We start from the raw sequence: 57053 nt of genomic DNA on the forward strand, positions 1-57053 counted from the left end.
CCACAAACTCGTTGCGGGCACTCTGAGGAAATGACCTGACCATAGAACGCTCCATCAATCAGAGCGTTGCTACGACCATATGACTTTGCCCCCTCAAAACGACAACAAATGCGAGTCAGTTGGGTGGGTGGGCACGCACTCAGCGGCTGAAACGCAAGGTCACCAACTGGAACGGCCGCAGGGTCAGTTCGGCGGCACTCGCTCCGGGAGTCACCCCGGGAGCCTCGACCGGGCGCTCCAGGAGGTCCACTGATTGCACCATCCGTGATTCGAAGTTGGCCGTGATGAGGCCCGTGGAGCGTTCACCCAGTGATTCGTAAAGCCTCACGATGACATCTCCGGAGCCGTCCTCGGCAAGCTTGACGGCTTCGATGACCAGGGCTTGGTTGAACACCGTGAAGAGCGGCTCCACAGGGTTCGCCCCCGCCACCAGCCTCGGTTTGAGGTTGGTCCGGTAGCCCTCTTCCACGGCGCCGCCGATGCTGGCGCCGGGCCGGATGCTCAGATCCAGGACGTGCAGACCGAGGTCGGCCCGGGGGTCCGGGAACTTGGGCGCCCGCAGCAGTGACATCCGGACGTTGGTGGTGGTTCCGCCGTCGTCGCGGATGGTCCGGGTGACGTCATGCCCGTAGCTTGACGCATTGGCGATGGCGACGCCGTAACCCGGCTCTGCCACGTGGATCCAGCGATGGGCGCAGAATTCGAACTTGGCAGCTTCCCAGGACGTGTTGGTGTGCGTCGCCCGGAATACGTGCCCGAACTGGGTCTCCGAGGCGGACCGGTCGGCACGGACATCCAACGGGAAACCGATCTTCAGGAGCTTCTCGTGCTCCTGCCAGTCCACCGTGGTGGAAATGCCGAGGGATTCCGCGCCCGCTTCGAGGGAAATGCGCTGCGTGATGGTGGAGGAGCCGACAGTCCGCTCCACCACGACGACGGCGTCCCAGCCCGCGCTTTCCAGCGTCACCGATCGCGCCTCGACGACGGAGACGACGTTCCGGCGGTAAAACTCGTCGATGTCCCAGGCATCCCATTCGTTGGGCGTGTCCCGGTGGAGTTCAAGGTGGTTGCCGAACATCCCGGGCGCAATGGCTTCGCGGCCGGTTGCGTAATCCGAGAGGGAGGTCAGCAGTCCGTTGGCGTCCAGCACCGCGCGGATGATGCCGTTGTCCAGAACATAGCCGCCGGCGCGTTCTGTGACATTGACCGGACTGTCCTCGTGAACCGCTTCCGCAGCGGCGAGCGCGGGAACCCCGCTGCGCTCATGCGGGGCCGCATTGAGCAGGAAGATCGTGTCTCCCTCGCCCAGGAGGGCCGAAGCGGCATCCGCGATGATGCCTTCCAGCTCCCGGGCGATCGCGGCATAGTTCCGCTCCGCATCCTGGTGGACCCACGCGATGGCGCTGCCCGGCAGGATGTCGTGGAACTGCTGCAATAGCACAAGCCGCCACAAGCGCTTGAGGTCCGCCGCAGGATAGGTGAACGACCCGGGAGTCCGTACTGCCGCCGTCGAGCACCACAGCTCAGCCTCGCGCAGGAGGTGCTCCGAGCGGCGGTTCCCCTGTTTGGTGTTGGCCTGGCTCGTGTAGGTGCCCCTGTGCAGCTCAAGGTACATCTCCCCGACCCAGACCGGGAGGTTGTGGTACTCGGCCTCGGCCTGCTTGAAGAACTCTTCGGCGGTTCCCATCCGCACCTTCGGCGAGCCTTCCAGATCCGCCGTCCGGTGGGCTGCGGCAACCATTTCGCGCGTGGGTCCGCCGCCGCCGTCGCCGTAACCGAAGGGGACCAGCGAAATGGTGCCCCTGCCGTGCTCCCGGTAGTTGCGCTGGGCATGGGCGAGCTCGCGGCCGTGGAGCTCGGAGTTGTAGGTATCCACGGGCGGGAAGTGGGTGAAAAGCCGCGTGCCGTCGATGCCCTCCCAATTGAAAGTGTGATGCGGCATCTTGTTGACCTGGTTCCAGGAGATCTTCTGGGTCAGGAACCACCGGGAACCAGCGGACTTGACGATCTGCGGGAGGGCCCCGGAATATCCGAACGAGTCAGGGAGCCAGGCTTCCTGGCAGTCGACGCCGAACTCGTGCAGGAAGAAGCTCTTGCCTTCTACGAACTGGCGGGCCATGGCCTCGCCGCCGGGCATGTTGGTGTCCGATTCCACCCACATTCCGCCGACCGGCACGAATTGCCCGGCCTTTACTTTCTCCCGAATCCGGATGAACAGCTCAGGATAGAACTCCTTCATCCACGCCAATTGCTGCGCGGAGGAGCAGGAGAAGACGAAATCGGGGTTCTCATCCATGAGGGCGACAACGTTGGAGAACGTGCGGGCGCACTTGCGGATCGTTTCACGGACCGGCCAGAGCCAGGCCGAGTCAATGTGCGCGTGGCCGGTGGCCAGAAGTTCGTGGGCCGAGGCGTAAGCGGGCCGACTGAGGACCTCGGCGAGGGCTTCCCTGCCGGCGGCTGCAGTGCCCGCGACATCGTCCGGGTCCATGACATCAAGCATGCGCTCAAAAGCGCGGAGGATCTCGTGCCGCCGGGGCAGTTCGAAAGGCAACTCGTGCATCAGCCCGCTGAGGGTCCAGATGTCCTGGTGAAGGTCCCAGACCACCTCGTTGAGTTCGGCTATGGCGATGCGTCCGAGCCGGTAGCGGGGCTCGTCGCCGGAGGTGGATTTGTCCCCCAGCGGGGTTGCCGCGAAGCTCCACCCCTGGCTGAGGTCGGGATTGGCGGCGGCCTCGACGTAGAAGTCCACCGAAAGGCCGCCACCCAGAAGCTTCAGCGGCACGTACTGGTTGCGCGGAGAGATGGCCTTGATGATGGTGCCGTCCGGTCGCCAGGCGATGCCTTCGCACTGGAATCCCGGGACATCGTTGTTGAAGCCGAGATCGACGACGATCTCCACCGCGGTACCATCGGCTGCTCCCCAGCCCTCCGGGACCTCGCCTCGAAGCCGCAGCCACTTGGTGCTCCAGGCCTTGCCCCACGCGGCACCGTGTTCCTGGGGTTCGAAGACCTGGCGGAGTGCTTCCGAGACCGGAACGGGCTCTCCCGGGGCATCCCAGCTGCTCAGTTCAAGGGGCAGTGCGCGGCCATAGATGGCAGGGGCTATCCGCTCCCGGACAAAACGTTCGAGCCGCTTCTCAGTGATCAGGCGGTCGTCGTGCAATTAAAGTCCCCTTTGGCGGTGGGCTGGGTAGAGATGCTTCCTTACCGAGATGAGCAGCCTACGCAAGGCCATTGTCCGGAGGAAATCGATTCCATTCGATGGATAAAATCTACGTTGTTCCTGGACAATAGCCAAGTGTTGGCGGCTATCCCTGCAAGTCCCTAATCCCCACCCGGTCACTGCCCGCGTAGACGTTCAGGCTGGTCCCCCGGCTGAATCCCACCAGGGTCAGGCCCGTCTCCTGCGCGAGTTCCACGGCGAGGCTGGATGGTGCGCTGACGGCGGCCAAAACCGGGATTCCTGCGAGCGCCGCCTTCTGGACCAGCTCAAAGGATGCCCTTCCGGACACCTGCAGGACGGTGCCGCGCAGGGGCAGCAATCCTTCGCGCAGCGCCCAGCCCACCACCTTGTCCACGGCGTTGTGCCTGCCCACGTCTTCCCGCAGGCACAGAAGCTCGGCAGCACTGCCGCTGCCGGCGTCGTGGATTCTGAAGAGGCCGGCGGCATGCACTCCCCCTGTCTTGTCGAAGACCGCCTGTGCTTCCCGCAGACGGTCAGGCAGGGACGCCAGAACCTCGACCGGAATGCTCAGGGAGTCGCCGGCGGGGCTGAAGTGTGAGGATTTGCGCACTGCCTCGATGGAGTCGGTGCCGCAGATCCCGCACGAGCTGGAGGTGTAGACGTTGCGGCCGGTCTCAGGGAGGACGACGTCGGGACGCAACTGCGCTTCGACGACGTTGAAGGTCTGCACGCCGTTCTCGTCCTCGCCGGCGCAGAAACGCAGCGAAATGAGCTGGGCAGCGTCCCAAATGACGCCCTCCGACACCAGGAAGCCCGCGACGAGGTCGAAATCGTCTCCAGGGGTCCGCATGGTCACCGAGAAGGACATGTGCCCCAGGCGCACCTCGAGCGGCTCCTCGACGGCCAGGAAGTCCTCGCGGTAGCGGACCGGGTGCTCCAGCGCCTGGGCGGAGCCATCCAGCACAAATTTGTGCACCTTGCGGCGCTGGGTCACCCGTCCCATCTCAGATACCCACCGCTCCGACGGCTTCCCTGTGTTCGGCGCCTTCCCCATGCTTGACGAACCGCACCGTCATGGCCTTGTAGCCCGGCGTGTTGGATTCACGGGCAACGAGCTCCCGGTGGACCAGGGCGTTGGCCTCCGGGAAGTACGCAGCCGCGCAGCCCTTGGCCGTGGGATAGGCAACCAGCCGGAACTTGTCCGCCCGGCGTTCCGTTCCGCCGAAAGTGGAGATGACGTCCACCATGTCCCGGTCCTCGAAGCCGAGTTCGCTGAGATCGTCCTCGTGGACCAGGATGACGCGACGGCCTTCGGAAATGCCCCGGTAGCGGTCGTCCAAGCCGTAGAACGTGGTGTTGTACTGGTCGTGGCTGCGGACTGTCTGCAGGATCAGGTGGCCGCCCGGGGCTTCAAGGTACTCCAGCGGGCTCACGGTGAATCGTGCCTTGCCGATGTCCGTGGCGAAAGTGCGGGTGTCGCGTGGTGGATTGGGCAGCACGAAACCGTTCTTGGTCCGGACACGCGCGTTGAAGTCCTCGAAGCCGGGGATCACCCTGGAGATGTGGTCCCGGATGACGTCGTAGTCCTCCGCCATGGCACGCCAGTTCACCGCATGGTCATCGCCGAGGACTGCCTGTGCCATGCGTGCGACGATGACGGGTTCGCTGAGCAAGTGCTCCGAGACCGGAGTCAGGCGGCCTTGGGTGGAGTGGATGACGGACATGGAGTCTTCCACGGAGAGGATCTGCCGACCGCCCGGGTGTTTGTCGTCCGTGTCCGTTCGGCCCAGGGTAGGCAGGATCAGGGAGGTCTTGCCGTGCACCACATGGGCGCGGTTGGGCTTGGTGGAGATGTGCACCGTCAGCCCGGCCCGCTTGAGCCCTTCCTCCAGCGCGACGGTGTCCGAGCCTGCCGCGGCGAAGTTTCCGCCCATGGAAACGAACACGTCCACCTCGCCCTTCTCCAAGGCGTGCTGGGTTTCCACGGAGTCGTATCCGTGTGCCCGGGGAGCGGTGACTCCAAACTCTTTGTCAAGGGCTGCCAGAAAGCCTTCGGAAGGCTTCTCCCAGATGCCCATGGTGCGGTCGCCCTGCACGTTGGAGTGGCCGCGGACGGGGCAGGCACCGGCGCCACGCTTGCCGAAGTTTCCCTGCAAGAGCAGCAGGTTGATGATTTCCCGCAGGGTATCCACCGAGTGGGGCTGCTGGGTCAGACCCAGCGCCCAGCAAATGATGGTGCCCTTCGACGCGGCCAGCATGCCGGCCACCTTGGTGATGTCGATGCGGCTCAAGCCCGTGGCCCGTTCAGTCTCAACCCAATCCAGGGCCGCCCGGGCCTCGGCGTAGGCCTCGAAGCCATCGGTCTGCGCGTCGATGAAGGCGCGGTCTACCACTGTTCCCGGCTGCCGCTTCTCCTCCTCCAGCAGGAGGTGGCCCAATGCCTGGAACAAGGCAAGGTCGCCACCCACCTTGATCTGCAGGAATTCATCGGCGATGTCCGTGCCGCCGCCCACCACGCCGCTGAGCGACTGGGGATCCTTGAAGTTCAGGAGCCCGGCTTCCGGCAACGGATTGACCGCGACAACCTTGCCACCGTTGTTCTTGCAATCACGCAAGGCGGAGAGCATGCGCGGATGGTTCGTGCCCGGGTTCTGGCCCACAACGAGCACGAGTTGCGCTTCGTGGATGTCTTCCAGTGAGACAGTGCCCTTGCCGATGCCGATGGTCGGGTTGAGGGCGCTACCGGAAGACTCGTGGCACATGTTCGAGCAGTCGGGCAGGTTGTTGGTGCCCACGCCGCGTGCGAACAGTTGGTACATGAACGCGGTCTCGTTGGCCGTGCGCCCGGACGTGTAAAAAACGCAGCGGTCCGGCGTGGTGGCATTCACGTGCTCACCGATCAGGGCGAAAGCATCCGTCCAGCTGATCGGCGAATAGTGTGTGTCTCCGGGGCGGATCACCACGGGCTCGGCAATGCGGCCTTGGCTGCCGAGCCAATATTCGGTCTTGTCCTCAAGCTCGGCCAGGGAGTGCCGGGCCCAGAACCGGGCGTCGACCACGCGCGTGGTGCTCTCCTCGGCGATTGCCTTGGCCCCGTTTTCACAGAACTCCGCGGGGCTGCGTTTGCCGGTGATGGACTCGGGCCACGCGCAGCCGGGACAGTCAAAGCCGTCCCGTTGGTTGACGCGGAGCATTGACTTGACGGTCCGGCTGACGCCCGCTTGGGCCCAACCGCGTTCCAATGCAACGGTGACTGCCTTGACGCCCGCGGCGGAGCGCTTGGGTGGGTGGATCTGAAGGTCATCTTCGTTGATGTCCTGCTCGGGAGCATGCCTGTTCATGTCCCCATCATTGCAAGGCCTGATCCTCTAATCCACCTGCGTCCATTCGGCGTCGGAATCTCTCAGCCCGTCAGGGCGCTCCAGTCGACCGGCCCGGAGGACGCCTTGCGCGCTGGCTTGGCAGGAGTCTTCCTGGCTTTGTCTTCCGTGGGCTTTGGCCGGGGAAGGGGCGGCCCCCACGGCAACGGAAAAGCTGGCACTGCCTCTCCCAGTTGCACCCCGTGCGGTGGCACCACCATGACTCCCTCGGCGCTGGCGAGGCCGCGCATCATCCCGGGCCCCGCATGCTGGGCCGGCGAGGCCAAGCCGTACACGAACCTGAAGGGAAGCAAGCGCGTGCGCCCCGGGTCGGCGTCGAGCATCGCACCGCAAGAAACCTCGCCGACCTCCGGCAGCGTCCTGTGCCCCAGCCCCGCGAGGAGCGGTGCACCGATCGTGAACAGGACCATCATGGCCGCGAGCGGATTGCCGGGGAGACCCAGCACAAAGCGCCCGTCCGGCAGTTCAGCCAAAACACCGGGATGTCCCGGACGCATCGCAATTCCATCTATCAGCAGGCGTCCGCCGAGCTCCGAAATGGCCCGCCGGAAGTGGTCCGTCCCCGAACGGCCGGTTCCCCCGGTGGTGATGACGACGTCGGCAGGTGGCGCGTCCGGCGACAGTTCGCCTTCCTGAAGGGCCGAGAGCCACTCGTCATAGGAGTCGCCCACCTTGATTTGCTCGCCGCCGATCCCGCCAAGGAGCTCGACGACGGCGCCAAGCTGGGGACCGAAGGTATCCCGCACCCGGCCCGGGACCGGGACACCCGCGGTCACCACTTCAGAGCCGGTGAGGAGCATTTTCACGAGGGGCTTGCCTAGGACGTCCAGTTCATCCCGCCCGGCCAAGGCGGCCAGGGCGAGATGGGCAGGGTTCAAGACAACGCCCGATTTGATCAGCAGCTCGCCCTCCGCGGCTTCTTCCCCGGCGTTCCGGATGTGTTGGCCGTTGCGCGGCTCGCCCGGTTTCGCGTTCCCGCCGAGCGCGAGGACCGGCAAACCGTCTTCGTCCGTGGTCAGGACCCCGCTCTCGCTGCGGAGCACGGCTTTGGCCCCCGGCGGGATCAGGCCGCCCGTGACGATCGGGCTCGCTTGGTGCGGGGCCAGCCGATGGCCTGGTTCGGCGAGGATCCATGGGCCGCTGCCGTTGACCGCCCAGCCATCCATCGCCGAGGACGCGTAGTGAGGCAGGTCCTGCAGGGCGTGCACATCAGCGGCCAGGGTCCTGCCGAGGGCGTCCTTCAGCGCAACGGGTGCGGCGGGAATGGGAGTGGCACTGTCGAAGGCTAGTTGCCGCGCCTCGGCCCACAGGTGGTCGGCGTGCGGGAGATGCCCGGGGGCTTCCGTCATCCGGCGTCGGTTCCGGGGTTCGTGTAGTCCTTCGCGAGAGTGCGTGCCAGGCCCATGGCGGCATCCATCGACGCAGCCTCAGTCGCTTGTCCGGAGCCCGCAGCAAGTCCGGCGGCGAAGCCCGCAATGAAGGTGGTCAAGGGAGCTGCCGGCCGGACCACTGAATGGGCTGCAACGCCTGCCAGGGACAGGATCTCGTTGATGTCGATCTCGACGTCTTCGAGCTCATAGGCTTGCAGCAGGCTCCGGCACCATTCCTCGAGCGTTTCTTCCTGGCTCTTCATGATCGGCCTCCACTGTCCGGTACAGCTGTTATCACGGCAGGTCGCCGTCCACTCCAAGCGCCGCGGCGTCGTCCCAGGTATCCACGTCATCGGTGGACCCTGCGGGTACAGGCACTGCCAGCAGATCAAGCCTAGCAAGCAGGCCGAACACTGCGGTGTTGGCGAGTCCACCTTGTTCTTCCGCAGCCCGCACTTCCCGTTGTAGCGCGGATACGCGGTAGATCCCGAGCAGGGGCTGTTTCCGACCGTCGGCGGATACGGACAAGGCCCCTTCCGCGTCCTGGCGGCTTGCCAGTTCCCGGAGGAGTACCGGAACGGCGTCGGCGGCCAGGGGCATATCGCAGGCCATGACGAGTACCCAGGGCGCGTGCTTCGTGGACGGCCTCTGCCCATCCTGCGTTTCGCCGTCTTGCGCTTCGCCATCCTGCGCTTCCCCGTCTTGCGCTTCCAGCGCGGCGAGTCCGGCGGCGATCGCGGCGGCCGGTCCGGCGTAGGGCGGGTCTTCCCGTGCGGTCAAGGTGCCGTCCGGCAAAGTGCCGGGATCCGGCCCGACGACGACGACCCTCCCGGCACCGCGCACGGCCGCCACGGCGCGCTGAAGCAGCGTGGCGCCGTCGTACCTCAACCGGGCTTTGGGCACGCCGCCGAGGCGGGAGGACTTGCCACCCGCCAATATCACCGCATCAAAGTCCACCCGCCCAGATTACCCGGGAAGCAGGCTCGATTCCGGTTCAGGCCGCCGATTCAGGCAGGAGGAAGGGATCCCATGCGGGCGCAGGTTTCTCAAGCTCCTTGATCTGCCAGATAGTCCCGGTGGGCGCCGCAGGAGTGAACCTCAGTTTCCAGCCCATCTCGGCTGGAGTGTGGTCACTCTTGGCGTTGTTGCAGCGAAGGCACGCTGCCACCAGGTTTTCCCAGGAATCCGCGCCGCCCCTGGATTTGGGGTGGACGTGGTCAATGGTGTGGGCTGCTTTCCCGCAATAGGCGCAACGGTGGCCGTCGCGGCGCAAGACGCCGCGGCGTGTAACCGCCGTGATGGTGTTGTACCTCGGCCGGATGTAGCGATTGAGCAGAATCACGGACGGACGTCCGAGAATTTCCTGTGGCCCGACGACAGGCTCGTCGCCTTCGGCCACTACGCTCGCTTTTCCGGTGAGCACAAGGACCAGCGCCCGGCGGAAGGTTACTACCGCCAGCGGTTCATATCCAGCATTCAGAACGAGTGTGCGCATGCACGTACCTCTTCACGGCCGCACCCGTCAGGGGCGCGAGGGCCGGCTGCCCTCTGCATGTACGGGCTGTGGATCGACAACCTAAGAGTAAACACCCGGAGGCCGGATCACCGAATCCTTGCGGGAGTTCGGGCACAGTGTCGGTCAAAGTTCATGTGCCGGACACGTTAGCGCATGCTGGTTAAAACAGAACATCCCCGCGGGCGGACCAGCGGGGATGTTCCAGTGAAGCTATATAGCCGGAGCTATTTAGCCACCAACGCGGATGAAGACCGGGCCGGAGCCGACGTTGACGCTGTACAGGGCGGTGGTGCCGCCGTTCCAGCCGCCGTGGACCGCCATGCCGTTGCCGACATAAACGGCGATGTGGGCCATGCCCATGCCACCGTTCTGGTAGTAGACCAGGTCTCCCGGCTGCGCTTCAGCAGCGCTGACCGTACGGCCAAGGGAGAGGTAGTCTGCCGGCCAGCCGTGGAAGTTGATGCCAACAGCGGCCAGCGAGTTCGAAGCCAGGGCGGTGCAGTCCTGGGCAACGCCAAGCTGGGCGTAAGCTGCGGCAGCAATTGCTGCGCCCTTGCCGCTGGCAACCTTCGTTACAGGCGAAACAGCAGCGGTGACCGAAAGCGTCGAGGAGCCGGTAGCGGCACCCGTTGCAGCCTGCGGAGCCGGAGTGGCGTCCTGCGTGGCAACCGGAGCTGCGACAACCGGAGCAGCTTCGGTGGAGACCGCCGGGCGCTCGTACTTGATGGCGACGGAGGAGTCGGCGGAAATGCTTGCTTGGGCGATTGACTGGACTTCCAGGGCGGAGGTCGAAGTGGACTCGCGGGGGACGTTGGTTTCTGCAGCGTTGGCTGCGATACCGCTAGTGAGCACCAGACCGGAAGCAGCTGCGATAACGGCTGCCTGACGGCCTACGCCACCGGCGTTGCTGCCGACAGTCTTAGCGATAACGGCAAGCGAGTTGGTCTTGGTGACCGCGGCACGGTGGCGCGCAACAGTAGAGCGTGAAGACACGTTAAGAGGCCTCTCCCTATGCCCGCGAGGTAAGCTGTCGGATTCGGATGGGAGTCATCCGGCCACACTTCTCCCTCTCGGAAGTTGTGCGACTTAACCCCAAGGCCATCGGTGAAGATGACCAAAAGTGGGTCCCCCGCCTCTGCCAGACGATGTTTTGCGAACGGAACCTCGAGCAGTGGCAGAGCTAGGCAATCCACTCGAGTGCATCAACTCTCTAAAAGTTGATGCGTCTTAGACGGTACATGAGTTTTGGCTGAATGTCACATTCAGGTCACGGAGCGTGACAAGCATTCGAGAGACTTCCATCGGATTGGCTACAGCCAGCCCAGGGGGTCAACGACGTCGCCGTTGACCATGACTTCAAAATGGAGGTGGCAGCCGGTGGAGGCGCCGGTGGTGCCGCTCAATGCGATGACATCGCCACGGCTGACCGTTTGGCCCACCTGGACGTTGAACGACGACAAATGGTTGTACGTGGTTTCCAGGCCGTTGCCATGGTCCACCACAATGCGGTTTCCGCCGCCATACGGATGCCAGCCGGCGAAAGTGACCTTTCCGGCCGCGGCTGCATGGACCTGGGTGCCGCACTGGGCCACGAAGTCCTGGCCTCGGTGGAACTCCCCCAAACCGCCCGTGATGGGATTCACGCGGTACCCGAAAGGCGAGGCCGTGGTCAGGGTGTCCAGCGGCGCGCCCAGGGTGCCCTTGGAGGACGATGTCTTGATGGTGCCGACGGACTGCGCGCTCAAGAGTTGCTTGAGCTTGCTGTCAGGATCCGCCGTGGTGGAAACCGCAGCACGGCTGAAGTCGATCGTGGCACTTGGAGCGGCCGGAATCTCAGGCTGGGTGCCTGCAGCCGAGGCGGCCTGGCTTGAGTCGGCCGTGGCCGTCATGGCGCCGGTGCCCGGCATGGCGACCGTCAGGATGAGGCCCGTCGTGGCAAGGGCCACTCCGGCCTTCTGTCCGGCCCCGCTCGCCGCGGCGAACTCGGCCATCTGCCGGAAAGGACCCTTGCGGCGGCGAAGTTCGCGATGGGGATCGCGGGGCCGCTCGTGCTCGACGGCGTTCGTGCTCCGCAGCTCAGCAGTAGGACCGGACGCGCGCCTGCGGCCCCTGGTGTTCTGCGTGGTCAAGGTTTTCCTCTCTGGCAAGCCTGCGAAGTTAGCTGTCGGATTCGGGCCAGAGAGATCGTGGACCCGGTCCGCGTGAAGGGCGCGAAGCGCGGGCTACCCGAAGGGGTCCCGCACTGTTTGCCCTTCCGCTGCGGACTTCACCCCAAGGCCGTCTTTCGACAGCCGATGGTGGTTCCTCCGCTTCTGCCAGTGAATGGACTAATCCACCTGATCCGCTGGCAGAACTCGGCTTCGGATCAGGTAACGCTTTGGTATCGGCGCCAGTAACAAACTATAGGGGATTAAGCCCCCGCGGTAATAATTTCGTTATCTTTGCGGGCCGCCTCGCCGGGACGGCTAGGCGACCGTGACAAAGACGTGCGAGGCAACCTCAGGCGGCAGCTCAAGCGCGCCGTCGATATTGGGCACGCGAACAGAGATGTACTCCCCCACGCGTTCCAGGGACACCCTGGCGCCGGGACGGATCCCGCCCTCGTCCAGCTGGAGCAGAAGTTCCGGTTCCACCTGGATCGGTTCAGCCAGCCGGCTGACGGTGACCCGGTTTTCAGGTGAGTATTCGTTCATGGCATCAACAAGGTTGACCACACCATCCGTAAAGGCATGGGACGCGGCTCCGCCCAGCGCCTCGAGTCCGGGGATGGGGTTGCCGTAGGGCGATTCCGTGGGGTGGTCCAGCAGCTCGTAGAGCCGGCGTTCCACGCGTTCGCTCATGACATGCTCCCAGCGGCAGGCTTCATCGTGGACGTAGGCCCAGTCCAGTCCGATGACATCTGCCAGGAGCCGTTCGGCGAGCCGGTGCTTGCGCATGACCTCGGTGGCGCGTTTCCGGCCCGTTTCAGTCAGCTCAAGGTGCCGGTCATCGGACACAATGACCAGGCCGTCGCGCTCCATCCGTCCGATCGTCTGGGAAACGGTGGGGCCGGAGTGCCGCAAGCGCTCTGCGATGCGTGCGCGAAGAGCCACGATGTTCTCTTCTTCAAGCTCCAAAATGGTCCGAAGATACATCTCAGTGGTATCGATCAGATCCGTCATCCAGCTCAGCTCCTCGAGCGCAGTATCTTGCGTATTTTCGCCAGCTCCAAGCTTAGCTTATTTGGAATTACTCCGGATAATTCTCGTGCCTCGTCCAACCCCCGTGGAACAGATGCTTCCACGTGGCGGACTATGACACCTTCGGTTCTGCCCCCGCCTGCGGCGTCAGGCAGAATTGGGGAGTCGAAGGGGCAGCTTGCCACCTGCCGCGACGCATCTAGGCCGCTACTTCACCATTGGAGCATCCCGTGAGCGACAACAGCATCACTATCCCCGCCGATTTGCTGCCCAAGGACGGCCGGTTCGGCGCCGGGCCCTCCAAGGTCCGCCCGGAGCAGATCGAAGCACTTTCCGCCGCCTCGACAACGATCCTGGGCACCTCCCACCGCCAGGCACCGGTCAAGAACCTGGTGGGCTCCGTCCGCGAGGGACTTAGCCAGTTCTTCCGTGCACCCGAGGGCTACGAGGTGATTCTCGGCGTCGGAGGCTCCACCGCGTTCTGGGATGTCGCCAGCTTCGGCCTGGTCGAGAAGAAGGCCCAGCACCTCTCCTTCGGTGAGTTCGGTTCCAAGTTCGCTTCGGCGACCAACAAGGCACCGTTCCTGGAAGCTTCCTCCATCATCAAGTCCGAGCCCGGCACCCGGCCGGTTTCCCAGGCCGAAGCAGGCGTGGACGTGTATGCCTGGCCCCAGAACGAAACCTCCACGGGTGTGGCCGCTCCGGTCAAGCGCGTTCAAGGCAGCGACGACGGGGCCTTGGTCCTGGTTGACGCGACGTCCGCAGCCGGCGGCCTGGACGTCGATGTTGCCGAGGCTGACGTCTACTACTTCGCACCGCAAAAGAACTTTGCCTCCGACGGCGGCCTGTGGCTCGGTCTCTTCTCCCCCGCCGCCCTCGAGCGCGCCGCCCGCGTCAAGGCAAGCGGCCGCTGGATCCCCGATTTCCTGGACCTGCAGACGGCTATCGACAACTCGAAGCTCAGCCAGACCTACAACACGCCGTCCCTGTCCACCCTGGTGACCTTGGATGCCCAGGTCCAGTGGCTCAACAAGAACGGTGGCCTGGACTTCGCTTCCGGACGCACCGCGGACTCCGCAAGCCGCATCTACAACTGGGCCGAGGCTTCCGAATACGCCACGCCGTTCGTCGCGAAGGCCGAGGACCGCTCCAATGTCATCGCCACGATCGATTTCGATGACTCAATCGACGCCGCGGCCATCGCCAAGGTGCTGCGCGCCAACGGGATCGTGGACACGGAACCGTACCGCAAGCTGGGCCGGAACCAGCTGCGCATCGCTACCTTCGTTGCCATCGAGCCGGACGACGTCTCTGCATTGCTCGCCAGCATCGACTATGTGGTGGGCGAACTGAAGAAGTAAGGGACTGCCGCGTTCGCGCGGTCAGGACTGGTCGGCGTCGTCCGGACCCGCGCCTTGGGACTCAATGCGGAAGAACCGCATCCCGCGGGCGCTCCTATCGAAACGGAGCCGCAGCTGGCGCGCGCGGATGATCCACACGATGCCGACGACGGCGGTGCCGGCGCCTGCCGCGGCGGCCACGCCCACAGCCCATCGGGGTCCGGCCACGTTGGACACCCATCCGACGAACGGTGCCCCGATGGGCGTTCCACCCATGAAGATGGCCATGTAGAGTGCCATGACCCTGCCGCGCATGACAGGTTCCGTGGTGGACTGCACATAGCCGTTGGCGCTCGTGATCATGGTCAGGGCGAACAGTCCGCAGGGAATCAGGGCCAAGGCAAACATGGTGTAGTTCGGCGCCAGGGCGGCCAGTCCGCTCGCGAGGCCGAACCCGCCCGCCGCCGCGAAGATGAGCCGCATCCGCGGCCGCCCGCGCCGGGCGGCCAGCAACGCTCCTGCGACGGAGCCGATCGCCATGACTGAGTTGAGCAGCCCGAATGCTCCCGCGTCCATACCGAACACCGTGCCGACCATGGCTGCGATGAAGAGGACGAAGTTCAGGCCGAAGGTGCCCATGATGAAAATCGCGACGAGGACAACCACAATGTCCGGGCGATCGCGGACATAGCGAAGCCCTTCCCGGATGCGGCCCTTGCCTGCGGCGGCCCGGGGTTGGACGCGCAAGGAGGAGAGGGGGATGGCCCGGATCGCCCCAAGCATTGCGAGGAAGGTCAGGGTGTTGATCATGAATACCCAGCCCGGCCCCACGGCAACCGTCAGCGCGCCGGCCACGGCCGGACCGATCATGCGGGCAACGTTGAAGGATGCGCTGTTCAATGCAACGGCGTTGGAAAGATAGTCGTCCTTGACCAGCTCCGACACGAACGTCTGGCGAACCGGGGCGTCAAGTGCCGAGACAACGCCAAGCAAGAGCGCGAACACATAGACATGCCACAACTGCGCAGCACCGCTCAGGACCAGGAGTCCCAAGCCAGTGCTCAGGACAGCCATGGCCGATTGGGTCATGACCAGGAGCCTGCGCCGGCTGTAGCGGTCGGCAAGCAGTCCGGCCCACGGGGCCAGGAAAAGCTGCGGGCCCAGTTGGAGGGCCAAGGTCACGCCCATCGCGCCGGCATCATGGTTGCTCAGATGGGCGAAGACCAGCCAGTCCTGGGCGGTCCGCTGCATCCACGTGCCGACGTTGGAAATGAGGGCACCAATGAACCAAATGCGGTAGTTGGGGACACCCAGCGATTTGAAAGTGGACATCAGATTCCACCTTCACGAAGTTCGCTCGCCGGGCCCGCCAAGTGCTAGTCAGCCTCGATGTCGTCGGCGTCGTCGTTCTCTTGTTCGCCGGCGGAGGCGGCGAGGTCCTCAGCGGAGGGGCCGCCGTCGTCGTCCGCGTCAAGGGGGACGCCGGCTTCCTCCGCCAATTCTTCGGCTTCGGTAGCCTCGTCCTCCGGACGGACGCGCTTTGCCCACGGCACCCATTCAGGAGCGAGGATGGAGTCCTCCGACGGCAGCAGGCCAAGCTCGCTGACCGTGACCACTTTCGAGCGCGAGTTGCGGGTCACGACCGCGTACCACTGCCAACCGCCGTAGCCGGGCAGCCTTGATTCGAACAGGTGCGTGACGACGCGTTCACCTTCGGAGCGCGCGGCAATATGCGGTCCGATCTCACCCGGTTTGGCAATGGTTTCCACCGCGTTCCGGGCGACGTCGACGGCGGCGGCCAAGAAAGCGTCCGGCTTGCCGACGCGCCACACAGGAAGGCCGGTGCGGGGTTTCGCCGTTGCCGGCTTCCGCTCGGCACCGGGACCAGCCGTTCCAGCAGCGGCGTCATTTCCGGCCACTTCAGGACTGGCTTCAGCGGATTCCGATGTCATGGCAGGTTTAGGCTTCCAGCTCGTCGGCAACCTTGCGCAGGGCTGCAGCGATGGCCTTGCCCTTGGCGCCTTCAGGGTACTTGCCGGCGGACAACGTGCCGGAGAGGTTGTCCAGGACAGAGACGAGATCCTGGACTACCGGAGCGAGCTCGCGTGCGTTCATGCGCTTGGCTTTGGCGATGGATGGCAGCTTGTCCAGCACGCGGAGGCCCAGCGCCTGGGCGCCCCGGCGACCGTCGGCGACGCCGAACTCAACCCGGGTGCCTGCCTTGAGATCCGCTACGCCTTCGGGCAGTGCGGATTTGGGCAGGAACACTTCCTGGCCGTCCTCTGCCGCGAGGAATCCGAAGCCTTTGTCCTTGTCATACCACTTGACCTTGCCGGTGGGCACGTAATCAACCTTCTTCGTTCTTACTTGCGAGACACAGCCGGCGCGCCACCGCATCCGCAGGATACTGCGGGAATAGGGGTAACTGCCTGGACCGTGTTGGTCTATTGCTTCAAGGTTATCCTGCCCGGCCGCGGATTCTCGCTTTGAGACCACGCAGGCAGGTCCTGGCGCCTTTTGTCGGCAACGAGGCTGCACCTTGGCCTGCAACAGGGGATGCGGCCCGGGACTGTTAGCGTTGCTTCCATGATTCCCCGCGACTTCCGCCGCCCGCTCACGATCGTCGCCGCCATCGTCGCAGTCCTTTCCCTGGCGTCCGTAGCGGCCGTCATGGCCGTAGCTTTCGCCAACGCCGTGGCACCGGTCTGGGTCACGTCCACCGCTCTCTACGGGCTTCCGCTCGCCTTCATTTTGATGGCCGCGTTGGTGGTTGACTCTGTCCGGGCGCGGCGTCGCCAATGAGCAGCCGGAAAGCCCGACGGCGGACCCGGCTGGCGGTAACGTTGAACTGATGTCCCTTATTCGCGCGCTCAGCAAGGAACTGGAAGCGCGCAGCGATGACTCGCTGCGGGCCCTGTTTGCCGCGCGGCCCGACCTCATCTCCCCCGTGGTCCCGGACTTCGCCGCACTCGCGGCGCGGGCAAGTGCGCGGGTCAGCGTGCAGCGCGCCCTGGAACGGCTCAACAAACCGGAGATGCAGGTACTGGAGACAATCCACCTGTGCACCAACACCGACACCGGCCACAGCGTCTCCGCGGCAGGACTGAAGAAGTGCATCAACGGCGCCACCCTTGCCGCGCTCGAGCCGATCCTTAACAAGCTCCAGGAACTGGCCCTCATCCACCGCGCCGATCCGCCGGCCACGGTGCACAATCCAGGCCGGCAGCGTTTCTACTTGCCGGTGGGCAGCCTCAAGGACGTCATCGGCATCTACCCGGCCGGCTTGGGCCGTAGCTACACCGAGCTGGTACGGCTGCAACCCGCCTTCGCCCAGCGCGTGGTGCATCTCGTCGCCGAACTCCACCAGAGCGGGGCCAATATCCTGCCCGCCACGACGCCGATGGACGCGGCGCTGGCGCTGCAACGTTGGACATCGACACCGGAGGACCTCCAACACATTCTGTCCGAGGCACCTGCACGGACGCGTCCCCTTTTGAACAAGTTCGGCAGCTGGGCCATGGGCGCCGTTCCCCAAGCCCAGCGCAAGGCTTCCGTGCTCCATGAAGGCCGCGACGTCGGTCCCGTGGACTGGCTCCTGGCCCGCGCTTTGCTTGTTCCCCTGGACGCCGGCCACGTTGAACTCCCGCACAGCGTCGGCCTGTCCCTGCGTGGCGGCGCGATCGTGGACCACTTCACGTTGAAGCCTCCCGTGCCGGAGCTGGGCCAAACGAGTGCTGCCTTGCGCCGGAATGCCGCCATGGGGGCCATCGCCGAAGTGCTCCGCCTGGTGGGTGACCTCCTGTACGCGGTCCGCGAGCAGCCGGTGGTTACCCTGCGCAGCGGAGGGGTCGGCGTGCGTGAACTCAAACGCCTGGCCGACAGCCTCCGCCTGGGATTGTCCGAGACCGCCCTGATCCTCGAGCTCAGTGCCTTGTCCGGATTGCTGCGCCTCGACGTGGACAGTTCCACCTGGGTTCAGCCGCCGTCGGTGGAATGGCTCACTCTTCCCCGCCAGGAGCAGTGGCTCTGGCTGGTCAACGCCTGGCTCGCCAGCGAGCGCGCTCCTTCCCTCGTGGGACAAACCCTCTCCGGACCTGCCACCACGGCACCGCGATCCGGTTCTCCGGCAGGTTCCATCAATGCCTTGTCCGCCGAGGCCCAGCGCCCTGACGCCCCGTTGGTGCGCAAACGGATCCTGGAGATCCTCGAGGAGCTCACCCTCGAGGCGGGAGCACCGGACGGCAAGGCGCCGGTGCTCAACGCCGAAGCCGTCATGGAACGCGCGGAATGGGCCCAGCCCCGGATGTCCCGGCGGTTCAGCTCCCTTGTCCGCGGCATCCTGCACGAAGCCGAACTCCTGGGGCTCATGGGCTCGGGCGCCCTGACCCAGCTTGGTTCTGCGATTGCCACCGAACAGCCCGAGCTGGCACTCAGCATCCTCGGCGAACACTTGCCCGCCGCGGTCAACCATGTGCTGCTCCAGGCCGACTTGACCGCCGTCGCCCCGGGCTATCTGGCACCTGAACTGAGCGAAAAACTGCTCTTGCTCGCCGACGCCGAAGGCCAGGGTCCGGCCACGATCTTCCGCTTCTCCGCAGATTCGATCCGGCGCGCGTTGGACGCCGGCCAGGACGCGGAAACCATCCTCACGTTCCTGCGCACGCACTCCGCCACCGACGTTCCCCAACCGCTCCGCTACTTGATCAAGGACATCGCCTCAAGGCACGGCCGGCTGCGCGTCGCCAGCAGCCCCAGTTTCATCCAAAGCGACGACGAGGCCGCCATCGCCGAGCTCGTCCGGGAGCCGGGAGCCGCAAGCCTGGGACTCGTCCGGATCGCCCCCACAGTACTGACCTCCACGGCGAGCCCGCGGGAGACGGCGAGGGTGCTGCGCGAGCTGGGACTCTCCCCTGCCGTGCAGGAGGCGGAGACCGCCGTCGTGCGCTATAAGAGGACGACGGCGGTGGCCGGTGGCGTGCGCCCCGTCTACACGGCGCCCCGCACCGCTCCGCCGGACGACGACGTCGACGCCCAGCTCGCGGTGCTGAGGCACCACCGCGCGGTCCACGGCGAAGCGACCGGCGAGGCGGCAACGCAACTGGGACTCGAAACCCTGCAGAGGGCCATCCGGCTGAAGCAAGCGGTCACCATGAACGTGGTGGACGGCTTGGGGAATTCCAATACCGAAACCGTTGTTCCCGTATCAGTGTCCGGAGGGCGCGTCAGGGTGTTCGACGCCGCCCGGGATACCGAAAGAGTCCTGTCCATCCATCGCATCATCGATGTGGAGCCCGCGGGCGAACCGCGCAAGTGAGGAAACAATAGTGAGCGACGGTCCGCTGATCGTACAGAGCGACAAAACCATCCTGCTGGAGGTCGACCACGAGCTCGCTACCGAGGCGCGGCATGCGATCGCGGCGTTCGCCGAGCTCGAACGCGCCCCTGAACACGTCCACAGCTACCGGCTCACCCCCTTGGGCCTATGGAATGCGCGCGCCGCAGGACTGGACGCCGAAAAAGTCCTCGACACGCTCCTGCGCTACTCCAGGTTCCCGGTGCCGCACTCATTGCTGATCGACATCGAAGAGACGATGTCCCGCTACGGTCGCTTGCGCCTCGAAAAGGACCCGCAACACGGACTGGTCATGCGCACCACCGACTATCCCGTACTCGAGGAAGTCATCCGGGCCAAGAAAATCGCGCCCTTGCTGGGGCCAAGGATCGACGGCGAAACCGTGGTGGTGCACTCCTCCCAGCGGGGACAGCTCAAGCAGTTGTTGCTCAAGCTTGGCTGGCCGGCCGAGGACCTCGCCGGCTACGTGGACGGAACTCCACACCTGATCGCCCTGAACGAGGACGGCTGGCACCTGCGGCCGTACCAGAAACTTGCCACGGAGAACTTCTGGGCGGGCGGCAGCGGCGTCGTCGTGCTGCCCTGTGGTGCGGGCAAGACCCTGGTGGGGGCCGCAGCCATGGCTACCAGCTCCACCACCACGCTGATCCTGGTCACCAACACTGTCGCGGCCCGGCAATGGAAAGACGAGCTCCTGAAGCGGACGTCGCTGACGGAGCAGGAAATCGGCGAGTACTCGGGCGCGGTCAAGGAGGTACGGCCAGTCACGATCGCCACCTACCAGGTCCTGACCACGAAACGCGGAGGCCTGTACCCGCACCTGGAACTCGTGGACGGCCACGACTGGGGACTCATCATCTACGACGAGGTCCATCTCCTGCCGGCTCCGATCTTCCGGATGACCGCGGACCTCCAAGCGCGGCGCCGTCTGGGACTCACTGCGACGCTTGTGCGTGAGGATGGTCGCGAGGGCGAGGTCTTCAGTTTGATTGGCCCCAAGCGCTACGACGCACCGTGGAAAGACATCGAAGCCCAGGGCTACATCGCGCCCGCCGACTGCGTCGAAGTCCGGGTGGACCTGCCCCGGGACGAGCGCGTCGCCTACGCGATGGCGGAGGATGCCGACAAGTACCGGCTCTGCGCGACGTCGGAGACCAAGACCCACTTGGTGGACCAGCTCGTTGCCCTGCACCAGGGCGAGCAGCTGCTGGTGATCGGCCAGTACATCGACCAGTTGGATGAGATCGGCGAGCGCCTGGACGCCCCGGTGATCAAGGGCGATACCAGTGTGAAGGTGCGGCAGAAGCTGTTCGATGCCTTCCGCGCCGGTGACATCAAGACCCTCGTGGTGTCCAAAGTGGCCAACTTCTCGATCGACCTGCCCGAGGCCTCCGTGGCGATCCAGGTATCCGGGTCTTTCGGTTCCCGCCAGGAAGAGGCTCAACGCTTGGGACGATTGCTTCGCCCCAAGCAGGACGGCCGTGCTGCACGCTTCTATTCCTTGGTTGCCCGGGACACCCTCGACCAGGACTTTGCCGCCAAACGGCAGCGCTTCCTCGCCGAACAGGGCTACGCCTACCGGATCATGGACGCCAAGGACGTACCCGCCGGATAGGGCTAGGCAACCAGCTGTTGTGCGCGCTCCGGCTGCTGCGCTGCTTGCAGCACGACGACGTCGACGACGGCCCAGGAGTCCCCGTCCTTGAGCTGCGCATCGGCGAAGCGTTCGGCGGCAAGGCGGTCGCTGAACTCTTCGTGCTCGATGCGTCCGGAAAGCGTATCCAGGTAGCTGACATGGAATTCGACGTTTTGAGTTTCAACGCGTGATTCTTGTTTGTTTTCCATGGCTCAAGTGTGAATCGGGGCTCTGACAATTTAGGACTGGGCCCGCGGCGTGTTGGCTTTTAGCCGCGAACGTTGCCCCGGGCCGCCTGTTCAGGGCCTCCGCAGCACTTCCGCAGCGGTGCTCCGGACCGCCGCGGTCACGGCGTCCAGGATCCGCGACGGTGTCCGCCACCGTTGCCAGTGCAGGGGCACGTCCAGCGGCTGCTCGGGCGCGAGCTCCACCAAGTGCCCATCGGCTATGTCCCTGCCGCATTGCGGTTCAGGCAGCAGTCCCCACCCGAGCCCCAAGCGGATGGCCTCGGCAAACTCCTGGCTGGAGGGAACATAGTGCCGCGGCCCTGCCGGTTCCATCCCACGCCGGGCACCGCCCAGGAGCTCGAGGAAACGGTGCTGGTACTCATCCTTGCGGTCGAAGTCCACGGCCGGAGCCGCGCGCAGCGAGGCGACATCGACGCCGTCGGGAAGCCACCGCGCCCTGAATTCCGCAGTGGTGACGGCACGGTACCGCATGCTCCCCAGCGGCTCCACCCGGCAGCCCTGCACCGGCTCGGGAGTCGCGGTCACGGCGGCCATCACCGTCCCGGCGCGCAGCATGGACGTTGAATACTGCTCGTCGTCCCGGTGAAGATCAAAGACGGCGTTCAGCTCCGCCGGGATCCTGGTAAGTGCCTTGAGGAACCAGACGGACAAGGAATCCGCGTTGACCACGATCGGAACCGAGACCATCGGCGATTCGCCCGGCAGGCCCAGTTCCAGTTCGGCGTCGGCCTCCAACTGGGCGAGCTGCCGCGCCAGCCTGAGCACCACGTGTCCCGACTCCGTGGCCCGGACAGGATTGCTGCGCTGCAGCAATACCCTGCCGGACGCTTGTTCAAGCGCCTTGAGGCGTTGGGAGACCGCCGACGGCGTGATGTTCAGTGATCGGGCAGCGGCGTCGAGCGTACCTTCAGTGAGCACGGCGGCGAAGGTGTGCAACTGTTCAGAAGAGAATCGGGCCATAAGAGAATCTTACGATGCCTAAGAATATTTAGCTGGACTAATGTTGAAGGCAAAACCTAGCCTCGAAGCATGAACTCCCCCGATGTCTTCCACGCTGCAGGCCTGGGCCTCGGCACAGGCCTTGCCCTCATTGTTGCCATAGGCGCCCAAAATGCCTTCGTCCTCCGGAAAGGAATCCGCGGCGAACATGTCGGAGCCATCGTTGCCGTGTGCGCCATCTCGGACGCCGTGCTCATCGCGGCCGGAGTGCTCGGGACAGGAGCCCTGCTCACCGCGGCGCCTGCCGCCGTCGTCGTTCTCCGTTACGTCGGCGCCGCCTTCCTGGTCACGTACGGGGTGATGGCGGCGCGGCGGATCCTCAAGCCGCAATCGCTCGTATCCGCTGAGCCCGGGCCCCCGGGCTCCGCTCGAGGCGGATTGGCGGCAGCGCTGGCAACTGTCACGGCACTGACCTGGCTCAACCCCCACGTCTACCTGGACACCGTATTGCTCCTGGGATCCGTGGCGAACGCGCAAGGGCCCGGGCTGCAGTGGTGGTTCGGCGCCGGAGCCATGCTGGGCAGTATTCTGTGGTTCTGTTCACTCGGGTTCGGCGCGAAACTGCTCCGTGGTTTCTTTGCGCGCCCTGCGTCTTGGCGGGTCCTCGACGGCGGGATTGCCGTCACCATGGTGGGACTCGGCGTCGGGCTGGCGCTCGGCAGCTAACGCGGACCACAACCATCACCCCGATAATTCTCACAACAAGCATCCAGTCAACTCCCAGAAACTGGGAGCATCATGAATGGTATGAAAAAGAACGGCCCCGAAGCCAAGCTCCTCGTCGTCGACGACGAACCCAACATCCGTGAGCTGCTCTCCACCTCGCTGCGTTTTGCCGGCTTTGAGGTCGTTGCGGCGTCAAACGGCCGCGAAGCGCTCGCTGCCGCCGATCTTCACGCCCCGGACCTCGCGGTCCTGGACGTCATGCTCCCCGATATGGATGGGTTCACTGTCACCCGCCGCCTTCGGGCCGCCGGAAAGCACTTCCCCGTCCTGTTCCTGACTGCCAAGGACGACACGGAAGACAAGGTCACCGGCCTGACCGTGGGCGGCGACGACTACGTCACCAAGCCCTTCAGCCTCGACGAAGTAGTGGCGCGGATCCGCGCGGTGCTGCGCCGCACGCAGCCGATGGAAGACGACGACGCGGTCATCCGCGTGGATGACCTGGAGCTCGACGACGACGCGCACGAGGTCCGCCGCGGCGGCACCATCATCGAGCTCTCGCCCACCGAGTTCAAGCTGCTGCGATACCTCATGCTGAATCCGAACCGGGTGCTTTCCAAGGCCCAGATCCTGGACCACGTTTGGGAATACGACTTCAACGGCGACGCCTCGATCGTGGAGTCCTACATCTCCTACCTCCGGCGCAAAGTGGATATTGACCCGGATGCCACTGCCTTGATCCAGACCAAGCGCGGCGTCGGTTACGTACTGCGGACGGCCGAGAAGCGCTGACCTTGTTCAACCGTTGGAAGTCGGCCTCCCTCAGGTCGCAGCTGGTCGCCATCATCATGGGGCTGCTGCTCCTTGCACTGGCCGCCACGGGCGCCGGGACGCTGACGCTCGTCAAGAGCTACCTCCAGGGGCAAGTGGATGACAAGCTCAAGGCTGCCGTCCAGACCGCCCAGCAGCAGCAATCCTTTGCCAACCTGTCTGAGGCGAGCCCCGCCGTGCCCACCGACTATTCCTTGACGCTTTACGTCCAGGGACAGCCGCCCTATCCGTTCGGCGGCAGCAAGACCGATCGGCCGAATATCGCCAGCATCAGCCCGATTGAGGCCAAGGACCGCAACTACGCACCCTTCCAAGTGGGTGGCACTGCCGGCGGCAATTGGCGTGTGGTGGCGGTCAACGTCGTGGACAACCGGACCGGGCAAAACGCGGTGGTGATCGTGGGGTTGCCCCTCTCCCCCGTTGACAGAGTCATGGAACACGCCACCCTCGTGGTGGTCGGCGTCGGACTCCTGACCCTGGTGCTCGCGTTCTTCATCGCCACCTGGACTGTTGCACGTTCCTTCCGCCCCCTCGCGCGCGTCGAAAAGACGGCGGCCGCTATCGCTGCCGGTGATCTTTCACGCCGCGTCGAGGTCGAGAACCCGGTCACCGAAGTCGGCCGCCTGGGGGCGTCCCTCAACGCGATGCTCGCCCATATCGAGTCGTCCTTCGCGGCCCGTGCGGCCTCCGAGGCCAGGATGCGGCGATTCGCCGCCGACGCCTCCCACGAGCTGCGCACCCCCTTGGTCACCATCCGCGGCTTCTCCGAGCTTTACCGCCACGGCGCACTTGCCACGCCGGAAGACGTGGGCACCGCCATGGGCAGGATCGAGAGCGAGGCCAAACGGATGGGTTCCATGGTGGAGGACCTGCTGTTGCTCGCCCGCCTGGACGAACAACGTCCGTTGCAGCTCAAGCCGGTGGATCTGCACCTGCTGGCGAACGACGCCGTCGTGGACTCCCTCGCGACGTCCGGCGAGCGGAAGATTTCGCTCACGGGGCTCGACGGCGGAGCGGCAGCGGCTGCCCCTGTCCAGGGTGATGAGGCCAAGCTTCGGCAGGTGCTCGGAAACCTGGTGGGCAACGCCCTGAGATACACACCCGAAGGAACACCGATCGAGCTCGCCGTCGGGGTGCGGAACACTCCCGCCGGTCCGATGTCCGTTCTCGAGGTGCGGGACCACGGCAGCGGCATTCCGGCCGAGGAGCTGCCCCGGATCTTCGAGCGCTTCTACAGGGCGGACACTTCGCGAACGCGGGAGACCGGCGGCAGCGGGCTCGGCCTCGCGATTGTCGCGGCAATTGTGGGATCCCACGGCGGCACCGTCAGGGTCGAAGAGACCGACGGCGGCGGGGCCACCCTGGTTGTCAGCCTCCCCTTCCAGGACGACATGTCCGAGGTGCCTGAAGATGCCGGTGTTGCCGAGGCGGAAATCTCCGACTAACAGTTTTCTACGCTGGGCGTCTTGATGTAGCGAGTTGTCCACATACGGAGATTCGGCTCTGCCTGGGCCATGAGAGGGCTTCTAGGCTCGTTGTGTGGACCACAAGCCAGCCGCACGTGCCGGACCCCCTTTAGTCGAAAGGCCACGCCCTATGAGCGTTATCTCCGTCGATACCGAATTGCTCCAGCTCAAGTCCGCCAACGTCAAAGCCACCGTGGATCGCATCAGCGCCGACGTCCAAGCGATGAAACGTGGCCTGGACGAACTCCAAGCCACCTGGAAGGGATCAGCGGCCAACAATTTCCAGGCCCTCGTCTCCGAGTGGACGTTGACCCAGAACAAGGTGGAGGCCTCGCTTGCATCCATCAACCTGGCCCTGTCCTCCGCCGCGGCAAGCTACCTCCAGGCCGAGCAAGGCAACACCCAGCGGTTCAGCTACTAGGAACTGAGGCTGGGAGATCCCGGCGGGCGGCTAATCTGCTCGCCGGGATCTCGTTGTTTTCAAGGTCGCTTTCCGCCGCTACTTCTCCGGCGTCGACTGGTGGAAGCGCAACCGCCAGCGGCCGTCCTCCAGCAACCAGATCGAACTCCGCAATGCCGCGCCGGTCCGCCCGTAACTTCTGTAGTTGAGCAGCATGGTGTTGCTGGAGATGCGCTCTGCGGAAATCATCTCCACCTCCGCGGTGTCGCCTGGATCGCCCTCCAACGCCATGATGAGCTCGTCGCGGGACCAGACACGTCCGGAGCTGCCAATCTCAGTGAAGTCCGGGTGGAGCAGGATCCCCGTACGCCCAAGGTCTCCCCTGACGTCGGGTCTCAGGAGCTCCTTCTCAAGAAGAATGACCGTTTCCTCGTCGGAACGCCCGCCGGGCTGGCCAAGGTCCGCTTCTTCGTCGTCGCCGGCGAACAAAGTGGGCTCGATGAACGTCTCCGCCTCCGTGGACGCCGTCGCCGCGTTCGGCAAGGACGACCCGCTCAAGAGGTCCTGACCGCCGAACAAGGTGAGGTCTTCATCCAGGGCATCAGCGTCGTCCTGGTCGTCGTCGAAAAGCGAGGGCGCCTCCACAGGCGCTGTCCTGACTGACGACGTGCGGACTGACGGGGTTCGGGGCAAGGATCGTGCAGCTTCACCAGCTCCCGGGTAGCCCGGACCGGCAGGAGCGGCCGTTCCTTGCTGGAACGCCGTGGCGACCGCACGGGCGCGATCGTCGGCAGCCTCGTTGAGCTCGTGGCCAGCGTGGCCCCTGACCCACTCGAACGTGTACTTTCGGCCGACAATGGCCTCATCGATGTCCTTGAGGAGATCGACGTTCAAGACGGGCTTTCCGTCCGCTTTGCGCCAACCCTTGCGCTTCCACCCCGGCATCCACTTGGTGATGCAATTGATGACGTACTGGCTGTCGCAAAGAATCTTCAACTCTTCATCGGGAACGTGTGCCGTGGACCGGAAGAGGTCAAGCACCGCCATGAGCTCGCCCTGGTTGTTGGTTCCGTGCGGCCAGCCGCCAGCCCTCCAGCAAGAGTCGTTCACGTACCAGGCCCAACCGGCAGGCCCGGGATTGCCGAGGGCAGAACCATCGGCGGCAGCAATAATCGTCATGGTTTCCATCCTGCCAGACCATCCCGACACTCCCGGACCGCAAGGCAGTGAGCGAGCGTCGGGCCAAAACCCGACATAGGTGAGCGAGCGTCGGGCCAAAACCCGACATAGGTGAGCGAGCGTCGGGCCAAACCCGACATAGGTGAGCGGGCGTCGTTAAACGGCGACGACGGCCCCCACCTGAAGTGGGGACCGTCGTCGTGCGTGTGGCTGGTGAGCCGGCGCGGGAGCTTAGAAGCCGCCCATGCCGCCCATGTCGTCGCCGCCACCCATGGCCGGAGCGTTCTTCTCCGGCTTGTCGGCAACAACGGCCTCGGTGGTCAGGAACAGACCAGCGATGGAGGCAGCGTTCTGGAGAGCCGAGCGGGTGACCTTTACGGGGTCGTTGACGCCGGCAGCCAGCAGGTCCTCGTAAACGCCGGTTGCGGCGTTCAGGCCGTGGCCCGACGGCAGGCCGCGGACCTTGTCGATGACAACGCCCGGCTCGAGGCCAGCGTTGTGAGCGATCTGCTTGAGCGGAGCGTCGATGGCAACGCGGACGATGTTGGCGCCCGTTGCTTCGTCGCCTTCGAGCTGCAGGTTGGCGAATGCCTTCGCGCCAGCCTGGATGAGGGCAACGCCACCACCGGCGACGATGCCTTCTTCAACGGCAGCCTTGGCGTTGCGGACAGCGTCCTCAATGCGGTGCTTGCGTTCCTTGAGCTCCACCTCGGTTGCGGCACCGGCCTTGATGACTGCAACGCCGCCGGCCAGCTTGGCCAGGCGCTCCTGCAGCTTCTCGCGGTCGTAGTCGGAGTCGGAGTTCTCGATCTCGGCACGGATCTGTGCAACACGACCGGCGATGGCGTCGGCGTCGCCGGCACCTTCGACGATGGTGGTCTCGTCCTTGGTGACAACAACCTTGCGGGCGTTGCCGAGCAGTTCGAGGGTTGCGTTCTCGAGGCTGAGGCCGACCTCCGAGGAGATGACCTGGCCGCCGGTGAGGATAGCGATGTCGGCGAGCTGTGCCTTGCGGCGGTCACCGAAGCCCGGAGCCTTGACGGCGACGGACTTGAAGGTGCCACGGATCTTGTTGACGATGAGGGTGGCCAGGGCCTCGCCCTCGATGTCTTCGGCGATGATCAGCAGCGGCTTGTTGGACTGCATGACCTTCTCTAGGACCGCAACGAGTTCCTTCACGTTGGAGATCTTGGAGTTGACGATCAGGATGTACGGGTCTTCGAGGACCGTTTCCTGGCGCTCTGCGTCGGTGACGAAGTATGCGGAGATGTAACCCTTGTCGAAGCGCATGCCTTCGGTGAGTTCAAGCTCCAGGCCGAAGGTGTTGGACTCCTCGACCGTGATGACGCCTTCCTTGCCGACCTTGTCCAGGGCTTCAGCAATGAGGTTACCGATTTCGGTGTCGCCGGCAGAGATGGAAGCCGTGGCTGCGATCTCTTCCTTGGTCTCGATCTCCTTGGCGGAGGCGAGCAGCTCGGTGATAACGGCTTCAACAGCCTTCTCGATGCCGCGCTTGAGGGACAGCGGGTCGGCGCCGGCAGCTACGTTGCGCAGGCCTTCCTTGACGAGGGCCTGGGCAAGCACGGTGGCGGTGGTGGTTCCGTCGCCAGCGACGTCGTCGGTCTTCTTGGCAACTTCCTTGACCAGCTCGGCGCCGATCTTCTCGTAAGGATCGTCCAGCTCGATCTCCTTGGCGATGGAAACACCATCGTTGGTGATCGTGGGAGCGCCCCACTTCTTTTCGAGGACGACATTGCGTCCACGCGGGCCGAGGGTGACCTTGACGGCGTCGGCGAGGGTGTTCAGACCCCGCTCGAGACCGCGGCGCGCCTCTTCATCAAATGCAATGATCTTGGCCATAACGGCGGTAGTCCTTTCGGGACAGTCGTTAAGAAGGTGCCTTCACTGCGGTGCCCGCGACGGACGATCCTTCACATTCGGCCTCTGTACGCCGCCTGCTCCGGATCTCACCCCAGCAAGGTTTTCTTTGTTCTCCCAAGCACCCTCTGCTTGCATACGGCCGGAGCCGTGTGAAGAATTAGCAGTCAGTGCTTGAGAGTGCTAATCAATAATTAGCACTCACCCGAGGAGAGTGCAAGCAGAAAGCGCAGGAAAGTGCTCGCCACGCCAAGCGAATTCGCTCCAGGCACAACCCGATCACGGAGTCCGTGAAGCAGTCTCCTTGCCACTCACCCGCGCAGTGTTGTCGGCTCCGTAGGTGAAGACCATGTAATTGGACGAGGTAACGTCGCCGTTGGCGTCGAACCCGATGGTGCCGGACTCGCCGTCGTAATCCGGGAGCCTGGCCCCCTTCAGCAGATCGAGGCAATCCTTGTATGACGCACAGGACGTGCGCTCTTTCGTTGCCGCGTCGCCCGACGCCGGGCGCGTCCCGCCCGACACCGTGGTGAGCCAGGCCGCGATCGAGCCACCGGCGTCGTCGCCCGCCGCTGCGGCCGCAAGCGACGCGAGGGTGACGGCGTCGTACGTTTCGGCGGCATACGTCGTGTCCTTGAGTTGGGGGTCGATCCCGGTCAGCCCGGCCTGGAACTCCGCACTCGGGAAGACGCCTGGAAGAATTCCGCGTGCGCCGTCGAGGCCACCGGCACCGAGCGCTGTTCCGTATTGGCGGATGGCGCCGTCACTCAGGATCAGGCTCTTGCCGCTCAGCCCCGCGCTCAGCAGCTCGGCCAGGGCGCCTTGGGCACCGTCACGGGCAACCACGACGACGGCGTCCGGCGTGCCCGACTTGATGCCCGCCGCGGCGGGGGCTGCTTTGCCCGGCGTGAATTCCGCGTTGGACACCGCGTTCATGCCAAGGCTGCGGGCGGCGTCCATGACCGCTCCGGAGACGCGCGTGCCGTAGTCCCCGGCTTCGTGGAGGACGGAAATCCTCTTGGCACCGGCGTCGTGGGCCAGCTTCGCCAAGACGCTGCCCTGCGCGGCATCAGCGGCCGAGGTCCGGAAGTAGAAGCCACCGTTTTTGTAGCTGCTCAGCCCCGACGCCGTGTTTGCAGGCGAGATGAGCGGAATCCGGGCTGGAGACAACACATCGATGGCGGCGGGAGCGTGGCTGGAATCCGTCGGCCCCACAACGACGTCGGCGTGGGCCGACAGCAGCGCCTTGGCTTGCGCCGCGGCATCGGCAGTGAAGGCCGCCGCCCTGGCCCCTTGGCTAGCGCCGCTGCCTTCGCCGACGGCCGATGACGGAAGCAACTCGACAGGGTGGCCCTTGTATCCGCCTGCGTCGTTGATCTGCTTGACAGCCAGCTTGGCCGCCGCAAGCTCGGACTCGTTGAGGAATGCGGAGCTACCGGTATTGTCCAGAATCACGCCGATGCGCAGGACGCCGTCGCCGCTCGGGGTAACGGAGCTGAGCCTGGCGTTGCCGATGGGGGCCGAACATCCGGCCAGTCCAAGGGCCAAGGCTGCAAAGCCTGCAAGAAGGGAAACTACCCGGGACCGGCGTCCTCGAAGGGGCCGGGTTCCAAAAGGCCAGGACTGCCCTGTTGCCGCAACACCCACTAGATAAGCCGCACGCTTTCTGCCTGTGGGCCCTTCTGGCCCTCGCCCAGTTCGAAGTCGACCCGTTGTCCTTCTTCAAGCGCACGGAAGCCATCCATCTGGATGGCAGACCAATGCACAAAAATGTCGTCACCGGACTCATCCACGGTGATGAATCCGTAGCCCTTTTCGGCATTGAACCATTTGACGGTTCCCAAAGCCATGATCCCCACACTTTCAACTAGCAGTGGCCGGCTTCCGGGATCTCCGGGCCGGCTCACAACTACTGTAACCACAGTCACGTTGCCGTAGCGCAACCTTGGGTGGGGGTAGCCGCAATGTTATTGAGGCGTAACCGGGCTGCTACTTGTAGCCGGGGCCCAGAATGACAACCACGGGCTGCTGGAATTCGGCGCTGTCCACAAGGTTGGAAATGCCCAGCAATTTGCCGAGCGCTTCGGCGTTGCCCTTCTGGGCTGCGCCTTTGTAGAAGACCGACGACGTCTGCTGGGGCATGCCGCCCCAGTTTGCGACGGTTGCCAATGGCCAGCCCCCGCCTTGCACGATGCCGGCCACGCGGGCAGCCAGGCCGCCGGTGGTGGTGCCGTTGTAGACCGCGACTGCCGCTGTCTTGTCCAACGGCGCCGTGCTAGGTGTGGCTGTAGTGGCCGTCGGCGGGTTGGAAGGTGTGTCGCTCGGGCTCGGCTGGCTGGATGCCTGCGCAGAGCTGTTTGCGGAAGGTGACGCCGCGGCGCTTTGCTTGGAGGCGTCCGCGCTGACGACGGCTTGCGGCGTCGTCGACGAGGTGAAGCCAAGCTTGGGAAGGATGAGGAAGGCAACGAGGCCGACAGCCAGCGCGATGCCGCCCAGCAGCAGCACCGGCCACAGCGCGGGACGGGAAGCGGACGCGACGAGCCTGTGGACACCTTGCCGCGATGAGCTCTGCGGGACACGGTCGAATTCATCCCGGGCAAATTTGGTCATGGTGAAGCCTTGTCCTTGCTGCTTGCTTGCTGGGGGATCAGCGGGTGCTCTATGCGTCAGAACCGAGACGACGCGCGGTGCGGGCCCTCTGCCGTGACATACGTAGTCTACGCAATCTCTTGACCAGCATAGGATCGTGGGCCAATGCTTCCTCAGTGTCGATGAGGGCATTGAGCAGCTGGTAGTAGTGGGTCGCGGAGAGATCGAAGAGTTCCCTGACGGCCTGTTCCTTGGCCCCGGCGTACTTCCACCATTGCCTCTCCAGGGCCAGCATCTGCTGTTCGCGCTCGCCGAGCGGCGAATCGTTGCGGAGTCCGGCGGACAGGTCTTCAAGCACCAATCCAGTTGCTTCGGACGCCATGGGTTCCCGTGCGGGTTCTGCCACGACACACTCCTTCGACGCATTGACTGAAAATGTCCCCCGCCCATGGTAACGGGCGAATAACACCGATTTCATTTGCCCCGCCGCCTTCCCCGGCGCCGCTTTCCCTGGTAGCCCATTTCCTCGAGGGGACTCAGGACAGGGACAATGGCTGGGTGGTAGGCGAAGAAGCGTTATTTGAGATTGAATCCGAGGATGACTCTGCGGGATTCGAGGCACTCCCCGGAATGGCCCTGGAGGACCTCATGGCCCCGGACTGGGCTGACGCGCTCTCCGGCGTCGAGGACGAGTTGCGCTCGGTGCTGGCCTTCGTGGCGGGCGAGGCCAGCCGCGGAACCCATGTCCTGCCTGCCGCGTCCAACATCCTTCGCGCCTTCCGGCAGCCTCTGGCAGACGTCAAGGTGCTGATCCTGGGCCAGGACCCCTACCCGACGCCGGGACACGCCGTCGGGCTCTCCTTCGCGGTTTCCGCGCCAACCCGGCCCATCCCCCGCAGCCTCTCGAACATCTACCGTGAGATGGAGTCCGATCTCGGGCTCCCGCCGCGCGTCCACGGCGATCTTTCGGCCTGGACGGGCCAAGGAGTACTCCTCCTCAACAGGGTGCTCAGCGTCGCGGCCGGTGCGGCCGGCTCCCACCGGGGCAAAGGCTGGGAGGCGATCACGACGGCGGCGGTCACCGCCGTGGCCCGCCGCCGCACCGCTGCCGGGCAGCAGAGTCCGCTCGTCGCGATCCTGTGGGGCAAGGACGCAGAAGCCGTACTGCCGCTGCTTGAAGGCGCCCCTGTGATCTCCTCCGCGCACCCCAGTCCACTGTCCGCCTCGCGGGGATTCTTCGGCTCGCGCCCTTTCAGCCGGGCCAACGCACTGCTCCGCAGGCAAGGCGCAGATCCCGTCATCTGGGAGCTTCCAGCACTGCCCTAGCTTAGGCTTGCCTACATGACATCTTTGCCCGCGACGTCGTCTGCGTCCCGCAATACCCGCCCGCAAGTGAACCTGACTGTGCTGCGCACGGAACGGCTTTCGCCCCACATGGTGCGCATCATTGCTGGCGGACCCGGTTTTGCCGGCTACGCGAACATCGACTTCGTGGACCGGTATGTGAAGATCGTGTTCCCTCAGCCCGGTGTCGACTATGAGCTGCCCCTTGATCTTTGGGCCATCCGCGAGACCATGCCCCGCGCACAGTGGCCTTACACCCGCACCTACACCGTCCGTTGGGTGGACCAGGCCGCGCGGGAACTGGCAATCGACTTTGTGGTCCACGGCGACGAGGGCCTCGCCGGCCCGTGGGCGCTCTCAGCCCAGCCCGGAGACACCCTTGTTTTCACGGGTCCCGGCGGCGGCTACAACCCGGCGCCCGACGCCGACTGGTACCTTTTCGCGGGCGACGACGCCGCGCTGCCGGCGATTGCCGCCGCGATCGAATCCCTGCCGGCCGACGCCAAGGGCCTTGCTTTCCTCGAAGTCGATAGCGACGCCGACATCCTTGCTATCGAGGCGCCCGACGGTGTGGAGCTGCGCTGGCTGCTTCGCTCCGGAGTCCCGGCCGGATCAAGCACCATCCTCCTTGATGCGTTGGGCGATGCAGAGTGGCTGCCCGGCCGGGTCGACGTGTTTGCGCACGGTGAGCGCGGCTACATGAAGGGCTTGCGGGACATCTTCTTCAAGCAGCGCGGGCTGGAGCGTTCCCAGGTCTCGCTTTCCGGATACTGGGCCCAGGGGCGGGTGGAGGACGACTTCCAGGCCGAGAAGAAACTCCCGATCGGACAGATCTAACCGCCTGGCGCTTTGGCGTTCGGTCTGCTGGCGGGCTACCGCCGACGGACGCGGCGCCGCTCGTTGCTGGCCAGTCCCTTGGTCAGCGGCCGGGCGAGGTTGTCGCCCAGCACAATCCCTGCGGCCACACCCAGCACGATCGCTCCCGCGTTGAGCATGCCGCCCGAACCCAGCAGGACATCCGCTTCCTGCACCGTCAAGACATACATGGAACGGAATATCTTCAAGCCGGGCAGCAGGATGAGGGCCGCGGGAACGGCCACCACCAGTTGCGGCGCCCCGAGCCTGAGTGCCACCATCCGGGCGAGCAGGCCGATGACCACGGCGGAAATCGCCGGCGAGAGCCGGTCTCCGAAGCCAAGGGTGGAAGCCCCCCACAAGACGAAGTAACCCACCAAGCCCACTGCCGCGGTCGGGAGCAGGAGTTTGAGCAGGGTCTGTTCGGTGATGCCGATGGCAATGACCCCGATGGCGATCAGTATGGCCTGGCCCCACAATGGATACGCCTCGGGGAATGTTTGCGTGACGTCGATCGCGACGCTGCCGATGAGGTCGCCCACAACCACCGCGACGGCGATGCCCGCAACGATCGCGCCGAAGGTCAGGATGGTGGACAGGAAACGTCCGGCCGCAGTCACGGGGAATCCGTTGATGGCGTCTTGCACCGAAGAGACGAGCCGGCCCGTTGGCAAGAGCAGGAGAATGCCGCCCGCCACGACGATGGACGGCGGAATGTCCGCGCCGGCCCAGTGGAGCATGAGGGCGATGAACGTGACCAGGAAGGAGCAGGCCGCGGTCACGAAGAAGTCAGGAGTGCGCCACTTGCCCAGTTGACGGGCCACGAGATTGACGAGCATGTTGGAGACGAAAGCCAGGGCGGATGCTCCCAGTCCCCCACCCAGCACCCCGACGAAAACAGCGGCGAAGACGCCGAATGCCATGGTGACCATCCACCGCGGGAAGGGCTTGCTGCTCCGGATGATGTCATCCAGCCGCCGCACGGCCTCGGCCCTGCCCACCCCGCCGGCCACGATGTCCGTGACGAGTTGGTGCACCTGGGCCAAACCTGCGTAGTTGTTGGTCCAGGAACGGACGACGCGGAGCAGGGTCAGGGGGGTCTGGTCCTTGGGTGCGTAGTTGATCTGGACTGACTGGTTGGTGATGTCCACTTCGATGTTCTTCAACCCGAGTGCCGCCGTGACCGCGATGATGCTGGTTTCGACTTCCAGGGCACCGGCTCCATAGCGGAACATCGATTCGGCCATGTGCAGCGCGAAGTCGATGGTCTTGCGGGCCGAAGCGTCAACACCGCCCACGTGGATGATGGGATTGGCATAGGGACTGCCCGCCAGGCGGTCCACGATGCTCAGGGGGGCGGTGGGAGGATTCTCGCTCTGCACGAGCCTGCGAAGCATGCGCTTGGCGTTGACGTTCTGGCGCACCTGGGATGGCTTCAGCGGCTGCGTCTTGGGCAACCCGTCCGTGTTGGGCCTATTGTCGGGGCGGTCAGTCACGCGGGTGATCCTCCAAAGGGCGTGGTTCCTCCAAGTATGGTGTCGTGCACATGCAGCGGCCGGGGTGGTGCCGCGATTTTAGTAGAACTGCTGGCCCGTGCGGCGGGTGTAGATCTGCCGTGCGATACGTTCCCCGGCAGCGGTCCAGAGCTTGTACTTCAGCGGGCTGATGACTTGGTCGTAGCACCCGACAAAGTCGGTGACGGTCTTTGTGAAGCTGGTCTTGAACAGGCCAAGTCCGTGGAATGGATGTGAGGTGTCTTTGAGCCGGTCCGCCGGCGGAGTGCCGCAGAAATCGTACTCAGTGCAGCCCAGCTCCTTGACCTGGTTGATGGCTGTCCACTGGACCAAATGCGAATCGCCGTACTGCGCGCGCTTCTGCAGCGATCCGCCGTCCTTGTAGGTGCCCTTCCGGCCATAGTTGATGACGAAGGCTCCGACGGATGGGACACCGTTTTCGAAGACGAACAGGAGCCTGCCTTGGCCGCGCTCGATGAAGTTGGTCCAGAACTGGCGGTAATACCCGTATTCACGGACCCGCACTTGGGACTTGGCCTCGACGGTGTTGGTCATGAGCGCGTACATGGAACGGAAGTTCTCTTCCGTGGGTTCCATCGTGTGGACTTCGACGCCTTCGCGGATGGCCCTGCGAACGGCGTTGCGGCCGCGCGAATGCAGGTTGCGCAGCAGCTGGTTCTCGTCGGGAGAGATGTCCAGCAGGGCTGTGGAGTCGTTCGGCTGCAGGTTCGGGGTCTTGACCACTCCCGTAGCCTCGATCACGTCCCGGGCTTCGCTGCTGAGGACGATGTCCGGCTCGATTTTCACGGCGAAAACCCCGAGCTTGGCCCGCTTGACGAATTCCCGGTTGGCCTTGATGATCCCCGGAATGTCCTCGACGCCGGCAACGTCGGGGCCCTTGATGAGGTACCAGAGCTTGCCGAGCAGTGGAAACGACTTCTCCAGGACCAGATTGTAGCTGTTGTACGCCTCGGTCTCGTAGACGAGATACAACGGCTTCCAGCCGAAATGCTGCTTCACGTCTGCAAATGCCTCGGATTGGAGGAGGTTGCCGCCGTTGGGGTTGGCGGTGACGTGCTTGTCCCAGTGTTCGATTTCCTCGGCGGTGGCAAAGCGTGCGGTAAATTCTCGCAAGGGGGCCGTGTCCAATCAGTTGCGTACGTGAGGCAGCAGGCACCGGTGTGCGGCGCAGGCGTTCACCCACAAGTCTATCGGCCCCCACGGAGAGCTACAGCCTGGTCGGTTCCAACGCCACCATGTGGGGCCCCTTCGGTTTCTCACAGCCAGGGCAAAGGTTCCCCAAAGTCCGCAACTATTCAGGCAGTGGAAAGTGGTTATCACAAGTGCCGAACCAGGAGGACACAATGATTGTCTACCGCCCCATTCCGCCGCTCACCACCGGCCGCAGCAACAGCATTTGGTCGGTCTTCGCTGCCATGGCATCCGCCGCACTGCTGGGCCCGGCCTGGCCGTCCGGTACCCGCAGCCTCGAATGTCAGGACGCGGGCGTCAGCACTCCACGACGTTGACCGCGAGTCCGCCCATGGCGGTTTCCTTGTATTTGGAGGACATGTCCTTGCCGGTTTCGCGCATGGTCACGATGACCTCATCCAGGGAGACGCGGTGGGTGCCGTCGCCCCAGAGCGCCATTTTCGCGGCGTTGATGGCTTTCGCCGCCGCGATCGCGTTGCGTTCGATGCACGGGATCTGCACGAGTCCGCCGATCGGGTCGCAGGTCAGTCCCAGGTTGTGTTCCATGGCGATCTCCGCCGCGTTCTCCACCTGTCCAGGCGAGCCGCCCATGACTTCGGCCAAGCCGGCGGCGGCCATCGAGGAGGCGGAGCCGACCTCGCCCTGGCAGCCCACTTCGGCTCCGGAGATCGAGGCCTGCTCCTTGTAGAGGACCCCGACGGCGCCCGCGGCGAGCAGGAACTTCACGATCGTCTCGTCGCGGTCCTGCTGCGTGGCTTTGTCCATGCCGGGGGCGAAGTGCAGGGCGTAGTACAGCACGGCGGGGATGATCCCGGCTGCACCGTTCGTCGGCGCGGTGACCACTCGGCCGCCCGAAGCGTTTTCCTCGTTCACTGCCAGGGCGATCAGGTTCACCCATTCCTGCCAGTACTTCGGGTCGCGGTAGTCGGGGTCCTGGTCCTTGGTTTCCTTCAGGAGCCGCTCGTGCCAGTCGGGAGCCCGACGCCGGACCTTCAGCCCGCCAGGCAGCACGCCTTCGCGCTTGAGGGACTTTTCTACACAGGCCTCCATGACGGAGTAGATGTGCAGCAACCCCTCGCGGATTTCCTCCTCGGTCCGGGAGGCGCGCTCGTTGATGAACATGATGTCCGAAATGCCCATCCCCTTGGAGGAACACCGGCCCATGAGTTCGGCGGCGGTGCGGAAAGGCAGCGGGAGTTCCTTCTTGGACTCATCCAGTTCCTTCTGGGCCGCGTCCTCTTCGCCTTCGCGGACGATGAATCCACCGCCCACGGAAAAGAACGTAGCCTCGTGCAGCACCTCGCCGTCGGCGTCGGAAACGGAAAACTTCATCCCGTTGGTGTGCCGGGGAAGGACCGTGAGCGGGTGCAGGATCATGTCCGACTCGCCGTACGGCAGCGACACCCCGGACTCGGGATTGACGGCGCCGCAAAGGTTCAGCGTACCGGTTTCGGCAATCGAGGCGAGCCGTTCCTCCACTTCCTCGGGGAGGATCTCCTCGGGGTGGAAGCCCTCCAGGCCCAACAGCACCGCGGTCATGGTGCCGTGCCCGCGGCCCGTAGCAGCCAGCGAACCGTACAGGTCAACGCGCAGGGAGGCCACCCGTTCAAGGGCGCCGGACTCCTTCAGCTCGCCCGCGAACACCGCCGCAGCACGCATCGGCCCCACGGTATGCGAACTCGAAGGACCAATCCCAATAGAGAAAAGATCGAAGACGCCAACAGCCATTGTCGGATTCCTTACTAGATAAATGGTCGGGGACGGTGGAGGAGGTGAGCAGCGCGGCCCCTTCGGGACCGACATCCGGCAGCGGGCGTCTAAGGGAGCGTCACGTCCGCCCAGCGGGCGTCTTCGCGACCGAGCCCGCAGAGGATGCCGGCCCCGACGGGCCATTGGTTCCGACAAGTTTGCCGGACCCAACGGCCCAGAAGAGACGGTCAGCTAAGCGCTGCAACGCCCGGGTAGAGCGGGTGCGCGGCGGCGAGTGCCTCCACGCGGTGACGCAGGCCGGAGAGGTCGGCGTCGGCGTCGGCGGTCAGTGCCTCGGCGATGATGTCCGCAACCTCGCGGAACGCCGCTTCACCGAAACCGCGGGTGGCCAGTGCCGGGGTGCCGATCCGCAGGCCGGAGGTCACCATGGGCGGGCGCGGGTCGAACGGAACGGCGTTGCGGTTGACGGTGATGTCGATCGCCGCGAGCCGGTCTTCGGCCTGCTGGCCGTCGAGTTCGCAGTTGCGCAGGTCCACGAGCACCAGGTGCACGTCGGTGCCGCCGGAAATCACGGAGATCCCCTTGGCGGTGACATCGGGCTGGACCAGGCGTTCGGCCAGGATCCGGGCGCCAGCCAGCACGCGCTGTTGGCGTTCCTTGAACTCTTCCGAGCCGGCGATCTTGAAGGCCACGGCCTTGCCGGCGATCACGTGCTCCAACGGTCCGCCCTGCTGGCCCGGGAAGACCGCGGAGTTGATCTTCTTGGCGATGTCGGCGTCGTTGGTCAGGATGATGCCGCCGCGCGGACCGGCGAGGGTCTTGTGCGTCGTCGAGGTCGTCACGTGGGCGTGCGGGACCGGGGACGGGTGCAGCCCGGCGGCCACCAGGCCCGCGAAGTGCGCCATGTCCACCATGAGGTACGCGCCCACCAGGTCCGCGATCCGGCGGAACTCGGCGAAGTCCAGCTGGCGCGCATAGGCGGACCAGCCGGCCACGATCAGGGCCGGCTTGTGCTCGAGCGCCAGGCGCTCCACCTCGGCCATGTCGATCCGGTGGTCCTCTTCGCGGACCTGGTACGGGATGACGTTGTACAGGCGGCCGGAGAAGTTGATCCGCATGCCGTGGGTCAAGTGCCCGCCGTGGGCCAGGTTCAGGCCCATGATGGTGTCGCCCGGCTTGATCAGGGCGTGCATCACCGAGGCGTTTGCCTGGGCACCGGAGTGCGGCTGCACGTTCGCGTACCCGGCACCGAAGAGGGCCTTCACCCGGTCGATCGCGAGCTGCTCGATGACGTCCACGTGCTCGCAGCCACCGTAGTAGCGCTTGCCCGGGTAGCCCTCGGCATACTTGTTGGTCAGCACCGAGCCCTGCGCCTGCATGACAGCCACGGCAGTGTGGTTCTCCGAGGCGATCATTTCCAGGCCCGAACGCTGTCGGTTCAACTCGTCGTCGATCTTCGCCGCGATCTCCGGATCCAGCTCGGACAACACCATGTCCAGGCTCGGCGAAACGACCTGCTCGAAAGCGGTGGTTCCGGTGCCCGCGGCCCCGGTTGCCGCGCTCACAGCTCGCCACCGTTCTTGGAAGCATATTCCTCCGCAGAAAGCAGCGGACCGTCGGACTCGGCGGCCACCTTGAACAGCCAGCCGGCACCATACGGATCGTTGTTAATCAGGGCAGGATCCTCGACGACGGCGGAATTCACTTCCGTGACCTCGCCCGTCACCGGGGAGTACAGGTCCGAAACGGACTTGGTGGACTCCACCTCGCCGCAGGTCTCCCCCGCAGTCACAGCGGAACCGACCTCGGGCAAGTCAACGTACACGATATCGCCGAGGGCATCGGTGGCCACGGCGGAGATACCGACAGACACAAGGTTCCCGGCTTCGCGGGCAACCCACTCGTGCTCGTCGGAGTACTGCAGTTCAGGTGCAACTTTTGCCATGTTTTTTCCTTTGGGTTGGTCTAAAACAAATTGTGGTCGGGTGAAGCGGCGCGAGTGCGCCATCCTCTGCATGCTCGCTCGTTCCTCGCTTAGACGCATGCTGCCGGATACCTCACTCCCGCCGCTAGAAGTCAGTTCAGTTTTCGGGGCCAACAGTTCCGGAAAAGAACGCTGGCCCTTTCGGGTTTAGTTATGGGCCCGTGGTTCCCGCGGGCCCAACCTGCGGTAGGTGGCTCATCATCCAGCACCTTTGGCCTTCGAAAGCGAGCCAAAGGTGCCGGACTGAAACTGAACCCGAGGTGAGCTGTTTCGAAGGTGACGTGCACGGCCCCATCGGGTGCCGGCATCCGGCAGCATGCGTCCCCACCGTCCCCCTAACCTCGCAAGCTCGGTCAGGGAACCCGGACGGTGTGGGCCCCTGCGGGAGCGTCACGTCCGCCCAGCGGGCGTCTTCGCGACCGAGCATGCAGAGGATGTCGGACCCGACGGGCCAAACGCAACCACGGTCCCCCACCCAGCGGAGCCGCGAGCCACTCGAAACCTACTTGGCGCGCTTGTAGAAAGGCAGTGCGACAACTTCGAACGGCTCGGCCTTTCCGCGCAGGTCCACGTCCAGGGCCGTGCCGGGCTCGGCGTGTTCGACGTCGACGTAAGCCATCGCGACCGGGTAGCCGAGGGTGGGGCTGGGCTGGCCGGAGGTGACTTCGCCCACCACCACGCCGTCCTTGAGGACCGGGTAGTGGCTGCGGCCGGCGCGGCGGCCGAGGCCCTTGAGGCCCACGAGCTTGCGGCCGCTGGTGGAACCGGCGCCCTCAGCCTTGAGGGCTTCCAGGGCGGCGCGGCCCACGAAGTCGCTTTCCTTGGCGAGCGAAACTACCGGACCCAGGCCTGCCGAGAAGGGGTTGCCTTCGCGGGAGAGCTCGTTGCCGTAGAGCGGCATGCCCGCTTCCAGGCGCAGGGAGTCGCGGGAGGCCAGGCCGGCGGGGATCAGCTCGCCGTCCCGGGCAACTGCGGCGATTGCCTGCCACAGGGCCGCGGCGTCGTCGTTGTCCACGAAGATCTCGAAGCCGTCCTCGCCGGTGTAGCCGGTGCGGGCGAGCAGCAGTTCCGTGGTGTTCCTGGCAAAGGTGAAGGGCACCTCGACGGCGGCGTAGTACTTGAGCCCGGTGACGAGGGGGTGCTGTTCCGCCGGGACCAGGCGGAGGAGGATTTCCTCCGCCTTGGGGCCCTGGACGGCGATCAGCGAGGTTGCCGCGGAGGCGTCCTCGACGACGACGTCGAAGTCCGCCGCCCGCTGCGCCAGCGCCTCGGCCACGACCTTGGCGTTGCCGGCGTTCGGAACCACGAGGAACTTGGCGTCGCCGCGGCGGTAGGTGATCAGGTCATCGATGATGCCGCCGTCTTCCTGGCAGATCAGCGAGTACTTGGCCTTGCCAATCGACATGGCGGAGATCTTGCCGACCAGGGCGTAGTCCAGGAAGGCCGCGGCTTCCGGGCCGGTGACCCAGACTTCGCCCATGTGGGAAAGGTCGAACAGGCCTGCGGACCGGCGGACTGCGTGGTGCTCGGCCAGTTCGGAAGAGTACTTCAGGGGCATCTGCCAGCCACCGAAATCGGTGAAGGAAGCGCCGAGCTTCTTGTGCTCTTCGTAGAGCGCAGTGTAGTTCTCAGTCATCGTGAGGAGTCCTTTAGTTCTCGAAGGCTTCGATCGGAGGGCAGGAGCAGACCAGGTTACGGTCGCCTGCGGCGCCGTCGATGCGGCCCACGGGCGGGAAGTACTTGTCCTGCTTGAGGTGGTGGACCGGGAAGACGGCCTGCTCGCGGGAGTACTCACGGTTCCAGTCCGAGGAGACGACGGCGGCCGCGGTGTGCGGTGCGTGGCGCAGCGGGCTGTTCTCCACCGTGAAGTCCCCGTGGGCGACCTGGTCGATTTCCTTGCGGATGGTGATCATGGCTTCGATGAACCGGTCGATCTCGCCAAGGTCCTCGGACTCGGTGGGCTCCACCATCAGGGTGCCCGCGACCGGGAACGCCAGGGTGGGGGCGTGGAAACCGTAGTCGATGAGGCGCTTGGCCACATCCTCCGCGGTGACGCCGGTCTTGGCGGTCAGTTCGCGCAGGTCCAGGATGCACTCGTGGGCCACGAGTCCGCCTTCGCCGGTGTAGAGCACGGGGAAGTACTCGTTCAGGCGCGAGGCGATGTAGTTCGCGGCAAGCAGCGCGGACTTGGTGGCTTCGGTGAGGCCTTCGCCGCCCATGAGCTTCACGTAGGCCCAGGAGATCGGCAACACACCCGCGGAGCCGTAGCGGGAGGCGGAAATCGCAACGCCAGTCCCTGGCAAAGAAGCGCCGTCTTCGTGTGCTGCCTTGTTAGCGTCGCCTGGCATAAACGGTGCAAGGTGCGCCTTGGCAGCGACCGGCCCCACGCCCGGTCCGCCACCGCCGTGCGGGATGCAGAACGTCTTGTGCAGGTTCAAGTGGGACACGTCGCCGCCGAACTTGCCCGGCTGGGCCAAGCCCACCAGGGCGTTCAGGTTGGCGCCATCAACGTACACCTGGCCGCCGGCAGCGTGCACGGAGTCGCAGATTTCGCGGACGTCGGCGTCGTACACGCCGTGCGTGGACGGGTAGGTGATCATGATGGCCGAGAGGACGTCCTTGTTGGCGTCTATCTTGGCCTGCAGGTCGGTGTGGTCGATGGTGCCGTCGGCTGCGGTGGCCACCACCACCACCTTCATGCCGGCCAGCACTGCCGAGGCGGCGTTGGTGCCGTGGGCGGAAGCCGGGATGAGGCAGACGTTGCGCTGGAGGTCACCGCGGGAGTGGTGGTAGCCGCGGATGGCCAGCAGGCCTGCGAGTTCGCCCTGGGAACCGGCGTTGGGCTGGATGGAAACCTGGTCGTAACCGGTGATCTCGGTCAGCTGGGATTCCAGGTCCGTGATCAGCTCACGCCAGCCTTCGGTCTGGGAATCCGGGGCGAACGGGTGGATCGAGGCGAATTCCGGCCAGGAGATGGCTTCCATCTCGGCGGTGGCGTTCAGCTTCATGGTGCACGAACCCAACGGGATCATGGTGCGGTCCAGCGCCAGGTCCCGGTCCGACAGCTTGCGGATGTAGCGCAGCAGCTGGGTTTCGGAACGGTGCGTGTTAAACACCGGGTGCTGCAGGTAGTCCGAAGTTCGCTCGACGGCGGCCTCCAGGGCGAAGCCCTCGCCGTCACCGGACACAGTGGCGCCGAAGACGGCGACGACGTCGGCGAGGACGGCCGCCGTCGTGGTCTCGTCAACAGAGATTCCCACGGTGTCGGCGTCGATGCCGCGCAGGTTGATGCCCTTGGCCTCGGCGGCGGCGACGATCCCGGCAGCCTTGCCCGGGACCCGGACGGTGACGGTGTCGAAGAAGCTGCCGTGCAGGACCTCAACGCCCGCGGCCGTCAAGGACGCGGCCAGGGTCCGGGCGTGGTTGTGGGCGGTCTCGGCGATCGCCTTCAGGCCATCGGGGCCGTGGTAGACGGCGTACATCGAGGACACGATCGCCAACAGGGCCTGCGCGGTGCAGATGTTGGACGTCGCCTTCTCGCGGCGGATATGCTGCTCGCGGGTCTGCAGGGCGAGGCGGTAGGCGGGAGTGCCGGCGTCGTCCTTGGAAACGCCCACCAGACGTCCCGGCATCGAACGCTCCAAGCCCTTCTGCACCGCCATGTACGCGGCATGCGGGCCGCCGAAGAACAGCGGCACGCCAAAGCGCTGGGTGGAGCCGACGGCGATGTCGGCGCCCTGCTCGCCCGGAGGCGTGATCAGGGTCAGGGCGAGCAGGTCCGCGGCGACCGTGACCAGGGCGCCGCGTTCCTTCGCGGCGGCGATCACGGCGGAGTGGTCGAATACCCGGCCGGAAACGCCAGGCTGCTGCAGCACGATGCCGTTGATGTCGCCGTCGGGCAGGCCCCGGGACAGGTCCGCGATCTCCACCTCGAAGCCCAGCGCCTCGGCGCGGCCCTTCACGATGGCGATGGTCTGGGGGAGGCAGTCGGCGTCGAGGACTGTCTTGCCGTCATGGGCGGACTTGTCCTTGTTCGCCCGGCGCATCATGAGGACGGCTTCGGCCACCGCGGTGGCTTCATCCAGCAGGGAAGCGTTGGCGATCGGCAGGCCCACGAGGTCCTGGACCATGGTCTGGAAGTTAAGCAGCGCCTCGAGGCGGCCCTGGGAAATTTCCGGCTGGTACGGGGTGTAGGCCGTATACCAGGCCGGGGACTCCAGGATGTTGCGGCGGATCACCGGCGGAGTGACGGTGTCGTAGTAGCCCTGGCCGATCATCTGCACGGCCGTCTTGTTCTTGGCCGCCAGCTTGCGAAGTTCGGCCAGGACTTCCACCTCGCTGAGGGCGTTCTGGAGGGTCAAGGCGACGTCCTGGCGGATGTCATTGGGAACCGCGGTGTCCACGAGAGAATCGACACTGTCGTAGCCAACAGACTTGAGCATGATGTCAATGTCGGCCTGGCGGCGGGCGCCGATATGCCGGTCTACGAACGTAGTGGAGGTTGAGCTAACCGTCACGAAGGAACTCCATTAATAAGGCGGCGCAGGGTACGCCACAGCTAATCGGGTTCCTCCCCGCTCTGTATTGGACCTGAGAGTTTCCGCGAATCCGTGCTTGTGGCACTCGTTCGCTTGCACCGTCGGTGAGCACGCGTCAGCGTGCTGCTTTCCAGAGTTGCCTTGCCGCGGCGGTACGGGGGCCTGAGAGATTCCTGGGGAGGATTTGCTCCTACGGCGCCTGCATCACATGCCTGCAGGACTCTCCCGCCGCAGATCAAAGGCGTATTCAGTTATGTGAATCTACAGTGGTTGCCGGTGACGGCTGCCACAACTACCAATTGTCCTATGGACTGCCCGCGTCCGCAAATATGGTCGCCGAGCCGCCCGACTTTCCCAACTGACTGGCACTTATTGTCGTTTTGGAGCCTCAAAACGACATCTACTGCGAGTCAGTTGGGCCGCCGGTCAGTTACGGAGGCGTTCGACGGCGGCCAGCAGCGCTCCGACGTCGGCGCTCCTCGCGCTGGCCTTGACTTCCGTATCACCGGCGCCGCCTTCAAGCATCGCATTGAAGTAAAGTCCATCGCCCATATACCGGACCGCTTTGGCCATTTCGGGCCCCACTTCCTCGGCGAGCACGTCGAGCCATTGTTGCTGGATCCCGGCGAAACGCCTGCGGGTTTCTTCATGGGCCACTTCCGCGAGCCGCGTGGCCGCTACAAACACCCGGTCCAAGGGAGTATCCGCCCACAGGGACGACTTGATAAAGAACGCGGCCGCGCCTTCGGGGGCTGTCTTCATTGCCTCGATGTCCAGTGCGGCCAGCCCGTCCATGCGTTCGAGCAAGGAACTGATCATGGCTTCCTTGTTCGGGAAATGGTAGAGCAAGCCGCCCTTGGAGACACCTGCGCGCTTGGCGACGGCGTCCAGGGTGGCAGCCCGCTCCCCCACCTCGATCAGCAGGGCTTCAAAGGCATCCAGGACAGCGTCCCGGGCAATAGGTTTTCGCGGCATGGTGTCCATCATCCCTTAGTTCGATGTGGTAATTTTATGAGTTGAATTGAAACTATACCGTCCAGACGGTACAGTTATCTCCATGTTCAGCCCGTCCACAACCCAGCACCCCCGCACTCCTTCGATCCAATCCGCCCCGTGGCGCGATTGGGCTGCCCTGGCACTCCTGATGTTCCCCGTGCTGCTGGTGGCTGTGGACAATACGGCGCTGACATTTGCCCTGCCGGAAATCGCGCGTTCGCTCGACGTCGGGGGCGTGCAGCTCCTGTGGGTCGTTGATGCGTATGCGCTTGTCCTCGCCGCACTGTTGGTCTCCATGGGCAACCTGGGAGACAGGATCGGCCGCCGCCGCTTGCTGTTGATCGGCAGCACGGGGTTCGCCGCCGTTTCCGCGGCCACCGCCTTCGCGCCGTCGGCTGAATGGCTCATCGCCGGACGTGCCGGCATGGGCATCTTCGGAGCCATGCTCATGCCGTCCACGCTGTCCTTGATCCGCAACATCTTCCCGGACCCGAACCGCCGTCGGCTCGCCGTCGCCGTGTGGGCCGCCGGATTTTCCGGCGGCGCCGCGCTCGGGCCGATCTTCGGTGGCTGGCTCGTGGAGCACTTCTGGTGGGGAGCCGTGTTCCTGGTTGCAGTGCCACTGTTGCTGCCCCTGGTCGCCTTCGGCCCGTTCCTCATCCCTGAATCCAAGGATCGCAACCCGGGCAAGCCGGACGTTCCCAGCGTCGTGCTGTCCATTCTGACGATGGCCCCCGTGGTTTATGGCATCAAAGAGGCCGCCGTGCACGGTTTCGGCCCTGGTCCCGCGGCCTTCATGGCATTCGGCCTAGCCATGGGAATCGTCTTCGTCCGCAGGCAGCGCACTTTGGCGTCGCCGATGTTGAATGTACGGCTTTTCCGGAACAAGGTCTTCAGCACTGCTATCACGGCCAACGTCTTGTCCCTGTTCTCCATGACGGGCTTCATCTACTTCTTCGCGCAGCACTTGCAGCTCGTGGAAGGCCAATCCCCCATGCAGGCGGGTATCGCGATAGTTCCGGCACTGCTGGCCACCATCGTGGCGGGCCTGGTGGTTGTTCCACTCGTCAAGCGGATCCGCCCGGGCCTGGTGGTGGCAGCGGGGCTGGCATTGAGCGCCGTTGGATACCTCGTGGCCGCCCTGGGCAACCACAGCCAGGGGCCCGGGTACCTTTTGACGGCACTCCTGCTGCTGGCGATAGGGGTCGGTTCGGCGGAGACCATCTCCAACGACATGATCCTCGGCGCGGTCCCCGCCGACAAGGCGGGTGCGGCGTCGGCGATCTCCGAAACAGGTTACGAGCTGGGATCATTGCTGGGCACGGCCGTGCTTGGCTCCATCCTGACAGCGTCCTACCAGCACCACTTGCTGCTTCCGGGCGAATTGTCCGGCCACGCAGCCGAACGCTCGCGGGAGACGCTCGCCGGAGCCATGGATGTTGCGGCCGCGCTGCCCCAACCATTGGGCGCCGCCCTGGCCGGCGCCGCTCGTGCCGCCTTTGAATCGGGCGTCCACATCACGGCAGCGATCGGGCTGGTACTGATGGCGGGAGCGGCAGTCCTTGCCGCCGTCGTGCTTCGCCGCGTGCCGACCGCAAAGTAGGCCAAGGCTGCCTTGCGGGCATCGAGGACTCGTGAAGTCTAGACGGCCCGGTTCAAGGCAGCATCAGGCGAACTGAAACTACGGGTAATTCCGCCCAGGGTAGCGGTGGCAAGCGTCGAGAGGTAGTCGTGCCGGCGTCGGGCAGTAATGCGCGATTGGGGCTCGAAGGATTGCTCGGGATCGTCCGCGTAATGCGCGGAAAGTCCATCGCGCATGAGGCGGATGCCCTCGGCGCGCTGTTGGGAGACCGCCGCGTGCGTGGAACCGAGTTCCTCGGCCAGTTCCTTGACGGTCCGCCCCCCGAAGTAGATCTCCTCGACGACGTAACGCATCTTTTCCGGCAAGGCGGCGACGGCGGCGCGAAGGTACTTGAGGCGCTCATCGGCCAGGACTGAGTGCTCCGGGGAGATCGTGTCCGCGGCGACTGTGTCCACGACGACGTCGTCCAGCGGCGACAGGGTGCGTGCGGCGTCGGCCAGGGCGGCTTCCACCACGCTGCGTTCGACACCCAGGGCTGACGCGGTTTCGGCGACCGAAGGCGTGCGGCCAAGTACGCCGGACAGCGTTTCCTGGACCGACATGGTTTCCTTGATGCGTTTGCGCGCAGATCGCGTGGCCCAATCGCTGGCCCGCATCTCGTCCGCAAAAGCTCCGACGATGCGGCGGCGCGCAAATGCGCCGAAGGGGACTCCGAGGTTCGGATCGAAGGAATCGGCAGACGTTATCAACGCTACGGACCCTACCGATGCAAAATCGTCGCGCGACAAATGAGAAGCTCTCGCGCAGAGCTCCGACACCAAGTAGCCAACGAGCGGCAAGTGCTGCAGCACCAACTCGTTGCGTTCTTCGCGATTCAAATTAGTCCCCCCATGAGACCTGTTTATTGAGTTGCCAAGCCTGATTCCAGGGACTTCATGGGCCAGCTGCCGAGACGGTGCAACGTGCCGAAGATTACATGGAACAGACATGTATTCAGTGAACATATCATCTGGAAAATAACAATGCGTGTACGCTCATGAAAAAGATAGAAAAGAGGCCTCGGAATCATGTTCCGAAGGCCAAACCAGGGAGTGGGGAACCGTGGGGGCGGATGAGCTATCGGCGATGCTGTGGCGCGAGCGGAGACAGCTGGAACTGCTGTTGTACCGGCTCGAAACACAGTTGCTGCACGTTCGGGCAGGAAACTGGCCTTGGTTGAAATTCACTGCCGCCGACGTGGAAAAGGTCCTGGAACACCTTCGGTTCGACACCCTTGCCCGGAATATCGAGTCGTCTGCCCTGGCCATCGAATGGAGCCTGTCGGCCAACGCCACGCTGCCGATGATCACTTCAGCGGCCCCGCCCGGGATCTGGCCCGAACTGCTGCAGGAACACCACCGTGAGCTGGTCGTGTTGCTCAAGCAAGTGGAAACAACCGCGGCCGCCAACGTGGAGGCTCTCCTGAAGGGGCCACACGGAGCCGGGAACCCGCCGCTTGGCGCTGTGCTGCCCGGCGACATCATGGACCCAGTGTTACCTGGAGTGGGGGCGCAGGCCGACACGGCGGATGACCTGACGCTGCTTGCGGAAAACGCCAATATCGAGCGGGCCCTGGCCGCGACTCGGGATTGCTCGCTGCCGCTCCTCAAGGGGTTCCTGGGCTTGGAGTAGCGAGGGCTACCGATGGACGACAGTGTGCAAGAGAATAAAGCTTGGCTGTCCCGAGTTCGGGTTTGCATCGTAGGCGTAAACCTCCGAAAAGTTGCAGGATTGCCTGTCCAATTTCGCCCACTCAAGTACTTCCAAGAGGCTGCCAGACGAAATATCGAAAGCCTGCGACTTATCCCAAGCACCACTGCTGGGGTCGAGCCAGACGTCTATCACTCGGAAAGACGGATCGACACAGATCAAGTTCATGTCCCGCTCGTCAATCGTCTGAATCTTCATCGCAATCAGTCAGATCGCATTCTTGTAGACAACTTGGGTGTCTGAGCAACATTCCCCACCTGGGGCGCCTGGTCCGCCTTCGGCTTCCGGGCAGGCGGACGCAACCCGGCGACGAGTTCCTCGGCTTCGGGGCCGGCCTGGGCAGCAGCGAGGTTGGCCGCGGCGATCGCCTCGACCACTTCGCGACGCTGGATGGACACCCCACGGGGCGCCTCGATCCCGATCCGCACGCCGTCGCCGCGGCCTTCCATGACGGTGATGACGATGTCCTCACCAATCATGATCTGTTCGCCCGGCTTGCGTGTCAGTACCAGCATGCTCTCAATCTACCTTTCCGAGCACTGGAACGCGGGCGGGCTTGCCGTCCACCCACCCGATGGGAAAACCGAGGCCGTTGACGGTCTCGGGACTTCCGGTCTCCGACGCTCCGAAAACAGCGAGGGCGTCGACACGGACACGTTCGGCGGCGAGACCGGCGGAAAGCGCCCGGACCCAGGCTGCCGTGTCTTCCGCTTTCCGCCCGGCGTCAACAACCAGCCACAACTGGTCTGCGGCGATGGCTGCGATGTCCGCAGCGTGCTTCACGGCTTCGCTTTGCCTGCCGAGTCCGTAGGCCACCAGCACGGTTTGGCCGATGAGCACCGCTTGGGCGCGCGCCGCCGTCGCGCCCTGGCGCCCTGCCACGTGAAGGTGGCCGAAAGCGGTCAACGCTCCGGCCGTCCGGACGTCGGAACCGCCCTCGGCGATGGACATTTCCAGCGCTGGTCCCAGAGCGTCGTCGCCGAGGCCGAGGAGGATGACCAGGTTGCCGCTGCCGGCAAGTGGCGCTGGTACGGGCACAGGAACGGCGTGCCCGACGGCGGGGGCCGGCAACGCGTTCAGGTTCCCTTGCGTTTGTGGTCCGGAGACCTGGAACTCCTTCCCCAGCTGCTCCAATATCCCGGCGAAATCCGGGGAGGCGGTTGAAACGGCTGCCGCGGGACGGTGCAGATCCATCTCGGCGGCGTCGGCTTGCTCTAGGAGCGCGGCGATAGCGGGCCCCTGCAACGCGTGAGCCGCCCCGGCAAGCTGCGCCTCCGCCGCAACGTGGGCATCCCAACTGGCTCGCACTTGTTGTCGTTCTGAGCCCTCTAAACGACAACTATTGCCAGCTAGTTGGGTGGAACCCTCGGACGGAACTTCGATAGTGGCCTCGTAGCGATTGGCTGCGAAGAGCCCGGCGATGCCCGGATTGGTGACCTTCTCGGCGGAGACGATCCTCGCCCCGGGGCCGTACTGTTGCTCGGCTTTCACCCGGATGGCGTCCAGGGACGCGCCCTTAAGCTTGTATTGCTTCGGCATGGCGGACCACCCCCACGGTTTCGATCTGGATGTTCGCGGACGTCACTTCGCGGTAGGACAACACGGGAACACCGCCGTCGGGAGCTGCCACGAGCCGCCGGACTGCGGGCCGCAATGCCGGGGCGCACACCAGGACGGCTTGGCGTCCGGCACTTGCTGCGGCCTCAACCGATGCCTGCACGGAGGCCAGGACGGCGTCCAGGCGTGCCTGGCTCATGACGATCTGGGTACCCCCTTCGGCCGGGCGCATGTCTTCGAGCATGGACTGTTCCAGGAGCGGATCGATCATGATCACGTTGAGCACCGTGCCGTCCAGGAACTTGGCTGCGAGCGCGGGACCCAGGGATTGCCGGGCGGTTTCGACCAGGGCCTCGGGCTCGGTGGAAACCTTGGCGCGCAGGGCAAGGGCCTCGTAAATGCGGGGAAGATCGTTGATGGGGATCTGTTCTTCCAGGAGGCCTTGCAGCACCCGCTGCACCTCGGCCAGGGACATGAGCCCGGGAATGAGTTCCTCGACGGCTGCGGGGCTCTGCTTGCGCACGCCTTCCGTCAGGACCCTGACGTCCTCGCGGGTGAGGAGCCTTGCGGCGTTGGCCGAGACGATCGACGACAAGTGGGTCACCAGCACGGAAACCCGGTCGATCACGGTTGCGCCAGTCATTTCGGCACTGTGGCGCATCTCGGTGGGAATCCACTTTCCGGCCAGCCCGAACACCGGTTCCACTGTGGAGGCTCCGGGCAGCGCGTCAAGGTAATCGCCGAGGGCAAGCAACTTGCCCGACGGCGCCGTGCCGCGTCCGGCTTCCACTCCGGCAATGCGGATGGCATAGGTGGCCGGTGGCAGCTCGACGTTGTCCCGCGTGCGGACGGGCGGAATCACGATCCCCAACTCCATGGCGATCTTGTGGCGCAGGGAGCGGACACGGGCCAGGAGGTCGTCCGAGGCACCGGAGACCATGTCAACAAGGTCCGGAGCCAACAAGATCTCGAGGGGGTGGACGCGCATGTCCTGCATGAGACGCTCGTTGGGGTCTTCTTCGGAGCTCAGGGTGGCCGCTTCCTCGGCGTCCTCCGCCTCACTCTGCTTCTTCTGCTGCGCCGCGAGGCGCCTTGAGCCGAACAGCAGGGCAGCGCCCACCATCAGGAAGGGCACGATGGGCATGCCGGGGATGAGTGCCATGGCTACTGCGGCCAGGCCTGCGATGAGCAAGGCGTTGGGCGACTGCATAAGCTGCGAGGAGGCCGTGCGGCCCATGTCCTCTTCGGCATTGGACCGGGTGACGATCATGCCCGTGGACACGGCCATGAGGAGGGCCGGGATCTGGGTGACGAGCCCATCGCCCATGGTCAGCAGGCCGTAGGAGTTCAGCGCGTCGCCCACGTTCATGCCGCGCTGGAGCACGCCGATGGCGATGCCGCCGACGAAGTTGATGATGATAATGATGATGCCTGCGATGGCATCGCCCTTGACGAACTTCGAGGCCCCGTCCATGGCGCCGTAGAAGTCGGCCTCTGCGGACACCTCGGCGCGGCGCTTGCGGGCCTGGGCATCGGTGATGAGGCCGGCGTTCAGGTCCGCGTCGATGGCCATCTGCTTGCCGGGCATGGCGTCAAGCGTGAACCGTGCCCCCACCTCGGCCACGCGTTCGGCGCCCTTGGTGACCACAACGAACTGGATGACCACGAGGATCAGGAACACCACGGCGCCGATGATCATGGAGCCGCCCACGGTGACCTTGCCGAAAGCGTCGATCACTTGTCCGGCGAATCCTTGTCCAAGCACGAGCCGGGTGGACGCGACGTTGAGCCCCAGCCGGAACAGGGTCGCCACGAGCAACAAGGACGGGAAGACGGAGAAGTCCAGGGGCTTCTTGACGAACATGCTGGTGAGCAGGATCAGCAGGGCCAGCAGGATGTTGCAGACGATCAGGAAGTCCAGCAGCGGTGCCGGAACGGGAACCACCAGCAGCAGCACGATGCCCACGATTCCCACCGGCACGGTGAGCCTGGCGAATCTGTTCATTTCTGTGTCCTGTCCGGGGTGGTGTGTCTGCTGGGTGCGGTTCGGGCTCTCGTGCTCCGGCTCATGCGGGGGCTCCTGAGGGGGCTCCTGCCACCCCCGGCAAACGGTGCATTCCGCGTGCCGCTCCCCTGGCCTTGAGCGACATGACGAACGCCAGGACTCCCGCAACGGCCCGGTACAACTCCACGGGGATTTCCTCGCCCAGCTCGCAGGCCGAGTGCAGTGCCCTCGCGAGCGGGATGTCCTGGACCATCGGCACCGATTTCGCCTCCGCCTCTTCCCTGATACGGGCGGCGATCACCCCCGCTCCCTTGGCCACGACGCAAGGCGCCGCTTTACCGGCGTCGTACTTCAGCGCCACCGCGACGTGCGTCGGGTTGACGATCACGACGTCGGCGTCCGCGATCGCGCCGATCATGCGGTTCCGGCTCATGCTCAATTGCCGCGAGCGCCGCTGGGACTTGATGAGGGGATCGCCGTCGCTATTCTTGTTTTCGTCCTTGATTTCCTTCTTGGACATGCGCGTCTTCTTGCGGTTGCGGCGCATCACCACAAAGATGTCCGCGGCGGCCAGGACCAGCCCCGCGAGCACGGCGAACTGGATCAACGAACCGATGCCCCCGGCCGCTGCCGAAAGAATGCCGGACACCGGCAGTCCCCCTGCGGTGAGCAGCACCGGGACGAGCCCTTGCACTACCGCGTAGAGGACAAGCCCGACGACGGCGGTCTTCAGGAGCGCTTTCAGGCCGCCCCACAGGGCCTGGCCGCCGAAGATCCGCTTGAGGCCGCTGACGAGGTTGAAGTGTTCGAACTCAGCGCGGAACTTTTTGAAATGGATGCCGCCCTGCAACGCGGATCCGGCAAGCACTACCACCAGGACCACCACGAACAAGGGCCCCAGCACTTGGGCCAAGGAACCGAATCCGGCTTCGAGCGCTGCCACGGCTTTGGCAGGCTCGGGGTCCGCGATGACTCCGCGGACGGTAAACAGTTGGTCCGCCGCAGCGTTGGAGGCACGCTCGATGGTGGAGGGGATCATCGCTGCCGCGGACCCGACGGCGAGCCAGGAAGTGAGGTCCTGCGAGCGGGAAAGCTGCCCCTTGGACCGGACTTCCCGCATCCGTTTGTCAGTGGCTTGCTCGGTTTTCTCCTGTGAATCCGACATCAGCCCACCCCCATGAGTGTGTTTGCCGCCTGCTCGGCGAGCATGGCAACGAGCCGCGGCAGTGCCAGGAACAGGAAACCCGCGAGCCCCAGGGTGATGAAGACCTTGAGCGGGAAGCCCAGGGCGAAAGCGTTCAGTGCGGGCGCTACGCGGGTGAGGAGTCCCAACCCGATGTCGGCGAGCACCAGCACCACCAACAGCGGCCCGGCGATTTGCACCGCCGAAAGGAACATCCCGGTAACAGCCGAAACCATCGCGTGCACCGGCTGTGCCATGTCCAGTCCCCCGGCCAGCGGCAAGGCGGTGAAACTACCGGTCAAGCCGCCGATTACCAGCTGGTAGCCGTCGGAGGCGAAAAGCAGGGCAAGGGCGGCCATCTGCATCAGCCGGGTGAATTGGGCGCCGTTGATCATCATCTGGGGGTCGAAGCCCTGGGCCATCTGGAACCCGCTGAAGAGGTCGATCAGGCTTCCGGCCGATTGGATGGCCGCGAGGACGAGCAGCACGAGGAAGCCAAGGACCAGGCCGGTCACGAGTTCAAGGACCACGGCCGTGATGAAGCCGGCTGTGTCCTTGGACGTGTAGCCAACCGAGAGACGCTGGGAAACGGCCAGCCCCAAACCAATGCCGAGCATCGCTTTGATGCGCAGCGGAATTGCCTGGTGCGAGAAGGGCGGGGCCACCACCAAGAACGCCGTCATCCGGACGGTGGCCAACAACAGGACCTCAAGCCAGGACTGGTTGAAGGGGAGCTCCACTTCACGCTCCGCCGATCAGCCCGGGGATCCGGGCAAAGAGCTCGTTGGTGAAGGAGACAGCCTCGGTGATCATCCAGTGTCCGCACACCACCAAGGCCACGGCCACAGCTACTGCCTTGGGCACGAAGGAGAGGGTGGCTTCCTGAAGCTGGGTGATGGACTGCAGGAGGGAAATGGCGAGGCCCACCACCAGCGCGGTCACCAAGGCGGGCGCGGCAAGCTTGGCCGCGAGAATGAGGGCCTGGAGGCAAATGTCCAGGACGGCGTTGGTATCCATCAGCCGCCCGAATAACTCTGGATCAGGGCGGTGATCACGAGTCCCCAGCCGTCCACCAGGATGAACAGCAGGATCTTGAAGGGCAGCGAGATCATCACCGGCGGAAGCATCATCATGCCCATGGACATCAGCGCGGCCGAGACCACCAGGTCGATCACCAGGAACGGGATGAAGATGACGAAACCGATGATGAACGCTGCCCGGAGCTCGGAGATCATGAACGCCGGGATAAGGGTTTGCAACGGGACAGATTGCGGGTTGGCCGGGTTTTCCAGCTTGGCCGCCCGTGTCATGAGGGCAATGTCTTCCTGCCGGGTGTGGGCCACCATGAAGTGCTGGAGTGGCGCGGATCCGGCCGAAACGGCTCCGTTGAAGTCCAGCGTCCCGTTCAGGTAGGGCTGGATGCCGACGTTGTTGATCTCCGAAATCACGGGCCACATCACGAACAGGGACAGGAAGAGCGCCAGCCCGGCCAGCACCTGGTTGGGCGGGATGGACGGGAGGGACAAGGCGTTGCGGGTCATGGCCAGCACTACGAAGATCTTGGTGAACGAGGTCATCATGAGCAGCAGGGCGGGGGCGACGGAGAGCAGCGTGATCCCGATCAGGGTCACCACCGCAGTGGATGGCTTTCCGTCGAGCCCATTGATGTTGATGCTGACGTTGCCGTTGGAGGGTTGGGCCGGTGCGGTAGGAGTTGCCGGGGCAGGCGGTGGCGTCGGGCTGACCGGGGCCGCATGTCCGGTGGACATGCCCAGCCAAAGGAAAAGAGCCGTCAGCAACAGGACACAAAGCACCGCGGGAAGCGTCCTGAGCACCGCGGGAAGCGTCCTGCGCACCGCAAGCAATATCCTGCCGGTGCTGCGGGCATCGGCAGGCCCAAGGGTCAGGATCAATTCCGGCGTCCCCTGATGACCTCGGCGGCCTGGCGCCAGGTGGAGCCGGCAAGGATCGAGCCGTGCATGGGCTGGGCTTTGTCCAGCTCGCTTCGGCGGTGGATCTCGCTGCGGCGCCTGAGCCCGGCGCCACCGGCGTCGCGGAAAATGTCGGCGAAGCTCTCGGGTGCCGGAGAGTTCTCGGGAACTTCCACGGGGACGTCGCCGCTGTGCAGGACGTTGATGGCGTGCTCGGTGACACCCAAGAGGAAGCGCTTGTCGCCGGCGTCGACCACCACCACGGAGGCCTTTTGGCCGACAGTCTGCCGGCTGACCACTGTCAGGGTGGTGTTGGCCCGGCGTCGGCCCTTGGCCTTTCCTTTGAGGAGGCGGCGCTGCAGGACCCAGATGAGTCCCAGCACCGCGCCCAGGGCCACCAGCACGCGCAGCCCGAGGATGAGCGAATCCATCTAGTAGATTCCCTCGGCGACGTCCAGGATGCGGGTGATGCGCACGGCGTAGTCCTGGTCCACGACGACGACTTCACCGTGGGCGATCAGGCGCCCGTTGAGGAGGACGTCTGCGGGTGCACCGGCCGAGCGGTCCAGTTCGATCACTTTGCCCGGTTCCAGGGCGAGGGCGTCCCGCACGGACATGCGGGTACGGCCGATCTCCACGGTGAGGGCCATTTCGACGTTGCTGATCAGTCCGAGGCGGGCCGAAACAGCGCCGGAGTGGGTGTTCCGAGCGGCAGCGGTGTCCTGCACGGTCCCGTGTTCGCGGACCCGGACGGCGAACCAGCCGAACGCCTGCCCGCCGTCGGGCGAGGGAGACTGGCGCAGTTCGAAAACAGCGGTTTCGGAGTCCGACAGCAGCCCGGCGGCGTCTTCTTCGCGCAACTCCCCCAGCACGCCGGCGTCGAACGCGTCGGCTGCGTGTTCCATCGCCGGACGCAGGATGTCAACGGCCGACACGACTCCGCTGGGCAGCCCGCCTTGGGGTGTGCCGCCGCTAAACCCGCCGGCGGCCGCCAGGAAGGAACGGTCCGTGAGGATGAGGGCGAAGTCCGCGGTCACGGCGCCCACGAAAGTGGCCGTGACCGCGAGCGGTGCATATGCCGCAGCGGCCTGGGACGGGACAATGCCGGAGACGTGCAGCGTGGCGGGAGTCGGCAATTGCATGGCCAGACGCTCGGCCGCGGACTCGTGCAGTGTCAGGGTGATGCTCATCGCTGGTTCTCCTCGATTGTGACGATGACGGCGGCTGCACGGGAGCCGTTGCGGGCCGGTGCTGCGGTGGCCAGCCGGGTGCCGTTGATGGCGACGTCGAACGGCCGGTTCTCCAGGTGCGGCAGCGCAATGACGTCCCCGACGGCGAGGCCCAGGATCTGCGCCGGCGTCACCGGAGTGGGGCTCAACTGGATGGCAACGTCTACCGGCACTTGGGTGACCTGGGCCCGGACCAGTGCCTCGGTGTCGCGGCTGTGGACAGTGGGATTCACGTCGCCGAGCCCGGAAAGGAGGATGTCGGCGGGAATCGCGAGACTCGCTGCGGCAAGGCTTTCGCCCACCTTCACGGTGAAAGAGGCCACGATCATGAGTTCCGCCGGAGCAGCGGCCTGGGCGAACTGGGAGTTGTACTGGATGACGTCCATGCGCACCGGGGTGGTCAGGAGGGCGCCAAGCGAATAGCTCAGGTCCTCCAGTCCGTCTTCC

General features: G+C 65.0%; 53 protein-coding genes and 3 riboswitches (1 of these 56 running past the window's edge). Of the genes, 13 read left to right on the forward strand and 40 right to left on the reverse strand.

The genetic code is table 11. The annotated features are described in order from the left end of the window. Positions 1-139 precede the first annotated feature (139 nt). The 10 genes from AB0323_RS18340 to AB0323_RS18385 all read right to left on the reverse strand — a co-directional run bounded on the left by AB0323_RS18340 (position 140) and on the right by AB0323_RS18385 (position 12614). Positions 140-3166 (reverse strand): glycoside hydrolase family 38 C-terminal domain-containing protein, encoded by a 3027-nt coding sequence (locus AB0323_RS18340; protein ID WP_366178604.1) that lies wholly within the window; start codon positions 3164-3166, stop codon positions 140-142. Positions 3167-3311: 145 nt separating this feature from the next. After that, positions 3312-4190, reverse strand: coding sequence for a formate dehydrogenase accessory sulfurtransferase FdhD (gene fdhD, locus AB0323_RS18345; RefSeq protein WP_366178605.1), 879 nt, complete (start codon positions 4188-4190; stop codon positions 3312-3314). Between the two features lies 1 nt (position 4191). Beyond that, positions 4192-6528 (reverse strand): FdhF/YdeP family oxidoreductase, encoded by a 2337-nt coding sequence (locus AB0323_RS18350; protein WP_366178606.1) that lies wholly within the window; start codon positions 6526-6528, stop codon positions 4192-4194. 62 nt (positions 6529-6590) lie between these two features. After that, positions 6591-7916 (reverse strand): molybdopterin molybdotransferase MoeA, encoded by a 1326-nt coding sequence (locus AB0323_RS18355; RefSeq protein WP_366178607.1) that lies wholly within the window; start codon positions 7914-7916, stop codon positions 6591-6593. Beyond that, positions 7913-8200, reverse strand: a complete 288-nt coding sequence (locus tag AB0323_RS18360) for a DUF6457 domain-containing protein (protein ID WP_234751566.1) — start codon at positions 8198-8200, stop codon at positions 7913-7915. The genes AB0323_RS18355 and AB0323_RS18360 overlap by 4 nt, the downstream gene beginning before the upstream one ends. A 31-nt stretch (positions 8201-8231) precedes the next feature. Further along, on the reverse strand, positions 8232-8894 hold the full coding sequence (locus AB0323_RS18365; RefSeq protein WP_366178608.1) for an NTP transferase domain-containing protein: 663 nt from the start codon (positions 8892-8894) through the stop codon (positions 8232-8234). 37 nt (positions 8895-8931) lie between these two features. Further along, a complete protein-coding gene (locus tag AB0323_RS18370; RefSeq protein ID WP_028266173.1) occupies positions 8932-9432 on the reverse strand; it encodes an HNH endonuclease in 501 nt (166 codons plus the stop codon). Between the two features lie 249 nt (positions 9433-9681). After that, a complete protein-coding gene (locus AB0323_RS18375) occupies positions 9682-10446 on the reverse strand; it encodes an NlpC/P60 family protein (RefSeq protein WP_366178609.1) in 765 nt (254 codons plus the stop codon). 5 nt (positions 10447-10451) lie between these two features. Then, positions 10452-10634, reverse strand: a riboswitch (cyclic di-AMP (ydaO/yuaA leader). 129 nt (positions 10635-10763) lie between these two features. Next, positions 10764-11582: a M23 family metallopeptidase gene (locus AB0323_RS18380; protein ID WP_366178610.1), complete on the reverse strand. Its 819-nt coding sequence runs from the start codon at positions 11580-11582 to the stop codon at positions 10764-10766. 2 nt (positions 11583-11584) lie between these two features. Continuing rightward, positions 11585-11792: riboswitch (cyclic di-AMP (ydaO/yuaA leader) on the reverse strand. 126 nt (positions 11793-11918) lie between these two features. Further along, on the reverse strand, positions 11919-12614 hold the full coding sequence (locus tag AB0323_RS18385) for a metal-dependent transcriptional regulator (RefSeq protein ID WP_364539305.1): 696 nt from the start codon (positions 12612-12614) through the stop codon (positions 11919-11921). 248 nt (positions 12615-12862) lie between these two features. Here AB0323_RS18385 and serC point away from each other — a divergent pair, with 248 nt between their 5' ends. Beyond that, positions 12863-13993: a phosphoserine transaminase gene (gene serC, locus AB0323_RS18390; RefSeq protein ID WP_366178611.1), complete on the forward strand. Its 1131-nt coding sequence runs from the start codon at positions 12863-12865 to the stop codon at positions 13991-13993. Positions 13994-14014: 21 nt separating this feature from the next. Here the strand turns inward: serC and AB0323_RS18395 are convergent, their stop codons facing one another. Genes AB0323_RS18395 through AB0323_RS18405 form a run of 3 tightly spaced genes read right to left on the reverse strand, consistent with a single transcriptional unit; the run spans position 14015 to position 16315 of the window. Continuing rightward, on the reverse strand, positions 14015-15304 hold the full coding sequence (locus tag AB0323_RS18395; protein WP_366178612.1) for an MFS transporter: 1290 nt from the start codon (positions 15302-15304) through the stop codon (positions 14015-14017). Positions 15305-15348: 44 nt separating this feature from the next. Beyond that, a complete protein-coding gene (locus AB0323_RS18400) occupies positions 15349-15924 on the reverse strand; it encodes a DUF3027 domain-containing protein (protein ID WP_366178613.1) in 576 nt (191 codons plus the stop codon). Between the two features lie 7 nt (positions 15925-15931). Further along, positions 15932-16315, reverse strand: coding sequence for a cold-shock protein (locus AB0323_RS18405; protein WP_078106274.1), 384 nt, complete (start codon positions 16313-16315; stop codon positions 15932-15934). A 243-nt stretch (positions 16316-16558) separates the two neighbouring features. Between AB0323_RS18405 and AB0323_RS18410 the strand changes: the two genes are divergently transcribed. The 3 genes from AB0323_RS18410 to AB0323_RS18420 are packed head-to-tail and all read left to right on the forward strand — an operon-like array spanning position 16559 to position 20940. Further along, on the forward strand, positions 16559-16774 hold the full coding sequence (locus AB0323_RS18410; RefSeq protein WP_366178614.1) for a hypothetical protein: 216 nt from the start codon (positions 16559-16561) through the stop codon (positions 16772-16774). A 49-nt stretch (positions 16775-16823) separates the two neighbouring features. Then, positions 16824-19286, forward strand: coding sequence for a helicase-associated domain-containing protein (locus AB0323_RS18415; protein WP_366178615.1), 2463 nt, complete (start codon positions 16824-16826; stop codon positions 19284-19286). A gap of 10 nt (positions 19287-19296) precedes the next feature. Beyond that, complete coding sequence (locus AB0323_RS18420) at positions 19297-20940, forward strand: DNA repair helicase XPB (RefSeq protein ID WP_366178616.1); 1644 nt, start codon at positions 19297-19299, stop codon at positions 20938-20940. Positions 20941-20942: 2 nt separating this feature from the next. On the opposite strand, the gene AB0323_RS18425 is transcribed toward AB0323_RS18420, so the two are convergent. Continuing rightward, positions 20943-21170 carry a hypothetical protein gene (locus AB0323_RS18425; RefSeq protein ID WP_366178617.1) on the reverse strand — a complete coding sequence of 76 codons (228 nt, stop codon included), beginning with the start codon at positions 21168-21170 and terminating at the stop codon, positions 20943-20945. A 90-nt stretch (positions 21171-21260) separates the two neighbouring features. Then, complete coding sequence (locus tag AB0323_RS18430) at positions 21261-22169, reverse strand: LysR family transcriptional regulator ArgP (RefSeq protein WP_366178618.1); 909 nt, start codon at positions 22167-22169, stop codon at positions 21261-21263. 69 nt (positions 22170-22238) lie between these two features. Here AB0323_RS18430 and AB0323_RS18435 point away from each other — a divergent pair, with 69 nt between their 5' ends. The 4 genes from AB0323_RS18435 (at position 22239) to AB0323_RS18450 (ending at position 25592) form a co-directional block, all read left to right on the forward strand. Continuing rightward, complete coding sequence (locus tag AB0323_RS18435) at positions 22239-22874, forward strand: LysE/ArgO family amino acid transporter (RefSeq protein WP_366178619.1); 636 nt, start codon at positions 22239-22241, stop codon at positions 22872-22874. Between the two features lie 81 nt (positions 22875-22955). After that, positions 22956-23666: a response regulator transcription factor gene (locus AB0323_RS18440; RefSeq protein WP_059388206.1), complete on the forward strand. Its 711-nt coding sequence runs from the start codon at positions 22956-22958 to the stop codon at positions 23664-23666. 2 nt (positions 23667-23668) lie between these two features. Continuing rightward, positions 23669-25150, forward strand: a complete 1482-nt coding sequence (locus AB0323_RS18445; RefSeq protein ID WP_366178620.1) for a HAMP domain-containing sensor histidine kinase — start codon at positions 23669-23671, stop codon at positions 25148-25150. A gap of 151 nt (positions 25151-25301) precedes the next feature. Next, entirely contained in the window at positions 25302-25592 is a 291-nt protein-coding gene (locus AB0323_RS18450; protein ID WP_366178621.1) for a WXG100 family type VII secretion target, read from the forward strand. 78 nt (positions 25593-25670) lie between these two features. Here the strand turns inward: AB0323_RS18450 and AB0323_RS18455 are convergent, their stop codons facing one another. The 6 genes from AB0323_RS18455 to AB0323_RS18480 form a co-directional block, all read right to left on the reverse strand. Beyond that, complete coding sequence (locus AB0323_RS18455; RefSeq protein ID WP_366178622.1) at positions 25671-26750, reverse strand: ribonuclease HI family protein; 1080 nt, start codon at positions 26748-26750, stop codon at positions 25671-25673. 231 nt (positions 26751-26981) lie between these two features. Then, positions 26982-28610 carry a chaperonin GroEL gene (groL, locus tag AB0323_RS18460; RefSeq protein WP_364539338.1) on the reverse strand — a complete coding sequence of 543 codons (1629 nt, stop codon included), beginning with the start codon at positions 28608-28610 and terminating at the stop codon, positions 26982-26984. A gap of 297 nt (positions 28611-28907) precedes the next feature. Then, positions 28908-30176, reverse strand: coding sequence for an ABC transporter substrate-binding protein (locus AB0323_RS18465; protein ID WP_366178623.1), 1269 nt, complete (start codon positions 30174-30176; stop codon positions 28908-28910). Between the two features lie 98 nt (positions 30177-30274). Next, entirely contained in the window at positions 30275-30478 is a 204-nt protein-coding gene (locus AB0323_RS18470) for a cold-shock protein (RefSeq protein WP_059388209.1), read from the reverse strand. 139 nt (positions 30479-30617) lie between these two features. Further along, a complete protein-coding gene (locus tag AB0323_RS18475) occupies positions 30618-31238 on the reverse strand; it encodes a LytR C-terminal domain-containing protein (RefSeq protein WP_366178624.1) in 621 nt (206 codons plus the stop codon). 49 nt (positions 31239-31287) lie between these two features. Beyond that, positions 31288-31599: a DUF3263 domain-containing protein gene (locus AB0323_RS18480; protein WP_366178655.1), complete on the reverse strand. Its 312-nt coding sequence runs from the start codon at positions 31597-31599 to the stop codon at positions 31288-31290. 176 nt (positions 31600-31775) lie between these two features. Here AB0323_RS18480 and AB0323_RS18485 point away from each other — a divergent pair, with 176 nt between their 5' ends. Continuing rightward, positions 31776-32543 (forward strand): uracil-DNA glycosylase, encoded by a 768-nt coding sequence (locus tag AB0323_RS18485; RefSeq protein ID WP_366178625.1) that lies wholly within the window; start codon positions 31776-31778, stop codon positions 32541-32543. A 15-nt stretch (positions 32544-32558) separates the two neighbouring features. Continuing rightward, positions 32559-33398, forward strand: coding sequence for a siderophore-interacting protein (locus AB0323_RS18490; RefSeq protein WP_366178626.1), 840 nt, complete (start codon positions 32559-32561; stop codon positions 33396-33398). A gap of 35 nt (positions 33399-33433) precedes the next feature. Here AB0323_RS18490 and AB0323_RS18495 read toward each other — a convergent pair whose 3' ends face one another. Both AB0323_RS18495 and AB0323_RS18500 read right to left on the reverse strand, forming a co-directional pair. Beyond that, a complete protein-coding gene (locus AB0323_RS18495; protein ID WP_366178627.1) occupies positions 33434-34912 on the reverse strand; it encodes a threonine/serine exporter family protein in 1479 nt (492 codons plus the stop codon). A 78-nt stretch (positions 34913-34990) separates the two neighbouring features. Continuing rightward, positions 34991-36064 (reverse strand): peptidoglycan bridge formation glycyltransferase FemA/FemB family protein, encoded by a 1074-nt coding sequence (locus AB0323_RS18500; protein WP_366178628.1) that lies wholly within the window; start codon positions 36062-36064, stop codon positions 34991-34993. Positions 36065-36294: 230 nt separating this feature from the next. Between AB0323_RS18500 and AB0323_RS18505 the strand changes: the two genes are divergently transcribed. Further along, the gene (locus AB0323_RS18505) at positions 36295-36459 is read left to right on the forward strand and encodes a hypothetical protein (RefSeq protein ID WP_366178629.1); all 165 of its coding nucleotides are present in this window, start codon (positions 36295-36297) and stop codon (positions 36457-36459) included. Here the strand turns inward: AB0323_RS18505 and AB0323_RS18510 are convergent. The 6 genes from AB0323_RS18510 to AB0323_RS18535 form a co-directional block, all read right to left on the reverse strand. Beyond that, on the reverse strand, positions 36440-37870 hold the full coding sequence (locus tag AB0323_RS18510) for an L-serine ammonia-lyase (RefSeq protein ID WP_366178630.1): 1431 nt from the start codon (positions 37868-37870) through the stop codon (positions 36440-36442). The genes AB0323_RS18505 and AB0323_RS18510 overlap by 20 nt on opposite strands. 209 nt (positions 37871-38079) lie before the next feature. Beyond that, positions 38080-39345 carry a serine hydroxymethyltransferase gene (glyA, locus tag AB0323_RS18515; RefSeq protein WP_366178656.1) on the reverse strand — a complete coding sequence of 422 codons (1266 nt, stop codon included), beginning with the start codon at positions 39343-39345 and terminating at the stop codon, positions 38080-38082. A gap of 68 nt (positions 39346-39413) precedes the next feature. Next, entirely contained in the window at positions 39414-39797 is a 384-nt protein-coding gene (gene gcvH / locus AB0323_RS18520; protein WP_366178631.1) for a glycine cleavage system protein GcvH, read from the reverse strand. 541 nt (positions 39798-40338) lie between these two features. Further along, positions 40339-41472: a glycine cleavage system aminomethyltransferase GcvT gene (gene gcvT / locus AB0323_RS18525; protein ID WP_366178632.1), complete on the reverse strand. Its 1134-nt coding sequence runs from the start codon at positions 41470-41472 to the stop codon at positions 40339-40341. Positions 41473-41485: 13 nt separating this feature from the next. Next, positions 41486-44353, reverse strand: a complete 2868-nt coding sequence (gcvP, locus tag AB0323_RS18530; RefSeq protein ID WP_366178633.1) for an aminomethyl-transferring glycine dehydrogenase — start codon at positions 44351-44353, stop codon at positions 41486-41488. 161 nt (positions 44354-44514) lie between these two features. After that, a riboswitch (glycine riboswitch) is annotated at positions 44515-44612 on the reverse strand. Between the two features lie 188 nt (positions 44613-44800). After that, positions 44801-45349, reverse strand: a complete 549-nt coding sequence (locus tag AB0323_RS18535) for a TetR/AcrR family transcriptional regulator (RefSeq protein WP_366178634.1) — start codon at positions 45347-45349, stop codon at positions 44801-44803. Positions 45350-45431: 82 nt separating this feature from the next. Here AB0323_RS18535 and AB0323_RS18540 point away from each other — a divergent pair, with 82 nt between their 5' ends. Further along, entirely contained in the window at positions 45432-46973 is a 1542-nt protein-coding gene (locus AB0323_RS18540; protein WP_366178635.1) for an MFS transporter, read from the forward strand. A 38-nt stretch (positions 46974-47011) separates the two neighbouring features. Here the strand turns inward: AB0323_RS18540 and AB0323_RS18545 are convergent, their stop codons facing one another. Beyond that, positions 47012-47830 (reverse strand): sigma-70 family RNA polymerase sigma factor, encoded by an 819-nt coding sequence (locus AB0323_RS18545; protein WP_366178636.1) that lies wholly within the window; start codon positions 47828-47830, stop codon positions 47012-47014. Between the two features lie 223 nt (positions 47831-48053). Here AB0323_RS18545 and AB0323_RS18550 point away from each other — a divergent pair, with 223 nt between their 5' ends. Beyond that, complete coding sequence (locus AB0323_RS18550) at positions 48054-48623, forward strand: hypothetical protein (RefSeq protein ID WP_366178637.1); 570 nt, start codon at positions 48054-48056, stop codon at positions 48621-48623. A 281-nt stretch (positions 48624-48904) separates the two neighbouring features. On the opposite strand, the gene AB0323_RS18555 is transcribed toward AB0323_RS18550, so the two are convergent. The 10 genes from AB0323_RS18555 to AB0323_RS18600 form a co-directional block, all read right to left on the reverse strand. Further along, entirely contained in the window at positions 48905-49216 is a 312-nt protein-coding gene (locus AB0323_RS18555) for a carbon storage regulator (RefSeq protein ID WP_366178638.1), read from the reverse strand. A 4-nt stretch (positions 49217-49220) separates the two neighbouring features. After that, positions 49221-50240 (reverse strand): hypothetical protein, encoded by a 1020-nt coding sequence (locus AB0323_RS18560; RefSeq protein ID WP_366178639.1) that lies wholly within the window; start codon positions 50238-50240, stop codon positions 49221-49223. Then, positions 50218-52263, reverse strand: a complete 2046-nt coding sequence (locus AB0323_RS18565; protein ID WP_366178640.1) for a flagellar biosynthesis protein FlhA — start codon at positions 52261-52263, stop codon at positions 50218-50220. Before AB0323_RS18565 ends, AB0323_RS18560 begins: the two co-directional genes overlap by 23 nt. A 61-nt stretch (positions 52264-52324) precedes the next feature. Beyond that, positions 52325-53428 (reverse strand): EscU/YscU/HrcU family type III secretion system export apparatus switch protein, encoded by a 1104-nt coding sequence (locus AB0323_RS18570; RefSeq protein WP_366178641.1) that lies wholly within the window; start codon positions 53426-53428, stop codon positions 52325-52327. After that, positions 53428-54186: a flagellar biosynthetic protein FliR gene (locus tag AB0323_RS18575; RefSeq protein ID WP_366178642.1), complete on the reverse strand. Its 759-nt coding sequence runs from the start codon at positions 54184-54186 to the stop codon at positions 53428-53430. Before AB0323_RS18575 ends, AB0323_RS18570 begins: the two co-directional genes overlap by 1 nt. A gap of 1 nt (position 54187) precedes the next feature. After that, on the reverse strand, positions 54188-54463 hold the full coding sequence (gene fliQ / locus AB0323_RS18580; protein ID WP_078106307.1) for a flagellar biosynthesis protein FliQ: 276 nt from the start codon (positions 54461-54463) through the stop codon (positions 54188-54190). Next, positions 54463-55215, reverse strand: a complete 753-nt coding sequence (gene fliP, locus AB0323_RS18585) for a flagellar type III secretion system pore protein FliP (protein ID WP_366178657.1) — start codon at positions 55213-55215, stop codon at positions 54463-54465. Before fliP ends, fliQ begins: the two co-directional genes overlap by 1 nt. Before the next feature lie 140 nt (positions 55216-55355). Further along, positions 55356-55808 carry a flagellar biosynthetic protein FliO gene (fliO, locus tag AB0323_RS18590; RefSeq protein ID WP_366178643.1) on the reverse strand — a complete coding sequence of 151 codons (453 nt, stop codon included), beginning with the start codon at positions 55806-55808 and terminating at the stop codon, positions 55356-55358. Next, complete coding sequence (gene fliN, locus AB0323_RS18595) at positions 55809-56567, reverse strand: flagellar motor switch protein FliN (RefSeq protein ID WP_366178644.1); 759 nt, start codon at positions 56565-56567, stop codon at positions 55809-55811. Beyond that, a protein-coding gene (locus AB0323_RS18600; RefSeq protein ID WP_364539400.1) for a flagellar motor switch protein FliM crosses the window boundary here: on the reverse strand, positions 56564-57053 show its 3' portion. The gene runs 407 nt beyond the window's last position; the window shows 490 of its 897 coding nt (coding positions 408-897); the start codon falls outside the window, past its right edge; it ends in the stop codon at positions 56564-56566. Before AB0323_RS18600 ends, fliN begins: the two co-directional genes overlap by 4 nt.

The organism is Arthrobacter sp. NPDC080031, from assembly GCF_040702485.1.
In the GTDB taxonomy this organism is placed as follows: domain Bacteria; phylum Actinomycetota; class Actinomycetes; order Actinomycetales; family Micrococcaceae; genus Arthrobacter.

What these genes read in the sequence shown, in the direction of transcription:
- fdhD (WP_366178605.1), bottom strand. Translation starts at nt 4,190, where the DNA reads ATGGGACGGGTGACCCAGCGCCGCAAGGTGCACAAATTTGTGCTGGAT.
- AB0323_RS18350 (WP_366178606.1), bottom strand. Translation starts at nt 6,528, where the DNA reads ATGAACAGGCATGCTCCCGAGCAGGACATCAACGAAGATGACCTTCAG.
- AB0323_RS18355 (WP_366178607.1), bottom strand. Translation starts at nt 7,916, where the DNA reads ATGACGGAAGCCCCCGGGCATCTCCCGCACGCCGACCACCTGTGGGCC.
- AB0323_RS18360 (WP_234751566.1), bottom strand. Translation starts at nt 8,200, where the DNA reads ATGAAGAGCCAGGAAGAAACGCTCGAGGAATGGTGCCGGAGCCTGCTG.
- AB0323_RS18370 (WP_028266173.1), bottom strand. Translation starts at nt 9,432, where the DNA reads ATGCGCACACTCGTTCTGAATGCTGGATATGAACCGCTGGCGGTAGTA.
- AB0323_RS18385 (WP_364539305.1), bottom strand. Translation starts at nt 12,614, where the DNA reads ATGACGGATCTGATCGATACCACTGAGATGTATCTTCGGACCATTTTG.
- AB0323_RS18395 (WP_366178612.1), bottom strand. Translation starts at nt 15,304, where the DNA reads ATGTCCACTTTCAAATCGCTGGGTGTCCCCAACTACCGCATTTGGTTC.
- AB0323_RS18400 (WP_366178613.1), bottom strand. Translation starts at nt 15,924, where the DNA reads ATGACATCGGAATCCGCTGAAGCCAGTCCTGAAGTGGCCGGAAATGAC.
- AB0323_RS18410 (WP_366178614.1), top strand. Translation starts at nt 16,559, where the DNA reads ATGATTCCCCGCGACTTCCGCCGCCCGCTCACGATCGTCGCCGCCATC.
- AB0323_RS18415 (WP_366178615.1), top strand. Translation starts at nt 16,824, where the DNA reads ATGTCCCTTATTCGCGCGCTCAGCAAGGAACTGGAAGCGCGCAGCGAT.
- AB0323_RS18425 (WP_366178617.1), bottom strand. Translation starts at nt 21,170, where the DNA reads ATGGAAAACAAACAAGAATCACGCGTTGAAACTCAAAACGTCGAATTC.
- AB0323_RS18430 (WP_366178618.1), bottom strand. Translation starts at nt 22,169, where the DNA reads ATGGCCCGATTCTCTTCTGAACAGTTGCACACCTTCGCCGCCGTGCTC.
- AB0323_RS18435 (WP_366178619.1), top strand. Translation starts at nt 22,239, where the DNA reads ATGAACTCCCCCGATGTCTTCCACGCTGCAGGCCTGGGCCTCGGCACA.
- AB0323_RS18440 (WP_059388206.1), top strand. Translation starts at nt 22,956, where the DNA reads ATGAAAAAGAACGGCCCCGAAGCCAAGCTCCTCGTCGTCGACGACGAA.
- AB0323_RS18450 (WP_366178621.1), top strand. Translation starts at nt 25,302, where the DNA reads ATGAGCGTTATCTCCGTCGATACCGAATTGCTCCAGCTCAAGTCCGCC.
- AB0323_RS18455 (WP_366178622.1), bottom strand. Translation starts at nt 26,750, where the DNA reads ATGACGATTATTGCTGCCGCCGATGGTTCTGCCCTCGGCAATCCCGGG.
- groL (WP_364539338.1), bottom strand. Translation starts at nt 28,610, where the DNA reads ATGGCCAAGATCATTGCATTTGATGAAGAGGCGCGCCGCGGTCTCGAG.
- AB0323_RS18470 (WP_059388209.1), bottom strand. Translation starts at nt 30,478, where the DNA reads ATGGCTTTGGGAACCGTCAAATGGTTCAATGCCGAAAAGGGCTACGGA.
- AB0323_RS18475 (WP_366178624.1), bottom strand. Translation starts at nt 31,238, where the DNA reads ATGACCAAATTTGCCCGGGATGAATTCGACCGTGTCCCGCAGAGCTCA.
- AB0323_RS18480 (WP_366178655.1), bottom strand. Translation starts at nt 31,599, where the DNA reads ATGGCGTCCGAAGCAACTGGATTGGTGCTTGAAGACCTGTCCGCCGGA.
- AB0323_RS18490 (WP_366178626.1), top strand. Translation starts at nt 32,559, where the DNA reads ATGACATCTTTGCCCGCGACGTCGTCTGCGTCCCGCAATACCCGCCCG.
- AB0323_RS18505 (WP_366178629.1), top strand. Translation starts at nt 36,295, where the DNA reads ATGATTGTCTACCGCCCCATTCCGCCGCTCACCACCGGCCGCAGCAAC.
- AB0323_RS18510 (WP_366178630.1), bottom strand. Translation starts at nt 37,870, where the DNA reads ATGGCTGTTGGCGTCTTCGATCTTTTCTCTATTGGGATTGGTCCTTCG.
- glyA (WP_366178656.1), bottom strand. Translation starts at nt 39,345, where the DNA reads ATGGTGTTGTCCGAGCTGGATCCGGAGATCGCGGCGAAGATCGACGAC.
- gcvH (WP_366178631.1), bottom strand. Translation starts at nt 39,797, where the DNA reads ATGGCAAAAGTTGCACCTGAACTGCAGTACTCCGACGAGCACGAGTGG.
- gcvT (WP_366178632.1), bottom strand. Translation starts at nt 41,472, where the DNA reads ATGACTGAGAACTACACTGCGCTCTACGAAGAGCACAAGAAGCTCGGC.
- AB0323_RS18535 (WP_366178634.1), bottom strand. Translation starts at nt 45,349, where the DNA reads ATGCCGCGAAAACCTATTGCCCGGGACGCTGTCCTGGATGCCTTTGAA.
- AB0323_RS18540 (WP_366178635.1), top strand. Translation starts at nt 45,432, where the DNA reads ATGTTCAGCCCGTCCACAACCCAGCACCCCCGCACTCCTTCGATCCAA.
- AB0323_RS18555 (WP_366178638.1), bottom strand. Translation starts at nt 49,216, where the DNA reads ATGCTGGTACTGACACGCAAGCCGGGCGAACAGATCATGATTGGTGAG.
- AB0323_RS18560 (WP_366178639.1), bottom strand. Translation starts at nt 50,240, where the DNA reads ATGCCGAAGCAATACAAGCTTAAGGGCGCGTCCCTGGACGCCATCCGG.
- AB0323_RS18565 (WP_366178640.1), bottom strand. Translation starts at nt 52,263, where the DNA reads ATGAACAGATTCGCCAGGCTCACCGTGCCGGTGGGAATCGTGGGCATC.
- AB0323_RS18570 (WP_366178641.1), bottom strand. Translation starts at nt 53,428, where the DNA reads ATGTCGGATTCACAGGAGAAAACCGAGCAAGCCACTGACAAACGGATG.
- fliQ (WP_078106307.1), bottom strand. Translation starts at nt 54,463, where the DNA reads ATGGATACCAACGCCGTCCTGGACATTTGCCTCCAGGCCCTCATTCTC.
- fliP (WP_366178657.1), bottom strand. Translation starts at nt 55,215, where the DNA reads ATGTCCACCGGACATGCGGCCCCGGTCAGCCCGACGCCACCGCCTGCC.
- fliO (WP_366178643.1), bottom strand. Translation starts at nt 55,808, where the DNA reads ATGGATTCGCTCATCCTCGGGCTGCGCGTGCTGGTGGCCCTGGGCGCG.
- fliN (WP_366178644.1), bottom strand. Translation starts at nt 56,567, where the DNA reads ATGAGCATCACCCTGACACTGCACGAGTCCGCGGCCGAGCGTCTGGCC.